Consider the following 54,916-nt stretch of genomic DNA (forward strand, 5'->3'; position numbering starts at 1 on the left):
CACGAGATCCACGCCGGGCAGCTTCAGGGCGGCGGTCACGGTGGCGCCGATCCGGTCAGCCTCGTCCTTCGCCGGGATCACCACCGCGGTGTCCGGCTCGGGCACTGCCATCTCCCCCATGCGCCTAACCCTGATGCTCGGCCGTCAGCAGGTCGGCGGGCACCGTGTCGTGCACGGTGAACACCGAGTCCAGGCCGGTGACCTGGAGAATCTTGCGTACCGCCGGTCTCGGCGCCGCCACCTCCAGCGTGCCGCCCCGCTCGCGCAGCCGCTTGAGCGCCGACAGCAGCACGTTCATGCCCGTGGAGTCGCAGAACTCCACTCCGGACATGTCGATGACCACCCGGTCCGGCCCGGTCTCCAGCAGACGGGTGAACTCCGCCTGCAGCCGGGGCGCGGTATATAGGTCGATTTCGCCGAAGACGGCCATGACAGCCTGACCGGCGTGGGATTGCGTCACGACTTTGAGCTCCACGAGGCGCACACTAGCGTCGTCCCGGCCTCGGGTCACGCTCCATCGGATTCATCGAAGAGTCGTCCGCCCTTTGTCCCCGATTCCGGCCCCATGTAAACGCCGAGTGCGCGAAGCTTGACGCTATGCGACACCGGCGTCGCCGGATGGAGGGCCCGGAACCTCCGCGTCTTGGTCGTCACTTCGCAAAGGAGGGCGGGCGCCGAGCACAGCGGGCCCGAGAGCAGATGATTAGTGAGATACCCGAGGATCCCCAGCGGCGCGTCCTGCGCGAGCATCTGGAGACCATCCAGGTGCGCACCGAGAAGGCCTCGTCGTGGCGCGACGCGGCCGAGCCGCTGCGCGGCCTGGTCAACCGCGAGGGCTACGTCCCGGTCAGCGCCCGGCTGGCGGCCGAGGACCTCGACTTCCTCGCCGAGGCGCGCGAGGAGCTGCTGAGCTTCTCCGAGCTCGGCATCCGGCTGCTCGATCTGCACCAGCCCAGGGACGCGGGCGGCATCTCGAGCGACTCGGCCAACCCGATCCTGCGGTGCCGGAGCTGCATGTGGCGCTGGCCGTGCCCCACGTTCAGGGCCATGGCGGAGGCGTTCACCCCGCGCCACCGGGAGTCCGCCCCGGACGTCCCCTCCTGGCGCGGGGTGCTGGAGCACCAGAGCGACCTGTGACCTCGATGGCCGGCACCGCGCCGAGCTGCGCCTAGGTGCCGGCTTCGGCGATGCCAAGAGGCGCCGAAGTCGTCATTAAGTGTTCGCCGTGACTCCTCCGCTCCCTCAAGGGAGCGGCTTCTCGCTAGGCCGCTTCCGCAGCGTCGCGAAGGGCAAGCCCTGCCCTGAGAATGTTCCTGGCCGCGTTCGTCGGCGTGTGTGGTGTGCCCGCACGCCGTACAAACGAACTCGGCTTGGGTCAGGCGGTTGTCCTTCGCGCAGTGCCCTCAGTGCGCGCATGTGCGGGAGGTGTTGGCGGGGTCACCGCGATCAGCTCGCGACCGGCGCTTTCAGCCTTGTGCGCGAGGGCTCGCAGGAACACCGCGGGACCTCGCGAAGGCGGCCCGCACCGCGACCTGGTCGCGTGACCCTGGAACGCTCCGGCCCGGCCTGAACCTTTCATGACAGACGATGTCACCCGCGCCCGGTCGGGTTCCGGACCGGACGGCGACCCCGCATGTCACCGCACTGGGACCCCTGACTGCGAGGGCCACCGGACCACGTCGCGACGTCTCATCGGTTGATCTCCGTCGCCGCGATGAGAACGTGATGACGGCTGCTCGCATGATCAGCCCGCGAAGGGAGGAGTCTCGCATGGTTCGCACGTTCCAGTCCTGGGGCGACCGCCTGCTGGCCCGCCTGGTGCCGAGGACCGAGGCGTCGGCCGCCGTGCCGTGCTGGTGCCCGGGATACAGCCAGGCCGGCCCGAACTGCCCCTGCAACAACGGCGTACGACAGGTGTGCTGCTACGGCGGCGGCTACGGCTACTACTGCTACAGCCAGGCCTGCTGAGGTTCCGGCGCGGCGGGTCACGCGCGGGCGACGCCCGCGCGCGGCTCGGCCGATCCGGCCCGGGGACGCGGGGCGTCACGGCATCCGCCTTCAACCGGCGGCGCCCGCCCGGTCCCTGCCGCCGGGTCACCTCTCGGCGATCACGTGTGGTGCGCGGCGGAGTCCAAGCCGAAGGGGAATACGTGAACTACCTGCTCCTCGCCTGCCGGATGGCCATCGGGCTGACGTTCCTGGTCTCACTCGCCTCGAAGCTGCGCGGGCGGGAGTCCTGGCTGCGGTTCGCCGAAGCCACGGCCAGGCTGCTTCCCGCCCGTACGGGGGCCCCGCGAGCGGAGCGGCGCCACGCGCTCGCGACCGTGGCGGCCGTTGCGGAGGGGGCCGTCGTCGTGCTGATGACCGTCCCGGCCACGGCGTCCGCCGGGTTCGCGGTGGCGCTGGCCGCGCTGGCGGCGTTCTCCTTCGTCATCCACGCCGCGATCCGCAGGGGGCTCGCGGTCCCCTGCCACTGTTTCGGCGGCCGGAAGCTGCCGGTCGGGCCCGCCGACCTCGCCCGCAACGCCCTCCTCGGGCTGATCGCCCTCACCGGCCTGGCGCTGACGGTCCTCGTCCCCGCGCGCGGGCCGGCCGAACTCGCGGGAGCGGCGGTCGCGGCCCTGGCCGCGCTCCTGGTCACGGTCCTGGTCGTGCTGACGGGAGAGATCGCCGACCTGTTCGGGCTCACCCGGGAGAGCAGGTAGCGGTGGCCCACCCGGTTCAGGGGCGGCTGATCCTCCTTCCTGTCGTGGCCGTGGCGCTCTGCGGCCTGGCCGTGGTCGCCTGGCTGCGCCGGCGGTTCGTCGTGGTGGAGGTGTCCGGCACGAGCATGCGGCCGAGCTTCCGCACGGGAGACCGCGTCCTGGTGCGGCGTGTCCCATCGCACGGCGTACGGGTTGGCGAGGTCGTGGTGGTGGAGGCGCCGCGGCCCCGGGGTCACCAGCCGGGGCCGGAACGCAAGTGGCACATCAAGCGGGTGGCGGCGGTCGGGGGCGATCCGGTGCCCGCGCAGGTGGCGGACGCGCCCGCGCTCAGGGACGCCGACCGGGTGCCGGCCGGCCATCTGGTCGTCCTGGGGGACGACCCACGCTCCAGCCTGGACTCGCGCCAGCGCGGCTTCGTGCCCGCCGACCGGGTTCTGGGAGTGGTCCTGCGGCGGTTGCCGCCGGACGGCAGTCGCTGAAAACCACGGCCCGAGCAGGGAGATCTCATGCCGTTCCTCATCGCCTTCGTCGCGGTCGTCGGCGTCCTGTGCGCCGTCGACCTCGTCCTGTCCGTGGGCGTCATCAGAAGGCTCCGTGAGCACTCGGAGGCGTTGGCGGCGTTGCGCCGCGGGCCCGGAGTCATGGCCCCTGCGGGGTCGGCCGTCGGCCCGTTCACCGCCGTGACCACGGACGGGGAGACGGTGTCCGACGACACCCTCCCCGGGACGCCCACGCTCGTGGGCGTCTTCTCGCCGGGCTGCCCCGCCTGCGCCGAGCGCATGCCGTCGTTCGTCGACGCCGCCAAGAACCGCGCGGGCGGGAGGTCGTCGGTCCTCGCCGTACTGGCCGGACGCGAGGAGGACGTCGCGGCGGAGCGTGCCGCGCTCGAACCCGTCGCCCGTGTGGTGATCGAAAGCTCCGGCGGCGGCCTCACGAGGGCGCTGTCGGTGTCCGGGTTCCCCGCCTTCGCGCTGGTCGACGCCTCCCGCACGATTCTCGCGAGCGGCACCAGCATGGAGGGCCTGGGCGCGTGAAGGCCGTCTGGGCGGCCGTACGGCTGGCGTGGGAGGCGGGAAGCGCGAGGCTGGCGGCCTACGGCGCGCTGATCGCGGCCGGCGCGATGATCCCGCCGGTCGTCGCCTGGCTGACCAAGGCCGTGCTCGACCTGGTCGCCCACGGGACGGCGACCCCGGGGTCGATCGCCTGGCTCGGCGGCGCGCTCGCCGCCTGCGGGACCACGGTGGCCGTCCTCCCCCAGATCACCCTGTATCTGCGGGAGGAGATCCGCAGGAGGATCGGCGTCGTCGCGCAGGACCGCCTGTTCGCCGCCACCGAGCGGTTCGTCGGCCTGGCCAGGTTCGAGGACCCCGCCTTCCTCGACACGCTCAGGCTCGCGTTGCAGTACGGCGGCGCCACGCCCGGCATGGTGGTCATGGCCGCCTTCGGGATCGTCAGGTCGATCTTGGCCGGTGTGGGCTTCCTCGGCGCTCTCGCCCTGATCAGCCCGTGGATGGCCGTCCTGGTGGCGGCCACCGCCGTGCCGGGCCTGGCGGCCGAGGTCTGGCTGTCCCGGCGCCGCGCCGCGATGCTGGCCGGAATAGGCCCCAACGAGCGCAGGGAGTTCTTCTTCCAGGACCTCCTCCTGAGCGCCCAGGCCGCCAAGGAGATCAGGCTGTTCGGCCTCGCGGGCCACCTTCGCGGCCTGATGCGCGAGCAGCGCACGGCCGCCGACGCCGAGCGCCGCCGCTCGGACCGCCGGGAGACGGCCGTCCAGAGTGTCATGGGAGGCACGAGCGCGCTGCTGGCGGGGGCGGGTCTGGTCTGGGCCCTGCTGGAGACGCTCGGCGGAGGACGGACCGTGGGGGACGTCTCGCTGTTCGTCGCCGCCGTCGCCGGAGTCCAGGCGGCGATCACCGGCCTGGTCGGCGAGATCGCGACGATCCACCAGCAGGCGCTGCTCTTCGGCCACTACCTGTCGGTGCTGACGGCCCCGCCGGACCTCCCCGTACGGCCCGAGCCGGGATCGGTGCCCGGGCTTCGGCGGGGGATCGAGTTCCGCGACGTCTGGTTCCGATATTCGGCCGAGCACGAGTGGGCGCTGCGAGGCGCCTCGTTCACCATCCCGTACGGACACTCGGTCGGTCTCGTCGGCCGCAACGGCGCGGGCAAGAGCACGGTGGTCAAGCTGCTGTGCCGGATGTACGACCCGGAGCGGGGTGCGATCCTCTGGGACGGCGTCGACCTCAGGGACATCGATCCCGCACAGCTGCGGCAGCGGATCGGCTCGGTGTTCCAGGACTACATGACTTACGACATGAGCGCGGCCGAGAACATCGGCCTCGGCGATCTCGACGCGATGGGCGACCGGGAGCGGATAACCGAGGCGGCCGGGCAGGCGGGAGCCGACGACTTCATCGGCGCGCTGCCCCGCGGCTACGACACGCTGCTGTCGCGGATCTTCCTCGACGGCGGCGAGGCGGGCGTCCACCTGTCCGGCGGTCAGTGGCAGCGTCTCGCGCTGGCACGCGCCTACCTCAGGGGCGGACGCGACCTGCTGATCCTGGACGAGCCCAGCTCGGGCCTGGACGCCGAGGCCGAACACGAGATCCACAGCGGGCTGCGGCGGCACCGGGCGGGGCGGACCAACCTGCTCATCTCGCATCGTCTCGGCTCGATCCGGGAGACCGACCTGATCGTGGTCCTGGACGAGGGACGGGTGGCCGAGCGCGGCTCGCACGCCGACCTGCTGCGCCTCGGCGGCCTGTACGCGAGCCTGTTCGCGATCCAGGCGGAGGGATACCAGGTCGGCTGACGCCGTGCTGTCAGGCCGACGGCAGCGTGATCGTGAAGAGGCAGCCCGGGCCCTCGTTGACCACGCCGATCTCGCCGTCGTGGGCCTCCACGATGCCGCGCGCGATCGCGAGGCCGAGACCGGCGCCGCCGCCGGGGCCGGGGCCGGGCGTCCGCGCCGCCTCACCGCGGAACGCGACGTCGAAGACCCGGGGAAGGTCCTCCTCAGGGATGCCGCCGCAGCCGTCCAGCACGGACAGGCGGGCGGCCGTCCCTTCCGCCACCGCCCGCACGACGACCGTGCCCCCGGCGGGCGTGTGGCGGATGGCGTTCACCACCAGGTTGCGTACGGCCCGGCCGAGTTGCCCGGCGTCCGCGTACACGGGGACCCGCGGGTCCGCCTCGCCGGTCAGGTGCACGCCCTCGGCGCGGGCCAGCGGCTCGACGGCGGCGAGGGTGTCCGCGACGAGGTCGCCGAGCCCCGTGCGGGTGGGCGTGGGCCGCAGCGTGCCCGCGTGGATGCGCGACAGCTCGAACAGGTCCTCCACCATGCCGGCGAGCCGGTCGACCTCCACCCTGATCTGGACGTGGTAGCGCTTGACGGTCTCGGGGTCGTCGACCACCCCGTCCTCCAGTGCCTCCACCATCGCCCGCATGCCCGCGAGGGGAGTGCGCAGGTCGTGGCTGACCCACGCGACCAGTTCGCGCCGCGCGCTCTCCAGCGCCCGCTCGCGCTCACGGCCCAGCCGCAGCCGCTCGTACGCCTGCTCCAGCGCGGTGCCGATGGTCTGCAGTTCGGCCGGGAGCGGCGCGGGCGGCGGGGTGAACCGGCCGGAGGGCGGCACGCTCTCGAGCGCGCCGACGAGGCTCCGGCTGGCGCGCACCACCGTCCGGGCGTTCACCAGCGCGACGCCGAGGCCCACCAGGCCGCCGATGCCGACGACGGTCAGCACGATGTTCTTCGGCCGTCCGTCGATGATCATGGCGAGGGTGATGGCGACGACCCCGGCCAGCGTCGCGGAGACCGTCACGGCCGCGACGACCGCGAGCATCACGCCGATCGACCGGCGGCGCAGCACCCGCAGCAGCGCCAGGCCGAGGGCCGCGATGACGAGACCGAGCCCGGCGGCGACCGCGACGATCTGGACGATCACGACAGCGGCTCGTAGCGGTAGCCGACGCCCCAGACCGTGACGATCCGACGCGGATCGGTGGGGTCGTCCTCGATCTTCTCCCTCAGCCTGCGCACGTGGACCGTCACGGTGGAGGAGTCGCCGAACGACCAGCCCCAGACCTGGTCGAGCAGGGCCGCGCGGCTGAACGCCTGACGGGGATTGCGCAGCAGGTAGACGAGCAGGTCGAACTCCCGGGCGGTCAGCGTGATCTCCTTGCCGCCCAGGCGCACCTCGTGGGCGCCGACGTCCACCACCAGGTCGGCGTCGCGCAGCACGCCGGTGCCCGTCGGCACCAGCGCGCCGCGGGCCCTCCGCAGCACGGACTGCACGCGCAGGGCCAGCTCGCGCGGGCTGAACGGCTTCGTCACGTAGTCGTCGGCACCGGTCTCCAGGCCGACCACCCGGTCCATCTCCTCGCCGAGGGCGGTCAGCATGATCACCGGGACGGGCCAGCGCTCCCGCAGCTTCCGGCAGACCTGCAGGCCGTCGAGCTTGGGCAGCATCAGGTCGAGCACCATCAGGTCGGGCGGGTCGGCCAGGGCCCGCCGCAACGCCTCGGCGCCGTCGCTCACGCACTCGACCTCGTGCCCGTCCCGCTCCAGGTAGCGGGCCACCACCTCGGCGACGGTCGGGTCGTCGTCCACCACGAGGACACGGGCGGGATTCGGGGGAGTCTTCGAGGAGGGCACGCCCTCAACGGTAAATCCGCCGGGCGACCCGGCCGAGCCCTGTCATCGTCTCGTAAGAACCGGCCGCGCGAGCAGTCGTGACTATTTGTTGGCGAACTACCGCCGAACGCGATGATTCACGTGAAACCTCATGGATCGTGGGTATGTGAACCGATTTTGGATCAGAGAAGGGTGAGACACGATCAAGCTCGCGGTTGTCGGTCCCACCGCGTACCTTGGGAGCCATGGCCCGTACCGTACTGACCGTACTGGGGATCCTCCTGGCCCTCTGGCTGGTGTTCGGATTCGTGATCCCCGCACTGTTCGCGACGCTGAAGTTCCTGCTCATCATCGGGATCATCGCCCTCGTCGCCGTCGTCGCGGTCACCGTCGTCGGGAAGCTGTCCCGCTGACGTGAACGCTCTCCAGGCCGCCATCGGATCGCTCGTCTGGCTGCTGGCCGAGTTGGCCGCCGGGTCTTCGGGCTCCGGCGCGCTGACCGCGGTCGGCCTGGCCGGCGTGGCCGTCCTGGTGTTCGCCTGGATGCTCTGCCGGCTGACCGGCGTCCCCGTTCTGCGTCAGGGGCCGGGCAGGCCGTCGTACACCGGTGAGACGGCGATGGTCAGGCTGCGCGATCCCGGCACGCCTGGCCGTCCCCGTCCCCGCGCACCATCAGGAAGCCCCGCGCTCGTCTGACCGGCCATCCGGTCACGAGCGCTTTCGTCATGCCCTCATCCACCGGCAAAAGGTCACAGACGAAAGGCTTCCTTCCCATGTTCGACTTCGTGCTCGATCCCGCCTACCGGCTCGTCGACGCGCTCAGTCACGTCACCGGCGCCGGGCTCGCGATCGTCCTGGTCACCCTCGCCGTACGGCTGTCGCTGCTGCCGCTGAGCGTCCGCGTCGCCCGTGCGCAGCGGATCCGGGCGCGCCTCGCTCCCCAGGTGGACGGGCTGCGCACGCGGTGGAAGAACGACCCGCAGCGACTGCTGCGCGAGACGAACGCGTTGTACGCCAAGGAGGGCGTCGGCCAGTTCACCGGCTACCTCCCGGCGTTCGCGCAGTCGCCGTTCTTCATGGTGACCTACCGGCTGTTCACGACCGCAGTGATCGCGGGGCACCCGAACCTGCTGCTGGCGCAGAGCGTGCTCGGCGTGCCGCTGGGGGAGCACCTCGCGGCCGCGGTCGCCGGTGCGGGCCTGGTCAGCCCGCCGGTCCTGGTGTTCGCCGGGCTGCTCGCGCTGCTCGTGGCCGTGGCCGTGATCGCCGCCCGCAGGGTCGAGCCCACGGCTCCGATGCGGCGCCTCCAGGTCCTCACACCGTTCTGGACCGTGGCCGTGGCCGCCTTCCTCCCGCTCGCGGCGGGCGTCTACCTGCTCGTGAGCAGCGCCTGGACGACGGCCGAGCGGGCCGTCCTCTATCCGCGCACGGCCTGACCTCGGGCCGCGGTCTTCGGGGCGAGCCGGAATGCTGACGGCATGACCCGATGACCACGTGATCACGACCTGGGCGGCCGGGGATGGCGGTGGGGACGACCTGCGGGTAGCGGCTGGGGCGGAGCGCAGCGGCGGGGGCGCTCAGCCGACCTCGCGCAGCACCGGGGTTTCGGACAGCTCGACATGCCCGTTTCGGGCAGGCCATGAAGCGGGGACGACCGCCCAGACGGTGGTCGCCTCCTCCTCGTGCCTGACCCCCCAGCGCTCGGCCAGGTACTCCACGATGCCGAGTCCACGGCCGCCGAGGGACGACAGCGTCGGGCGGCCCGCGCGGGGTTCCGTATACGCGCCACCGTCGCTCACGGCCACCTCGACCTGGGTGTCCGAGCACAGCCAGGCCACTTTGAGCTGGCCGGACGGGAGAGGGTGGGCGTGGCGCAGCGCGTTGCTCAGCAGTTCGCTCATGATCAGCACGACGTCATCGACGGCGGAGGCGAGCAGCCCCGCGTTCGAAAGTTCGGCGCTGAGGCGCTGACGTGCGACGGCGACGCTCGACGGTGCGTACGGCAGCATCACGACGCTCGACGCACTCACCTCCCCGTTACCCCCGTTTCTGCTGCACGAGCCAGTACGACCGAAATGCCCCGCTTACTCGGCTGGGAAACCGTGCCCCGGATCACAGCTTGTGCACATTGGACAATAGTTCAGTCCTTAAGTGGTGACGCCACGCTCCGATCTGTCTTATCAGGATGAAGATCCTGCCGAGTTCAACACCAGCCTCATGCGGGTTCCCCCACCGGATCGGGGCAGCGCGGCGACGTCCCCGCCCTGCGCGCGGGCGAGGTTGCGCACGATGTAGAGCCCGAGCCCGACCCCGCCGAACCTGCGCCGGTTGCCGCTGTCGGCCTGGACGAACCGCTCGAAGATCCGCTCCCGGTCGTCCGCCGCGATGCCCACTCCCTCGTCGTCCACCACCAGCACGACCCGGTCGTCCTCCGGCCAGGCCTCCACCCGGATCAGGCCGCCGTCGGGGGAGTACTTGAACGCGTTCTCCAGCAACTGGGCCAGAAGGATGTCGGTGGCCAGCGCGTCCCCGTACACGTAGGGGAGATCGGGCGGGATGTCCACCTCCAGCCGGTGCCGGTCGGACAGGACCGGCAGCCCGAGCGTCGCCGCGTGCACCCGGCCGGCCAGGTCGAAGGGCTCGACCCTGACCTTCAGCTCCTCCGCCCCCGCCCGCGCGCCGAGCAGCAGGTGGTCCATGAGCTGCCCGAGCGACCGCGCCCGCTCGGCGATCGTGTGGACCGCCGACCGTCGCTCCTCGTCGGACAGGTGGTCCCAGCGGGAGTCGAGCGTGCTGGCGAAGCCGTGCACGATCGTGATCGGCGTACGCAGCTCGTGGCTGGTGGTGGCGAGGAACAGGTCCTTGGCCTCCTCCAGCTCCTTGGCCCGGGTCACGTCGCGGAAGTCGACGACGGTCTCCCCCGTCTCCCGGATCTCCGCGCACAGCACGTCGAGCCATCGGCCGGACGGAAGCTGGAAGGTGAGCTTCTCCCCCGGCGCCGGCAGCGGGAAGGGCGGCGGGCCTCCGATCACCCGGTCCGCCGGGTGGCCGGTCAGCTCGGCCGCCGCCCGGTTCCATCGGACGACCGCGCCCGCGCCGTCCAGCACCGCGATGCCGTCGGCGCTGGAGTCGAAGACGGCCCGCTCGTGGGCGCGCTGCCGCACCGCGTCCTGGTACGCCATGGCGTTGGCGACCGCGATGCCGGCATGCCCGGCGAGCAGTTCGAGCAGTTCGAGCTCCAGATGGCTCGCCTTGCGCCGGGCGAACAACGCGTAGAGCGCCCCATAGGGACGCCCGCCCACGGCGGCGATGCCCACGGCGATCGTGTGCAGGCCGGGCAGGCGCGCCCAGATCAGGTCCTGGAAGCCCTCCGGGCCGGTCTCGAGCAGCACGGTCTTGCCGGTGCGCAGCAGCTTGGCGACCAGGCTGGTGTGCAGCCCGGCGGTGGCGCCGCGCAGCGTCTCGGGCAACTGGTGGACGCCGACCAGGCGCAGCCGCTCCCCCTCGATGGAGACGAAACCGCCGGCGTCGGCGCCGGTCAGCTCGGTCAGGCTCGCGGCGATGCGGTCGAGCACGACGGGCAGGTCGAGCTCGGCGTTGATGTCGCCGACCACGTCGGTCAGCCGCCGCACCAGGCGGGCGCGGCGCACCATCCTGCCGTGCGCGGCGTCGTCGTCCTCGGCGGCGTGGTAGACGCTCACGTATCCGAGCAGGGCGCCGCCCGGCGAGCACAACGCGCTCGTGTCCACCCGCAAGTCGAGCAGCCGCCCGTCGCGGTGGAGGCGCTTGGTGGTCAGCGACACCCGGCCGCCCGCGCGTACGCGTTCGAGCACGGCGTTGTGCTCGGCCATCAGCTCGTCCGGCACGATCGGGGCCCGCCTGCCCAGCAGATCGGACGCGGGCCAGCCGAACAGCCGCTCGGCCGCCGCGTTCCAGCTCAGCACGGCCAGATCGCGGTCGAGCGCGACGATCGCGTCGGGGGAGCCGGCCAGGACCGCACGCGCGAGCCCCTCCTCGACGTCGCCGAAGACCGCGTCGCCGAAGGCCCCGAGGTCCGCGACCACGGCGTCCGGAACGACGGCGTCCGGGACCGCGGCGTCCGGGACCGCGGGGGCGAGGTCCGCCGCCCGGCCGTCCACGCTGCTGTCACCCACGTCCCCATCGTGCCTTCTTTAACCTTTTGATCTTGGGGTTTTCCTTCACCTCGCGACCGCTCCGATACGCTGCCTGCACGCAGAGAAGAGAAAGTGGGGCGCCCATGTCCACCGAGGACCTCGAAGCCCTGCTCCGTGTGACCTCGCCGGGCTACGTCGGCGTGGCCCCGCCCGAGGTCGCCTTCGGCACCACCGACGCGCCGGTGGGCCGCCTGATCCTCGCGGTGACCGCACGCGGCGTGCTGGCCTGCACCTACGAGGACGAGCACGACGTCTTCGCCCGGGTCTCCCGCGCCGTCGGCTCGTTCATCGGGCCCGACCCGCGCCGCCTCGACCCCCTGCGCAGGGAACTGGACGCGTACTTCACGGGCAGGCTGCGCACCTTCTCCCTCTCCGTGGACCTGCGCCTGGTCACCGGCTTCAGCCGTACGGTGATCCAGCTCATGCCGGCCGTGCCGTACGGCAACGTCACCACCTATCAGGAGATCGCCGAGCGGATCGGGCGGCCGCAGGCGCCCCGCGCGGTGGCCAACGCGCTGGCCGGCAACCCGGTCTGCCTGCTCCTGCCGTGTCATCGGGCCGTGGAGGGTCCGGGCTCGCTCGGCGGGTACGCCGGCGGCCCGGCTGCCAAGGAGCACCTGCTCCGCCTGGAAGGCGCCCTCTGACCGCCCCGGACTCCGACCGGGCGACGGCGCCGTCAGGGGCCTTTAGAAGATCACAAGTGATCCTTTAGGCGCGCCCTGCAGGCTGCTTCTCGTCGGCATACCGGACTCGTCCCGCCGCGGCTCTCCGGCCGTGGACGGGTTCTCCGGGCATGCCGCCGTTCTCAATGAAAGGTGATGAGAAGCATGTCTGCTCGTATCGACGACCTCAACGGTAACGCCGAGCTGCCGGAGGACTTCCTGGACGACATCGTCGGCGGGTTGCCCCCGCTGATGGGCCCCGAATGCGCCTGGGTGTCCTCCTCCCTCGGAGGCGGGAACGGCGACCCGATGGACGTCCGCATCTGACGGTCGAACCAGCACGGCGGCGTGACCGGGCGCCCGGTCACGCCGCCCCCTCGATGGGAAACAGCACGTTGATCTTGATTCTCAGCGCCGCGGACGACGCGTCGGTGGAGATGGTCGTCCCGCATCTGCGGGAACGCGGGGCGGAGTTCCTGTGGTGGGATCCGGGCGACTACCCGGCCGAAAGCACGATCACCTCGCGCCTCAGCGGCGGACCCTGGCGGCACACGCTGCACATCGGCGGCAGAGCGTACGACACGTCCCTGTTCAGCGCCGTCTGGAACCGCCGGCCCTCGCCGCCCCGAGCACCGGAGTCGCTGACCGACGCCGACCACCGGCGGTACGTCGAGAAGACGGCGCAGATCCTGCTGTACGGCTGGGAGGACACCGTCGACGCCCGCTGGTTCCCCGGCCGGAGCATCGACGTCATCCGGCTGCAGAACAAGCTGCTCAACCTCGCCGCTGCGGCCCGGCTGGGCTTCACCACCCCCGACACGCTCGTCACCAACGACGCCGAGCAACTCATCCCGTTCTGGGAGGAGGTGGGGGGCGAGCTGATCGCCAAGCAGGTGGAGTACGTCCCGTTCCACTTCGGCGGCGAGGAGCACGTGTTCTACACCACCCCGGTCACCCGGCGGCACCTCACTCATCGACACCGGCTCACCACCTCTCCCGTGATCCTCCAGCCGTACGTGGACAAGGCGATCGAGCTGCGGATCACGGTCGTGGGCGAGCGGGTGTTCGCCGCGGAGATCCACTCCCAGGGGTCGCGGACGACCCGGTACGACTACCGCCACTACGAGCGCAGCTTCTCGACGTACGGAATCCATCGGCTGCCGGAGGACGTGGAGCGCCGTTGCCTGGCGCTGACCGCCTCGCTCGGCCTGCCGTACGGCTGCATCGACATGATCCTCACCCCCGACGGCCGGTACGTGTACCTGGAGATCAACCCCACCGGCCAGTGGGGCTGGATCGAGTCGGCCACCGGCCTGCCCATCTCCGCGGCGATCGCCGACTGGCTCGTCGCCGCCGAACCCGGCCCCCGCCCCGAGACCCCAGTGGAAACCGCATGACCGTTCCTACCGAAGAGACCCCCTTCGCCGGCGTCCTGGCCGGGGCGGTGGAGCTGCTGCGCGGCCTGCCGCGTACGCGTGACGGCGTGGCGGCGGCGCGGCGCGCGGCCGAGAGCTGGCGGGCGGAGCACCCGGACGTGCGGGCCCAGCTCGTGACCGACGTACGGCCCGGCAGCCCCACGGTCGACTACGACCTGGTGCTCGACCACCCGGACGGCGGAACCGTGGCGCTGACCGCCCCGGCCGACGACGGCACCCCCTGGACGGTGGACCACTCCACCCACTGGGCCTCGGGACGGGTGCTGACCGTCGACGGCCAGGAGCTGCTGATCCAGAACGCGCTGCTGACGCTGCGCGCCCGCGCCAAGCGGGATCCGTCCGTGCAGGAGGAGCTGGTCGACCACTGCGTCCTGGAGGAGCTGATCGCGCGTGAGCACGAGCCGACCCGGGAGGAGCTGCAGGAGGCGTCGGACGCCTACCGGCTGCGGCGCGGGCTGCGCACCCGCGAGCAGATGCTGCGCTGGCTCGGCGAGGTCGGGCTCACCGGGGAGGCCTACGACAACCACATCCACGGGCTCGCCCTGAAGCGACGGGTGCGGGCGCGGGTCGAGCGGGAGACCGCGCGGGACTATCTGGAGCGCCACCCCGAGGAGTTCGACCAGGTCTGGGCGGTATGGGCTACGGGGAGCGCGGAGCTACTGGCCGGCCTCGCCGCGTCGGAAGACCCGTTGGCGGCTCTCGGCGCGGCGGTGCTGTCGCGGGGTGACCTCGATGTGACGGCGGCGGTCCGGGTCGCCCGCGAGCTGCCGGAACCGCTCCGGGACGCCGCGGCCGGCGAGGTCGTTGGGCCGGTGTCGTACGGCGCCGGGCACCTGTTCGGGGTCGTGCGCGAACGGCGGCCTGCGGACCTCGCGGATCCGGCGACGCTGCCGGCGGCGGGACGGGCGGGCTTCGCCGCGTTCATGGCGGCGCGCCGCGCGGCGGCCGAGATCACCTGGCACTGGCTCTGAGCGGCACAAGGCAACGCCGATGACCACGTCGTTCCCCCCGCCCGTGCCGGATCCCGACCACACCCGGCCCATGTCTCCCCGGCCCTCCGCCGGGAACTGGGAGGACCGCCGGGCGGTCCGGCCGCCGGGTCCGCCACGCGAGTCCGGCCTCCCCTCCCGGGGGCAGGAGCGCGGCGTCTTCCGGGAGGAGGCGCTGCGGCGGCACGCCGCACGGAGCCGGGAGACGCGCGTGCCGGCCCCGCTCCGCGGGCCGTCGTTCCTGGCGTTGTGGATCACGGTGGCCCTGCTGGTGGTCGCCGGAGTAGTCGTGGCGGTGCTGGCGTCGGAGGCGGCCCGGTGAGGCGTGTCCCGGTGGTGCTGCAGAACACGCCCACCGAGTGCGGCACCGCGTGCCTGTCCATGGTGCTGTCCCATCACGGCCACCGCGTCACGCTGACCGAGCTGTCGGAGCGCCTCGGTGTCGGCAGGGACGGGCTGAGCGCCCGCGCGCTTCTGCAAGGCGCCCGTGAGCATGGCCTGAAGGCGCGGGGATTCTCGCTCGATCCCGAGGACCTGGCCCGGGTGCCGCTTCCGGCCGTCGCGCACTGGGAGTTCAACCACTTCGTGGTAATCGAGCGGTGGTCGGTCGACCGGGTGGACATCGTCGATCCCGGACAGGGGCGGCGACGGCTGACCCAGGATGAGTTCTCCGCCGCCTTCACCGGGGTGCTGCTGGTCTTCGAGCCGGGGGAGGGGTTCCGGCGCGGGTCGACGTCGCTGGCGAGCGCGTGGCGGCGGGAGTTCGTGCGCACACTGCTACGGCGGCGGCGCGGCCTGCTCGTGCAGGTCATCGCGGCGTCGCTGCTGCTGCAGGTGCTTGGCCTGGCCATGCCGCTGCTGTCCGAGCTGCTGCTGGACACGGTCATCCCGCACGGCGCCTCCGGCCTGCTGCCGCTGCTCGGCGTGGGAGTGCTGCTGGCGGGGGCCGCCCAGCTCGTCCTGGCGTACCTGCGCGCGGCCCTGCTGGTGGCGGTGCGCGCCCGCGCCGACCGGGAGCTCACCGAGGGGGTGGTCTCCCACCTCGTGGCCCTGCCGTACCGGTACTTCACCCGGCGCGGCACCGGCGACCTGGTGACCCGGGCCACCAGCGTCTCGACGCTGCGCGAGCTGCTCACCGGCCAGATCGTCACCGCGCTCCTGGACGGGCCGCTCGCCGTCGGCTACCTGGCGCTGGTCTACCTGCGCGACCCCGTCTTCGGGGCGGCGCTGACAGGCGTGGTCGCGCTGCAGTCGGTGCTGCTCGCGGCCACGTCCCGCCGCGTGCACCGGCTGGCACAGCAGGAGCTCGCGGCGCTGTCGGCCTCGCAGAGCAGCCTCATCCAGACGATCAGCGGAATCGAGACGCTCAAGGCGTCGGGCGCGGAACGCAGGGCGATGGAGCAGTGGTCGTCCCACTTCGCCCGGCAGCTCGACGCGGACGTGCGCAGCGGGCTCACCCACGGCCTCCTGGAGGCCGCGCTGTCCGCGATCCGCGTGACCACCCCGCTCGGGTTGCTGTGGCTCGGGGCCTGGCGGGTGCTGGACGGGCAGCTCAGCACGGGCTCCCTGATCGCGCTCAACGCCGTCGCGCTGGCCGCGCTCACCCCGCTCGCCTCGCTGATGACCAGCCTGCAGAGCATCCAGCAGGCGGGCGCGCACTTCGACCGGCTGACCGACATCCTCGCCTCCGCCCCCGAGCCCAGCCAGGGCATCGAGGTGCTGCGCCTGCGCGGCGCGATCGAGCTACGTAACGTCGGCTTCCGGCACGACCCGCGCGGCCCGTGGATCGTGCGAGGCGTGTCGGTGACGATCCGCCCGGGACAGAAGGTCGCCCTGGTGGGACCATCCGGCTCGGGCAAGAGCACGCTGGCCCGGCTCCTGCTGGCGCTGCACATCCCGGTCGAGGGCGAGATCCGCTACGACGGCGTTCCCGCCGCCGAGCTGAACCTGAGCACGCTGCGCCGCCAGTTCGGGGTCGTCACCCAGGATGTGGCCCTGTTCAACGGCTCCATCCGGGACAACATCGCGCTCAACGACCCCGACGCGCCGCTGGAGCGGATCATGCAGGCCGCCGGGCTGGCGGCCCTGCACGACGAGATCGCGGCCATGCCCATGGGATACGAGACCATGCTGACCGACGGCGGCGGGCTGTCCGGCGGCCAGCGGCAACGCCTGGCCCTGGCCCGCGCCGTGCTGGCCCGGCCCAAGGTGCTGCTGCTGGACGAGGCCACCAGCAACCTCGACAGCGCCACCGAGGCCGCCGTCGAGGCCAACCTGGCCTGGCTCCCCCAGACCCGGATCGTCATCGCCCACCGGCTGAGCACGGTCAGGGACGCCGATCTCATCCTCGTCCTCGACTCCGGACGCATCGTGCAAGGCGGCACCCACGACCAGCTGATGGCCCAGGGCGGCACGTACGCCGCGCTCGTCGCGGCCGGCCTGCGCCAGCGATAGCCCACCTCATCCGGCTCGGCGCGATCAGCCGGCCGCGGCGACGGCACGGTCCCGCCACAGATCGAGACCCGCCCTGCCGGCGAGCCGGGCGAGCCTGGCGTGGTGCCGGGCCGCGGCGGCGTCGTCTCCCATGGCCGAGGCGAGTATCGCCAGGAACCAGTCCACCGGCCCCAGAAAGGCGATGGCGGCTCCGACCGAGATCCGTCCCTTGTAGGGCAGGAGGGCGGAGTACGTGGCCGCGCAGGCGCGGACGTCGCCGACCGCCGCCTGCGCGGCGCCCTGAAGACAGGTGAAGGTCAGCCACGACCAGTCGCGCGGCGCTGGCCGCCACCCGTCGGCGGCCGGCTCGCGGGCCTCTTCCCCTCTGCGCTGTGCTTCCCTTCCACCCTGTGCTTCCCTTCCACCCTGTCCGCACCGCAGGAGCACGCGAAGCGCCTGGTCCCCGCAGGGGTTGGTGCCGGCGACCGAGTCGATCAGGGGCTCCGCCTCGCTCATCGTCCCCCTGTCGTAGGCGAGGAGGATGCGGCCCAGGGACACGATGGATCCCGCGTACCACATGCCGATGCCTTCGGCCTGCCGGTCGAGGTCGGCGTAGAGGGCCTCGGCGTCGTCGTACCGCCCCCGGAGCGTGAGCCGCCCCGCACGCCACATCGTGTGCTGGAAGCGCGGCCAGGGCAGCGGCATGCGGGCCAGCATGGCGTCGCACCGGGCGGCCGCCTCGTCCGCTCCCGCGACGTCGAACACCTCCATACGACGGTAGGTCCACATCATCTGCGCGAGCAGCTCGAACTCGGGCGTCCGGGTCTTCTGGCCCAGCTCTTCCAGCTCCCTCGCGATCTCCCGCGCCTCCTCCGTGTAGATCGAGCTGGGGATCGACAGATAGCGGGCGTTCAGCGCACGCATCAGCAGATGCGGATCGCCGACACTTCGGGCCGTCTCGACCGCCTGCGCGGAGTAGAGGTGGCAGCGCGGGTCGTCCGACCCGTCGTACAGCTCCTGGGCCAGCCCGCCGAGCAGCCGCGCCCGCTCGGGGCCCGCGACCCCGGGCATGACGTCCAACGCGCGCTCGAACCGGTGCACGAGCTGGAGTTCGACCTCCTCGTACGGATTGCGCAGGTTCCAGATCGAGGGCGCGTCCAGCGCGGTGAGCGCCCGGGCGACCAGCACGGGCCCGCCGGCACCCGCCACCCGGTCGGCCACCCGTATCGCCCGCGCCCGTACGCTCCGGGCGGCCAGGGCGTCGCCGGCGTCGAGCAGGGCGCGGGCCTGCCGCAGCAGCAGCTCGACGTGGTCGGCCGGATCGCCGGCCGTGGCCCCGTGTGCCTCCACCGCACGGCCCCACCAGGTGGCCGCCTCCTCGTAGGCCAGGCGGAGACCCGACTGCTCGGCCATCGCGGCGGCCCAGTGCGCCGCCTCCGCGTACGCCGCGGGCCCGGCCTGGATCGCGTGATGGGCGATGACGGCGACGTCGGCTCCGGGCCGTTCGACGAACGCGTTCATCACCTGCCGGTGGATGACGGCCCTGCGCAGCGGCGGGATCTCCTGCAGCAGTGTCTCCCGCACCAGGTCGTGGGCGAAGCCCATCCGGCGCCCGGCGACGACGACGAGACCGGTGCGCACGGCCTGGTCCAGCAGGTCGTACACGGGCGCCGCCCGCACCTCGCCCACGACGCCGGGATCGAAGTCCCTGCCGATCACCGCGGCGATCCGGAGCACCTCGACGACCCCCGGATCCAGCGCCGCCAGCCGCTGGTGGATCAGGCCGGCGACCGCGTCGGGAACCGTGTCCAGCGGGCGGCCCTGCGCCAGCAGCCGGGCCGTCTCACGTACGAAGAACGGGTTGCCGCCGGTGCGCCGCGTCAGCAGGTGAGCTGTCCGCTCGTCGACCTCGGCGCCCACGGTCACGGCGATGGCCCGGATGGCCGGGGTCTCGAGGCCCGCGAGCCGGATGCGGAGCAGGTTGTATCGCGCGAATCCGGCGAGCACGTCGTCGAGCTGACCGGCCCGGGCGGTATCCCGGAACGCGGTCACCAGCGTGAGCGGGACATGCTCCGCCGAGTCGCCGACGAGCGCCGTCACATCGCGCAGCAATCCCAGGGACGCCGGGTCGGCCCACTGGAGGTCGTCCAGAATGATCACGATCGGCCGGTCCCGGGCGGCGGCGCAGAGCCACTCGGCGACGGCCTGATGACGCCGCTGACGCGCCCCGTGCGCCGATCCCTGTGCCGATCCCTGTGCCAATCCTTGTGGGACCTCCTCGTCGAGGAGCCCGGCCAGGGCCCCGGGGTCGGGAGCCGGATGGACGTGCTCCAGCGACCTCAGGACCTGGATCCACGGCCGCAGGGGCAGGGCGGTGTCGAGATCGTGGCAGCCGCCCCAGAGGGTCAGGTGTCCCCGCTCCGCGCACCGAGCCCTGAACGCCTTCAGCAGCCAGGTCTTGCCGATGCCCGGTTCCCCGGTCACCGCGATCGTGCTCACTCCGCCGCCGAGCATCGACTCCATCTCCGCGAGCTGCCGGTCGCGCCCGTGCGGCGAGCGCGCCTTTCCTGAGGCCGGCCGATCGGGCGCGGGCTCGGCGGGCCCGCCGGAGATGGTGAGGGACGGCGTGGTGAAAGGCGGGGCGATGAGAGACGGGGACTGCCGGAGGATGTCCTTCTCCAACGCCCGCAGCTGCGGGCCCGGATCGAGCCCGAGCTGATCGGCGATGTGGCTCCTGGCGCGCCGCAATGTGGCCAGCGCGTCCACCTGGCGACCGGCCCTGTAGTACGCGAGGGCCAGCAGCCACCACAGCCGTTCGCGTAGCGGATGCTCCCCGGTCTCGGCCTCCAGGTCCCGGATCACCCCCTCGGGCCGGCCCAGGTCGAGCTGTGCCTGTGCGCGGCGCTCGACGGCGACCAGGCGCAGATCGTTGAGGCGGTTCACCTCGGTGACGGCCCACAGCTCGCCCGCGAAGTCGGCGTACGGCAGGCCGCGACAGAGCCCCAGCGCCTCGTCGAGCAGCGCGAGCGCCCGGGCGGGCGGCCTGCCTTCCGCCTCGGCGACGAGCCCGCCGAACCGCAGGGCGTCGACGTCCGGGGTCGCGAGCAGATAGCCGGGGCGTTTCGCGACGAGGAGCCGGGGAGGGGTGCGCGGCGCCCGCCGCGGTTCGACGACACGACGCAGGTTCGACACGTAGACGTGGATCGACTCGAGTGCGGTCGCTGGCGGCGTGCCGTGATAGAGGTCCTCGATCAACGTCTCCGTGGAGACCACCGCGCCCGCGGCGAGCACCAGCCGGGCCAGGACGGCCCGTTGCCGCGGGCCCCCGACGCCGACCAGTGCCTCGCCGTCCCGGACTTCGAAAGGACCCAGCACCCGGAATTCCACTGCCCCCACAGCCTCTCTGATGGTGGAGGCCGGCGCGGGCCTTCCCTGGGCAGCAGTCTTGCGGTGCCGACTTGGAACTCACTTGCCTATGGGTGAGAAACCGGCGGGGTGAGAAACCAACCCGAGTGGGAAGCCGGCCGGCTCTAACGGCGCGACCGCAGGCGGCGGGCCGGGAGGGACAGCGCCACGGTCGCCAGCGCGGCGACGAGGAAAGCGGCGAGCGCGGCGTTCATCCAGGGCTGGTGGACGAACCCGAGGGCGAGGCGGACCTCGGTCCAGATCCCGTCCCACCAGCCGACCGTCGGGGTGGAGGTCACGATCCAGTACGCCGCGAACCCGAGGATCCACGGCACGACCATGAGCCAGCGGGAGGGGGCGTCCTCGGCCGTGTTCCACCGGGCGGCCCCGCCGAGCAGGAAGTAGTCCACCACGAGCACGGCGAACATCGGCACGAACACCGCCCCGATCACGCTCAGGAACGCGCCGTAGGAGTTCACGTCGGCGAACAGCGCGATCAGCGTGGTGAGCACGCCGATCACGATCGAGATCGCCCGGCGGTCCCAGCGCGGCGCGAGGTTCTGGATCGACACGGTCGTCGAGTAGACGTTCGCGAACGACTGGTCGGCCTCGCGCAGCACCAGGATGCCGAAGAACAGGACCCCGAGAGGGGCGGCCACGAACGGCTCCCACACCTTGTCCCCGTCGTTGCCGACCAGCGCGAGCGCGGCGATGCCGAGGGCCAGGCAGGCCACCTGGGCGATCGTGTATCCGGCGACCACGCCGGTGAACGCCGCGCCGCTCGACCGCGAGTGCCTGGCGTAGTCGGCGGCCATCGGCACCCACGACACCGACAACGCGATGACGTAGTCGACGGCCGGGGCGAAGGCGTCCCAGGAACCGCCCCCCACGGACGGTCCCTTGGCGAACAGGGCGACCGACAGCCAGATCATCGCGACCACCACGCCCGCCGTGACGTAGCGGCGCAGCAGCCGCAGCGAGCCGAGCGGCCGGATCGTCAGCGCGATCGTCAGCGCGCCCGCCGCGACCGCCCATACCGCGTACGGCACCGCCGTGCCGAACAGCGCCTGTGCGCCGTTGGCGATGACCCACAGCTCGAAGGCGCCCCAGCCGAGCATCTGCACGATGTTCAGCACGGTCGGGATGTACGAGAGCCGAGCCCCGAACAGGCCGCGCAGCAGCACCATCGCGGGCCGCCCCGTGCGTACGCCGGGGATCGCGGCCAGGCCGACCATGGCCGTCCCCACCAGACTGCCGACGACGGCGGCGAGCACCGCCGCGGTGAACGTGAGCGGCTTGCCGCCCAGCGGGTCGAGCAGGAACAGCGCCCCCGAGAAGCCGAGGAGGCTGACGCCGAGATTGGCCCAGAACGCCCCCTGGTCGAGCAGGCCCAGAGTCTTGGGGACCTCCCCGTCCAGGGTGAGCGGAACCTCCGCGTGCACGTCGTCGACGACGGCAGAAGTCATCACACGCTCCCTACGCCGGCATTATCCGGACAGGTTCATGCGGTCGGCGGCACGAGTTCGATCCGCCCTCTCAGCCCGGTCACGCCCGAGCTCCCGCGGGTATTGATGATGTCTTTGGGATTATGACACTACTTTGACCGTTTTCCTAAGCCGGCTCTGTCCCTACGCCACGTAGGGCGCCTGACCGGTCTCGCTCACCATCGGACGCCCGACGGCGGCCCAGGTCCGCATGCCGCCGTCCACGTTCACGGCGTCCCTGCCGATGTGGTTGAGCCACATCGCGGCGTGCGCCGACCGGCCGCCGACCCGGCAGACCACGTACACCGGCCGGTCGTGCGGCACCTCGTCCACCCGCGCCTGCAGCTCGCCGAGCGGGATGTGGACGGCGCCGGGAGCGTGGCCGGCCACCCACTCCTCGTTCTCGCGGACGTCCAGCAGGTACGCGTCCTCGGGCAGTGCGTCGGGGGCGATTTCCGGCAATGTCATGCGCCCATTCTGACGGCACACCACCGGTGCCCGGGCCCGAGCCGGGAGCTGTGACCCACGGTGATCCGAGGCCGTGCCAATGGGAGTCGACACTACCTAAACTTCCTCATCTATCCCTCAATCACATATGTTGAGGAGCGATGAGTGACGAAAGGTTGATCTACAAGTCCGAGGCCGGCCGGCGCGAGCTCCTCGACCACTACCGGAAGGTGCTGGACGGCTGGCCGGTCCCGGCCGAGCACGTGCGGGTGCCGGCGCCCGAGGGCGAGACCTACCACGCCCGTGCTCGTCATCGTCGGCGACCGTGACACCATGATCGACTCCCGCCAGACGGCGCGGCGCGTCCGTGCGTGCGTCCCGCACGCGACCGTGAAGCTGCTCCCCCAGGTCGGTCACGCCGTCTTCGGCCAGGCCGAGCCGATCGCCGAGTTCCTCCGGGCCTGACGTCCTCGCGGGCCTACTTCAGCAGGCGCGACAGCCGGCGGTCGGCCAGCGGCTTGCCGCCGGTCTGGCAGGTCGGGCAGTACTGCAGCGACGAGTCGGCGAACGACACCTCCCTGATCGTGTCGCCGCACACCTCGCACGCCTCGCCCGTACGGCCGTGCACGCGCAGGCCCGACTTCTTCTCCGACTTGAGGTCCTTGGCGGCCAGCCCTCTGGCCCGCCCGACCGCGTCCCGCAGCGTGCTCACGATCGCGTCGTGCAGGTCGGCGACCTGGCCGTCCGTCAGCGTTCCAGCGATCTTGAAGGGGGACATCTTGGCGACGTGCAGCACCTCGTCGGAGTAGGCGTTGCCGATGCCCGCGATCACCTTCTGGTCCCGCAGCAGGCCCTTGATCTGGGCGCGGCTCCCGCCCACGATCGTCTTGAGCAGGTCCGGCGTGAAGTCCTCGGCCAGCGGGTCGGGCCCGAGGCCGGCGATGCCGGGGACGTCCTCCGGATCGCGCACCACGTAGACGGCCAGGCGCTTCTGCGTGCCCGCCTCGGTCAGCTCGAACCCGGGCGCGCGGCCGTCCTCGCCGGGCGACAGCCTCACCCGGACCGCGAGCGGGCCCTTGCCCGGCCGCACCGGTTTCGCCCCGGTGAGGTCGTCACGCCAGCGCAGCCAGCCGCCGCGGGCCAGATGGGTGACGAAGTGCAGGCCGTCGCAGTCGACGTCGAGGAACTTGCCGTGCCGCGCCACGCCGGTCACGAGCAGCCCGGCGAGCGCGGTGACGGGCGGGTCGACGGTCTTGAGCGCCTGGAAGGCGGTCACGTCGACCCCGACGACGGCATCGCCGACGGCGTGCTCGCGGAGGAACTCGGCGAGCGCCTCGACCTCGGGCAGCTCCGGCATGCCCTCACACTAACCCGGCCGGTTAAGGGACGTCCCAGAACGCGAGTTCGTGTTCCATGCCCCGGACGAACAGCTCCCGGGCACGCGCCGGGTCCGGAGCCGCCTCGTCGATCATGACGGCGATGCGCGCGGCGAGGGCGGCGAAACCGGGGTCGGCGTAGGTGTCCACCCAGGCCCGGTAGCGCGGCTCGGCGGGCGGGTCGGCGGCCAGGAGGCGGCCGAGCGTCGAGTAGCCCCACATGCAGGGGTACAGGGCCGCCAGCCCCTCGCCGTAGTCCGCCGCGGACTCCAGCAGGAACGCGGTGTACGCCGCGCAGGCGGGGCCCTTCACCGCCCCGTCCAGGTCGGCGCCGAACTCCGCCGACAGCGACCGGTGCAGGTCGAGCTCGTCGTGCCACGTCGCGTACGCCAGGTCGACCAGGTCGCCGAGGTGCGTGTCCGGAGCCTGCCAGGCCAGCCGCGAGAACACCCGGACGTAGTCGAGCAGGTACAGGTAGTCCTGCTCCAGCCATGACCGGAAGACCGGCTCGGGCAGGTCGCCCGCCGCGATGCCGCGTACGGTCGGGTGCGCGAGCTGGGCGTCCAGCATCGGCCGTCCGATGGCGTGCAGGTCCGCAGAGATTCCCATAAGGGCTCATTGTGACCGCAATACGCGAGTTAGGCTCGATTCCGTGTCACTGACGATCGCCGAGGAAGTGCTGCTGCTTGCCTACCGGGAGGACACGGGCAAGCCGATCATCGGGTCCGTAGAGCTCGACTGCGCCCTGGCCGGGGCCCTGCTCGCGGAACTGACCGTACGCCGCCGGGTGGACCTCGACGACGCGAAGGTCGTGCCCGTCGATCCCACCCCGGTGGGCGACGAGGAGCTGGACGCGACGCTCACCCGCATCGCCGAGGAGCGCGGGCCGCGCAAGGCCGCCTGGTGGGTGGGCAAGCTCCGCGCGGGCAGGCTGCGCAAGCGGCTGCTGACCCGTCTGGCCGCCCGTGGCGTGCTGAGCGAGCAGGAGGGCAAGGTCCTGGGGATCTTCCCCACCACGCGCTATCCGGAGCGCGACCCGAGCCACGAGCAGGGCGTGCGGGAGCGCGTCCAGAACGTGCTGGCCGGAGCCGAGCCGGACGAGCGGACGGCGGTCCTGATCGCGGTCATGCACGCGGCCAAGCTCGACCGCAAGGCGTTCCCCGACGCGCCGAAGGACCGGATCAAGGAGATCGCCGAGGGTCAGTGGACCGCTGAGGCGGTCCGCAAGACGATCGCCTCGATCCATGCCGCCGTGACCGCGGCCACGACCGCCGCGGCCGTCGCCGCCACCGCCGGAAGCTGACCCCCTGCCGCTCGTGCCGCGCCCGCCCGAGCGGGCGCCTGGCGATCCCCGTGCGAACCGCCCGGGAGCTCGGGGCTACTTGGTGATGACGTCCTTCGGGATCTGCTTGTCGGCGGCGAGCGCCTCGAACAGGCGCAGCGCCTTCTGGGTGTCCCACTTGACCACCGCCTGGCCGTCGATCGTCGGCAGCGAGCCGATCGGCACGGCGGTGGCGAGGGGCCCCTCGCGCATGGCCAGGCCGACCGACAGCAGGTCGAACAGGCCGGTGCCGGGGTCGACGGAGACCGAGTCGGCCGCGCTCAGCGCCAGCGGGACCGAGGTGAACGGGTTGATCAGCGTGCCCGGGCTCGCGGCCTTCTGCACGACGGCGGCGAAGAACTGGCGCTGCCGCTGGGTGCGCTCGAAGTCCGGGATGGCGCCGGTGGCCCGGGTGCGCACGTAGCCGAGCGCGGTGCCGCCGTCCATGTCCTGGCAGCCCTTCTTCAGGTTGATCCCGGCCTTCGGATCCTTGATGTCCTGCTTCACGCAGATGTTGACCCCGCCGATCGCGTCCACGATGCCGACGAAACCGCCGAAGCCGATCTCCATGTAGTGGTCGATCCGGATGCCGGTCACCCGCTCGACCGTCTTGGTCAGCAGCTTCGGGCCGCCGTAGGCGTAGGCCGCGTTCAGCTTGCCGCTGCCGTGCCCCTCGATCGGGACGTACGAGTCACGGGGCAGGCTGACCAGGGTGGGCCGGCCGCTCCCGGGGATGTGCAGCAGCATCATCGTGTCGGTGCGCTTGCCGACCGCCTTTCCGGTGGCGAGCTTCCTGCGCTGCGCCGCCGTCAGGCCCGCCCGGCTGTCGGACCCGACCAGCAACCAGTCCTCGCCCGGCGTCTCGGCCGGCCGCCCGTTGTAGTCGGTCAGCGACTCGACCGGCCGGAGCCGGGAGCCGATCCAGAAATATCCGGCGACGGCGGCGACGAGCAGGAGCACGACCACCACCACGACGACCCGCAGGATGATCCTGCCGGTGCGCCGCGGCCCGCGGCCGCCGCCGCGCACGGCCCCCTCGCGGCCCCTCGGCCCGCCGCCACCGCCGTCCGGGGCGCTTCCCTGGTCCCCGGCCTCGTGCCTGCTCCCGCCGAGCGGGCGGACCGGGGTGCTGCCGGAACGCGGCTTGCCGTACACCTTGGACCGGGCGCGGGGGACCGTGTCCTCCCTGCCGGACCGCGCCGGAGCCGCCGGCTGAGGCTGTGCCGTACGGGGCGGGGCAACCGGGGGCTGTGCTGCCGGGGGTTGGGCCGCACGCCGATAGGCGCGGGTCGCCTCGTCCTCGTCGGCCACGTGAACCCCCAGCCCTCAGCGTCTTGCGACTGCTTTGACCGCAGCGGCCGAAGTCTTTGCCGATGCGTCCCCTTCTTCACGGTACCCAGACGCCCTCTAAGCAGTCAGTAAAGGCTGCCGGGAAACTCAGGAGAGATTCCAGCCGTTACGGTGGTATACCACCACGCGAAAGGATCGTCGTGTCCGTTTCGGACCCCTGGAGTACCTGCCCGTGCACAGGCACGGGATCTCATGATCGCACGGCGGGCGCCCGATGAGCGCCGCCCTCGGCCTCCTGGCCATCCTCCTTCTCACCCTGGCCACCGGATTCTTCGTGGCGCAGGAGTTTGCCTTCGTGGCCGCCGACCGCGGCGCCCTCCGCGAGCAGGCGGCGGCCGGTGACGGCGCCGCGCGCCGGGCCCTCGACATCACCGGACGCCTGTCGTTCATGCTCTCCGGCGCGCAGCTCGGGATCACCGTCACCACCCTGCTGGTGGGCTTCATCGCCCAGCCCGCGATCGCCGGCGTGCTGCGCGGCCCCCTCGAGGCCGCCGGACTGCCCGGCTCGGCCGTCCCCGGTGTCGCGGTGGCCCTCGGCGTCGCGATCGCCACGGTCGTGCAGATGATCCTCGGCGAGCTGGCCCCCAAGAACCTCGGCATCGCGCGGCCCGAGGACGTCGCGAAGTTCCTCTCCCGCCCGACGCACGTCTATCTCGCGGTCGCCGGGCCGGTCATCCGCATGTTCGACGCCGCGGCCACCCGGCTCGTGCGCCTGTTCGGCATCGAGCCCGTGGAGGAGCTCGAACACGGCGCCACCCCCGAGGAGCTGTCGCGCATCGTGACGGAGTCGGCCGCGGCCGGCGAGCTGCCGCCCCGGCTGGCCGACATGCTGGAGCGCGCGCTGGAGTTCGGTGACCGCACCGCCGAGGACGTCATGGTCCCCCGCCCGCGCGTGGTCTCGCTGCGCGCCGAGTGGCCGGTCGCCGAACTCCTCGACGCCCTGCGCACGCACGGCCACTCCCGCTACCCGGTCCTGGGCACCGACGCCGACGACGTCGTCGGGGTCGCCGGGCTGCCCGAGTATCTGAAGGCGGGCTCTCCCTCCGGCGGGCTCGTCGGCGGCATCACCCGCGCGCCGCTGCTGGTCCCCGCGACCCTGCCGCTGCCCGAGCTGCTGCGGCGGATGACCTCCGCCCGCGAGACGTTCACCTGCGTGATCGACGAGTACGGCGGGCTGGCCGGCGTGGTGACGCTGGAGGACCTGGCCGAGGAGCTCGTCGGCGAGCTGGTGGACGAGAACGACCCGGAACCGCTCGGCGTCGTACGGCACGGCGACGGTGTCTGGGACGTGCCGGGCACCCTCCGCCTCGACGAGGTCGAGCGCGCGACCCGCGTCCGGCTGCCCGAGAGCGAGGACTACGAGACCGTGGCCGGCCTCGTCCTCGCGCTCCTCGGCCGGATGGCCGAGCCCGGCGACCAGGTCGTCTCCCCCCTCGTGCCCGAGCCCCATCTCTTCGACGACGGGGACGACGACGACGCCGAGCGGGCCGTGCTCACGGTCCTGAGCGTGCGCCGCCGTGTCCCCGAGTGGGTGCGGGTGTCGACGGATGCCCTGGCCGAGGCGCCGGTGGAGGCGGAGGAGCTGCCGGAGCGGGAGAAGGCCCGCGCCGGCGCCCGCGGCTCCGGCGGCGCCGGCTACGGCCCCGAGCTGTTCTCCGCGCTGTTCCAGGGCAGGCCGGCATGAGTTCTCTCACCGGCGTTCTGCTCGGCATCGTCCTGCTCGCCGCCAACGGGTTCTTCGTGGCGGCCGAGTTCGCCCTGGTCTCCGCCCGCCGCCACCGGCTGGAGGAGGTCGCCGTCAGCGGCGGCCGGCTGGCCAAGGTCACGGCCCGCGCGGCGGTCAGGGGCGGGCGCGAGCTGTCGCTCATGCTCGCCGGGGCGCAGCTCGGCATCACACTGGCCTCCCTGGGCCTCGGCATGGTCGCCGAGCCCTCCATCGAGCATCTGATGGAGCCGGTGCTCACGCTGCTGCCCGAGTCGCTGCGCACGCCCGTGGCGTACGTCGTGGCGCTCGCCCTGGTGACGTTCCTCCACATGGTCGTCGGCGAGATGGCGCCCAAGTCGCTGGCGCTCACGCACCCCGAGCGCGCCGCGATGGGGCTGGCGCTGCCGTTCCGCGGCTTCGCCTGGATCGTCCGCCCGATCCTGGCCGTGCTGAACGCGCTGACCAACGGCATCCTGCGGCTGGCCGGCGTGCGGCCCCGGGACGAGCTGGCCACCACCCGCACGCCCCGCCAGCTCGCCATGCTGGTCGCGGAGTCGGGCCGGATGGGCATGCTCGACCGCGACGAGCACGACCTGCTCACCCGCGCGCTGCGGGTCCACTCCCAGCCGGTGGAGCGGCTGATGGTGCCCGTCGGCGAGGCGTCCTCGGTGCCCGCGACCGCCGACGACCTGCTCGTACGCCGCACGGCCGCGCGCGGCGGGAGCCTGCGCATGCTGGTCGTCACCCCGGACGACGTGGTCGGCGTGCTCCACGTGCGTGACGCGGTCCTCCAGCCGGGACGCAGGGCCGGCGAGCTGGCGACCCCCGCCCCCCGCATGGCGAAGGACACCACGGTCTCCGACGCCGTGACCCTGCTGCAGGAGGCCCACGCGCAGCTCGGGCTCGTCACGGACGCCGGCGGCACGCCCGTCGGTGTGATCGATCTCACCACTCTGGTCGGCGAACTGCTCGTCGCCTGACGACGGGAGCGGCGCGCCCGTTACGGGAGCGGGCGCGCCGGCCCGCGTCACGGCCCGCCCTGCTGCCTGCGACCTTCACGGAAAATCTCCCATCCCGAGACGTTTTCACTCACGAACTGGGACAGAAGGTAAAGGTCGTCGCCTGCAAGCGCGGGGAAAGTGGTTTGAAAGGCGGCTTCCTGAGAATGTGCAGTGCGCGGCGGGGGACCCGATCTTCGGGGCCCCCGCCGCGACATCGCCATGAGGGCCCGTGCCGTACGGGCTGTGAGGGGAGGCCGGACGTGGAAGCTTCGCTTGCGACCAGGCGAGGCTGCCCATCTGCCCGGGGATCGCTCGTTCCCCTGGGCGGGGCAAAGAAAAAACCCCGCCGGGTGGAAGATTTCCTTCCGACCAGACAAGGCCTCTCATCTGCCCGGGGGTTCCAGGGGGTTGCCCCCCTGGGCGGCACAAAGAGAAAGCCTCGCGGGAAGGAAGCTTTGCTTCCGACCACACGAGGCTGCTTTCTGGTGGGCAAGGGGGGAGTTGAACCCCCACGTCCTTTCGGACACACGGACCTGAACCGTGCGCGTCTGCCATTCCGCCACTTGCCCTTGCGGTTGGCCCCCATCTCTGGGTGCCTGGAAAGGTTAGCACGTATCCGCCCGTGCTTACGAACCCGGATACGATCCCTCTAACGACGATGCGAAGGAGCTCAGTGCAGCACCGGAGCGGTCGCGACCGTAGTGGCAATGGAAGGGAGGTATCCGGTGGGAGTCCTTCAGCGCTTCGAGCGCAGGCTCGAAGGGTTGGTTGAAGGGGCCTTCGCGCGGGCGTTCAAGTCCGACCTCCAGCCGGTCGAGGTTGCCAGCGCCGTGCAGAGGGAGATGGACGAGCGCGCCGCGATCGTCGCTCAGGGTCGCACGCTCGTGCCGAACGACTTCGTGGTGGAGCTGTCGACGACCGACAGCGAGCGGCTGGACGTGTACGCCGACAGCATCAGCCACGAGCTCGCCACTCTCGCACGGGAGTACGCCAAGGAGCAGGGCTACTCGTTCGTCGGGCCGGTGCGGGTCCGTTTCGAGACCGCCGACGACCTCGCCGTCGGGCTCTTCCGCATCCGGTCGGGTGTGATCCGGGGCGCCACGGTCGAGCAGGACGAGATCCGTCAGCCGCCGAGCGACCTGCCCGCCAGCCGTCCCAGCGCGTTCCAGGGCCGCCCCCGGCTGCTCGTCTCCACCCAGGACGACCCCCAGGGCCAGCGCTCGTACGAACTGACCACACCGGTCACTTTGCTGGGTCGCGGAACCGATTGTGATCTTCGGCTGGTGGATCCCGGCGTATCACGGCATCATGCCGAGCTAAGAGTGGAAGGGCCGCAGGTCGTGCTCGTGGACCTGGGGTCGACCAACGGCACCTTCATCAACGGCCAGCCGGTCCGCAGGGTCGAGATGCAGGACGGGACGAGGGTGACCCTCGGCCGCACGACACTGGTGTTCAGGCGCGATTAGAGGTAGACAAACGGTCCATGTCCGAGCTAACGCTGCTGCTGATCCGGCTCGCCTTCCTGGCGGTGCTGTGGTTCTTCGTGATCGCCGCGGTCGGCGTCATCCGGACAGACCTGTTCGGTCCGCGTACGGCTCCCGCGCCCGCACGCAAACCGGTCAAGCAGCCCCGACCGGTTTCCAAGCCCAAGAAGGGCGAACCCCGCCAGCTGATCGTCACCGGTGGTCCCCTGCAAGGGACCATCATCAACCTCACGGAGACGCCAATCACCATCGGCCGGGCGAACGACGCCACGCTGGTTCTCAGCGACGACTACGCTTCGAGCCGGCACGCCCGGCTCTTTCCCCAGGACGGCCAGTGGATCGTGGAGGATCTCGGCTCCACGAACGGCACGTACCTCGAACGCTCGAAAGTGACCCGCCCGACCCCGGTGCCCCTCGGAGTTCCGATCCGCATCGGCAAGACCGTCATCGAATTGCGCAAATGACCATCGCACTCCGCTACGCCGCTCGCTCGGACGTCGGGCTCCTCCGTGAAGGCAACGAGGACTCGGCGTACGCCAGCGGCCGCCTGCTTGCCGTCGCGGACGGCATGGGCGGGCATGCCCACGGCGAGGTGGCCAGCTCGGTCGCCATCGCCGCAATGTCGTCCCTCGACCGGGACGCCTTCGGCGATGACCTGCTCAGCGCCATCGAGGCGGCGGTCCGGGACGCCAACCACCAACTGCACGCGATGGTGGCCCGGGACCCCAGCCTGAAGGGCATGGGCACCACCCTCACCGCGATGCTCTGGAGCGGCTCACGCTTCGCCCTGGTCCATGTGGGCGACTCCCGCGCGTACCTGCTCAGGAACGGCGAGCTGTACCAGATCACGCACGACCACACGCTGGTGCAGTCGTTGGTGGACGACGGACGGATCACCCAGGAGGAGGCCGCCAACCATCCCCAGCGCTCGATCCTGCTACGGGCGCTGGACGGGAGCGGCGAGGTCGATCCCGACCTGCAGGACCGGGAGGCCCAGGTGGGCGACCGTTACCTGCTGTGCTCGGACGGCCTGTCCACGGTGGTCAGCGCCGAGACCCTGCACCACACCCTGACCACGATCGACGATCCCGAGGACGTCGTCCGGCAGCTCATCGACCTCGCCAACCGGGGCGGCGGGCCGGACAACATCACCTGCGTGCTCGCCGACGTGATCGAGGTGGACGACCTGCAGCCGCCCCTGGGGGCGGCGGCGGTCGTGGGTGCGGCCGGCTCGGGCCGGGTCCGCTCGGCGCCGCCCGACACCCCCGCCGGCCGGGCCGCCACGGTCACCGCGCCCCAACCCGTGCTCACCGACGACGACCTGGACGACGAACCCGTGCGCGAGGCCCAGTCCTCCGCACGGCGTTCGCGCAAAGGCCGATCGGGACCGAAGGTGGCCGTCGGGGTGCTGGTCGTCGCCGCCGCGCTCGGAGTCGGCGGCTATTTCGGCTACCAGTGGACCCAGAGCCAGTTCTACATAGGCACCAAGGGGGACGAGCTGGTCGTCTTCCAGGGCGTCGACGCGGAGGTCGGGCCGGTGTCCTTCAAGAAGGTCGCCTACACCGACCACGTACTCGTCTCGTCGCTGCCGGCGGTGCAGCAGGACCAGGTCCGCAGCGGCATCCCGGTCGACGACCTGCAGGCCGGGATAACCAGGATCAAGAGCTTCGGCGACTCGGCGACGCCCACGTCGGACGCCAAGTCGACGCCGACCCCCACGAGGTCCAGTAAGTGACTGCTGTCGAAGCCACGCCCGTACCGATGACCGCGAAGAGGCGCGGCGCCCAGCTGGGCATGCTCGCCTTCGCCGTGCTGATCGTGATGGGCGCCTACGCCAGCGTCGGGCTCGGGATCAACGGCAAGGTCCCGTCCGGCATGCTCGGCTACGGCCTCGGCCTCGGCGGTCTGATGCTCGCGGCCTACCTGGTGCTCGCCAAGTGGGCACCGTGGGCCGACCCCCTTCTGCTTCCCCTCGTGACGCTGGTCAACGGCATCGGCCTGGTGATGATCTACCGGATCGAGCTGGCCGGCGAGAATCTCGCCTCGGCGGCGAACCAGCTCATGTGGACGGCGCTCGGCGTGGTGATGTTCTCCGCGACCCTGATCGCGTTGAGGGACCACCGCGTCTTGCAGCGCTTCACCTACACCGCCGGCTTCGCCGGCATCGCACTGCTGGTGCTGCCCATGCTGCCCTTCATCGGCAGGGAGATCAACGGAGCGCGCATCTGGGTCGGCATCGGCCCCTTCAGCATCCAGCCCGCCGAGTTCGCCAAGCTGGCCCTGGTCATCTTCTTCGCGGGATACCTGGTCGCCAAACGCGATGTGCTGGCCCTGGCAGGCCGCCGCCTGCTGTTCATCGACCTGCCTCGGGCACGCGACCTCGGTCCCGTCCTCATCACCTGGGGGATCAGCCTCGGCGTCCTGGTCCTGCAGAAGGACCTCGGCAGCTCGCTGTTGCTGTTCGGCGCGTTCATCGCGATGCTCTACATCGCGACCCAGCGCACCTCGTGGGTGTTCATCGGCATCCTGCTGTTCGTCGGCGGCGCCTTCGTCGCCGGGCAGGTCTTCAGTCATGTCGAGGCCCGCTTCAACGTCTGGCTGCACGCCGAGGACCCCACGCTGTACGACGCCGTGGGCGGCAGCGCCCAGCTCATGCAGGGCCAGTTCGCGATGGGCTCGGGAGGCATCCTCGGCACCGGGCTCGGCCGGGGCTACCCGTACAAGATCCCGCTGTCGTTCTCCGACTTCATCTTTCCGTCCGTGGGCGAGGAACTCGGCCTCACGGGCCTGATGGCCATCCTCATGATCTACGCACTGATCGTCGAGCGAGGGTTGCGCACGGCGCTGGCTGCCCGCGACCCGTTCACCAAGCTGCTCGCGGGCGGCCTGTCGTTCATCCTCGCCTGGCAGATCTTCATCATCGTCGGCGGAGTGACCCGGCTCATCCCGCTGACAGGTCTCGTGACGCCGTTCATGTCCGCCGGAGGCTCGGCGCTGCTGGCCAACTGGATGCTCATCGCCCTGCTCGTACGGATGTCCGACGCGGCCCGCCGACCGCCGCCGCAGGCGATCCAGGACGAGGGAATGACGCAGGTGATGCAGCGATGAACAGCCCTCTCAAGCGTGTCGCCGTGGCCTGCCTGGTCATGTTCGGCCTGCTCATGGCCAACGTGACCTACCTCGGCGCGGTGCGGGCCGAGGGGTTGCGCAACGACTCCCGGAACGTGCGCATGTTGTACGGCCGCTACAACATCGACCGCGGCTGGATCACGGCCGACAACGGCAAGACGACGCTGGCCAAGACGGTGGACACCGGAGACCCCAAGTTCCGGTTCGAGCGGGAGTATCCGCTCGGCAAGCCGTTCACGCATGTGGTCGGCTGGTTCGCGCCGGAGAGCGCCTCGGGCATCGAGGCCGCGATGAGCCGTTACCTCGACGGCAGCCACCCCGACATGGTCGTCCGCCGGGCCATCGACATGGTGAGCGGCAAGCCCGCCAAGGGCGCGAGCGTCGACCTCACGCTGAACACCAAGGCCCAGGAGATCGCGTACAAGGACCTGGCCGGCACCGGCAAGCGCGGCGCGGTCGTCGCGCTCGAGCCCAAGACCGGCAAGATCCTCGCGATGGTGTCGGTGCCGTCGTACGACCCGAACCCGCTGGCCAAGGCGAACAAGGACACCGTCAACAAGGCGTACAACAAGCTGGACAAGGACGACAACAAGCCGCTGCTCAACCGGGCCATCGACCTGACGTTCGCCCCGGGGTCCACGTTCAAGACGGTCACCTCGGCGGCCTACCTCAGCGACGACACCTCCCGTGACGAGAACACGCAGGTCAACGCGCCCGACTCGCTGCCGCTGCCGGGCACGAGCATCTCGCTGCCCAACTACCACGGCGAGTCGTGCGGCGGCCGGGCGACCCTGGTGCAGGCGCTCACCATCTCGTGCAACACGCCGTTCGCCATCATGGGGATGGACGTCGGCTACGACAAGCTCAAGGAGCAGGCCGGGAAGTTCGGGGTCGGCCAGCCGCTGGAGATCCCCCTCAACGTCGCGGCCAGCAACATCGGCCCGGACGAGGGCAAGGCGGCCCTCGCCAAGACCGCGATCGGCCAGCAGAGCAACCAGATGACCCCGCTGCAGATGGCGATGGTCGCGGCCGGCATCGCCAACCAGGGCACGGTCATGAAGCCGTACCTGGTCAACAAGATCATGGGACCGGACAGCGCGGAGATCGACGGGACCGACCCCGAGAAGCTGGACGAGGCCGTCACCCCCGAGGTGGCCGGCGAGCTGACCAAGATGATGATCGGCGTGATCGAGCACGGCACCGGCGGCGCGGCCAAGCTCCCCGGCATCACCGTGGCGGGCAAGACGGGCACGGCGGAGACGTTGCCGGGCAAGCCGTCGCACGCGTGGTTCATCTCCTTCGCCCCGGTGGAGGACCCGAAGGTCGCCGTGGCGGTCTTCGTGGAGTCCGGCAGCGCCGGCAACGACGCCACCGGCGGTGCGGTGGCCGCGCCGATCGCCCACGACGTCATGCAGGCGGTGCTCGGGCGGTGACCGACACATGACCGACACGGTGCTCGGCGGGCGGTACCGGCTGACCTCCCCCATCGCCGCGGGCGGCATGGGCGAGGTCTGGCGGGCCGACGACGAACTGCTCGGCCGGGAGGTGGCGATCAAGCTGCTCGGCCGCCATGTCGCGGGCGACGCCACCTTTCGCGACCGGTTCCGCTCCGAGGCCAGGATCACCGCCGCCCTGACCGACCCCGGCATCGCCCAGGTCTTCGACTACGGCGAGACCGACGGCCTGGCCTACCTCGTGATGGAACTGGTGCGGGGCGAGCCGTTGTCGGCCATCCTCGCCCGCAACGGCGTGCTCGGGCCGGACGTCACGCTCGACATCGTCCAGCAGACCGCCCGGGGCCTGCACGCTGCCCACCGGGCCGGGGTGATCCACCGCGACGTCAAGCCCGGCAACCTGCTCGTCACCGAGACCGGCCAGGTCAAGATCACCGACTTCGGCATCGCCCGCGCGCTGGAGGCCGCGCCGCTGACCGCGACCGGCACCATCCTCGGCACCGCCCAGTACCTGAGCCCGGAGCAGGCGTCCGGCACCACCCTCACCCCGGCGAGCGACGTCTACTCTCTCGGGGTGGTGGCCTACGAATGCCTCGCGGGCCGCCCGCCGTTCACGGCGGAGACCCCGGTGGCGCTCGCGCTGCGCCACCTCAACGACACGCCTCCGCCGCTGCCCGGGAACGTGCCCGCGCCGGTGGCGGCCCTCGTGACGGCCATGCTGGCCAAGGACCCCGCCGCGCGTCCCGAGACCGGGCCGGTGCTCCTCGACAGGGTGCGGGTGCTGCGTGAGACCCTCGCGGGCACGGCGGCCTCGACGGCGGTCCTCGGTTCGCTGACCGACCCCCAGGGCTTCCCCGCGGCGGGCGGCGCCGGCCACACCGTCCCTCCGGCCGCGCCCGGCCTGACGACGCCGCTGGGCGAGCCTCCGGACGAAGGACCGGGGCAGGGGGCCCCGCGTCCCGGCGCCACCGCGCCGCTCGGTCCGGTCCCGGCCACTCCGCGCAGGGCTCCCGCCGGCGTCCCCGACGCCCGTACGCGGCGTCCCGGAGGTCCGGAGGGGCCCGCCGGTGGGCGCCGCCGCCGTCCCGCGACCCTGCTCCTCGCGACGGCGGGCTGCGCCGCCGCGGTCGGCATCGGGGTCCTCGCCTTCACCACCCTTCGGACCGGCGAGGCTCCGCCGGACCCGAATGAGACGGCCGCGCCCGTCTCACCGTCCCCCTCGCCGTCGCCATCGCCGTCGGCGCCTACGTACAGGTCAGAGGTTCCGCGGCCGCATCGGCCGACGGCTTCGGCGGCGTCGGACGAGCCGAGCGCCGTTCCGTCGGCTACCGTAAGCAAGTCGGCATCAACCACCCAGACGCCCACACCGGCTTCGTCCCCGACCCCGACCAAGACTCCGACGTCCACCCCGGCCACGGAAACCAGTGAGACTCCGCCCCCGACGGAAGCCCCACCCGACACGAACCCTCCGGATGAGGGGGAGTGATGAGGAGAGGGGTCGATGATGGAGACCGGTGGCACCCCAAGATGAACGGCAAGGGACAGTGCAGGAAATGACTCAGCCACGACTTCTCGGCGGACGCTACGAGTTGGATGGCGTCGTGGGGCGTGGCGGCATGGCCGAGGTGTATCGCGCCCGGGACATCCGGCTGGACCGTGTCGTCGCCATCAAGACGCTCCGCTCCGACCTCGCCAGGGACCACACGTTCCAGGCGCGCTTCCGGCGCGAGGCGCAGTCCGCCGCCTCGCTCAACCACCCGTCGATCATCGCCGTGTACGACACCGGCGAGGACATGACGGAGGCCGCGCCCGTGCCGTACATCGTGATGGAGTTCGTCGACGGGCGGACGCTGCGCGACCTGCTGCGCGCCGACCGGCGGCTGCTGCCCGAGCGGGCCATGGAGCTGGTGGACGGCATCCTGCGGGCGCTCGACTACAGCCACAGGGGCGGCATCGTCCACCGGGACATCAAGCCGGCCAACATCATGTTGACGGTCAGCGGCGAGGTCAAGGTCATGGACTTCGGCATCGCCCGGGCCATGGCCGACTCCGCCGCCACGATGACCCAGACGGCCCAGGTGATCGGCACCGCGCAGTACCTGTCCCCCGAGCAGGCCCGCGGCGAGCGCGTGGACGCCCGCAGCGACATCTACTCGACCGGCTGCGTGCTGTACGAGCTGCTCACCGGCCAGCCGCCCTTCACCGGCGACTCACCTGTGGCGATCGCCTACCAGCACGTGCGGGAGGACCCGATCCCGCCGTCGCGGATCGACCCCGAGATCCCCCAGTGGGCCGACGCGATCGTGCTCAAGGCGATGGCCAAGGACCCGCTCCACCGCTACCAGAGCGCCACGGAGATGCGCGGCGACATCCAGCGGGCCCTGTCCGGCATGCCGGTCGACCCGCAGACGATGGCGATGGCCACCCAGCAGTACAACGGGTACGGCGCGGCGGACCGAACGCGGACGATGTCCACGGCCGGCGGCGCTCCCATGACGCAGAACACCCGCGCCATCCCCGACTACGAGTACGCCCAGGAGGAGCGCGGCGGCGGCCGGTACGACGGGCGGCGGCGCAGCGGCGGCGGCAACACCGCGCTGAAGACCTCCCTGTGGATCCTCATCCCGCTGCTGGTCATCGGCGCCATGGTCGGTGTCGGCTACGCCTTCCTCGGGTCAGGCGGCTCCTCCACGGCCGACAAGGTCGAGGTGCCGCGGGTGACGAACCAGACGAAGGCGGCGGCCAAGCAGGCGCTGGAGGCGGCCGGGTTCAAGGTCGCCTTCGGGCCGGATGAGTTCAACAGCGACGTTCCCAAGGGCGCCGTCGTGAGCACCGACCCCGCCGGGGGCGAGCAGAGCGACCGAGGGGCCACGGTCACCGTCGTCGTGTCCAAGGGCGAGGAGAAGGTCACCGTCCCAGATGACCTGATCGGCAAGACGCCGGAGGAGGCCAGGGCCGAGCTGGAGGCGCTGGAGCTGAAGGTCAGCATCGTGCCGAAGGCCACCACCAAGGAGCAGGGCAAGGTCTTCGACAGCAGCCCCAAGCCGGGCGAGAAGGTCGAGAAGGGCTCCCTGGTCCGGCTGTACGTGCCCAAGGAGATGACGGAGGTCCCGAGCGTGCTCGGCCTCACGCTCGACGACGCGAAGCAGACGCTGGAAGGGGCCGGCTTCAAGGTCAGGTCGCAGCAGCGGCCGAGCGACACGGTGCCGCAGGGCAACGTGATCGACCAGTCGCCGCAACCGGGCGCCAAGCTCAACCCCAACACCACGATCACGCTGACGGTCTCCAGCGGCCCGCCGCAGCAGCAGGAGCCGACCCAGCAGCCGACCCAGCAACCGCCGACGGACACGCCGACCGACGGCGGCGACGGTGGCGACGGGGGCGGCGTGCAGATCGGGCCCCCCGGAGAGGGCGACGACAACCCGTTCGGCAACTAGACGAGACGAGCGGACGGCGGTCACCGCGAGGCGGTGGCCGCCGTCGGCGTTTCGTCAGGGTTTCGAAGGCCCTGCCGCGACACGGGACGAACGACACGAGGTATGACGGACGGCGCAGGGCATGAGGAAGGGCTTCCGCCACTCGGGGGCAATGGCGGAAGCCCTCACCCTTGTAGTCGTAACGAGAGCGGAAAGCGTTACACGATCTGCGCGAGCCAATTTCCGAGCAGCTGGTGGCCGTGCTCGGACACGACCGACTCGGGGTGGAACTGCACGCCCTCGATGGGGGCGTCGCGGTGGCGCAGGCCCATGATGACGCCGTCGGGCGTGGTGGCCGTCACCTCCAGCGCGTCCGGCACGGTGCCGGGGACCACCGCGAGCGAGTGGTAGCGCGTCATCGTGACCGGCGACGGGAGCTCCCGGAACACGCCCCGCCCGTCGTGGGAGATCAGGCTGGTGCGGCCGTGCATGAGCTCGGGCGCGCGGTCCACCACGGCCCCGTACGCCACGGCGATCGCCTGATGTCCGAGGCAGACTCCGAGCAGCGGAAGGCCGCGCTCGGCGCAGTGCCGTACGAGGGACACCGACACCCCGGCGGCCTCCGGCGTGCCGGGCCCCGGCGACACGAGCACGGCGTCGAATCCGTCGGCGTCGCCCACGGCGACGTGGTCGCGCGGCCGTACGTCGCAGTCCGCGCCCAGACCGCGCAGATACTGCACGATCGTGTGCACGAAGCTGTCGTGATTGTCGACCACGAGCACCCGGATCGGGCCCATAGATGTCTCCCGCTTCACCGGGGTGGTGGGTGTGCAGAGCGGAAATCGGACTTTCAGCGTACGGCAATCCCGTATGGGGGATCGCCCGGCGGGGCCCGCGCCGACTATCCTTGCTCGGGACTTCACCGCCACAGCGATTACGCTATTGACACCAGCCCGCACGACCGCGCGGGTACCCACCAGGAGAAGCTCCCGTGCCCAAGTCGAAGACCCGCAAGAAGGCCGTCTACACGCCGCCGCAGAAGACGCAGACGGTGAAGGTCAGCCCCCGTTGGCTCGCCCCCGTCATGGTGGCCTGCTGGATCATCGGTATCGCCTGGATCGCGATCTACTACATCTCGCCGGGCGTTCCCGGCATCTCCGCCCTGGCGAACTGGAACCTGCTGATCGGATTCGGGCTCATCATCGTCGGCGTCGTGCTGTCGACCAGATGGCGCTAGCGTGCTTTCCTGGAATTCTTTCCACAGCTTTTATCCACAGCCTGTGGACAGCAGGCGATGAGCGGCCCTTCGACGGGTTCGGGCCGGGCGGCGAACTGCCCGGCCCGGCCGCGAGGAGGGGTCAGCTTCGGCCGAGCATCTCGGCGGTGAGGATGTTCCCGCCGAGGCCCCAGCCGCCGTCGGGCACCTCCTCGACGAGGACCAGGGTGGTCGCCCGGGCCCGCTCGCCGTACACGCTGACGTAGGCGTCGGTGACGGCGTCGATGAGCTTCTTCTTGGACTCGGGTGTCAGGGTGTCGGCGGGCACCTTGAGGTTGGCGAACGGCATGGTCGTTCCTTCCGGTGATGTCGGGTCTCGGTGTGGCGTTGGGTCTCGGGGTGGCGTTGGGTCTCGGGGTGGCGTCGGGTCGCAGTGCGGCGGAGGTCAGACGATGCCGCCGTTGGCACGCACGACCTGCCCGTTGACCCAGTGCCCCGCGGGGCTCGCCAGGAAGGCGACGACCTCCGCGATGTCCTCGGGAGTGCCGAGCCGTTCGAGCGGGGGCTGCTTGGCCATCCGATCGATCGTGGCCTCGTCCTTGCCTTCGAGGAACAGCTCCGTGGCGGTCGGGCCGGGCGCCACCGCGTTGACCGTGATGTCCCGCCCCCGCAGTTCGCGGGCGAGCACGAGCGTCATCGCCTCGACGGCGCCCTTGCTGGCGGCGTACGCCCCGTAGCTGGGCAGTTGCAGGCCCACGATGGACGTGGACAGGGCGATGATCGTGCCGCCGCCGCGCACACGGCGCGCGGCCTCCCGCGCCATGACGAAGGTGCCGCGGATGTTGGTGCGGTGCAGGGCGTCCAGGTCGGCGAGGTCGAGGTCCGCGATCGGGGACAGCGACAGGCGCCCCGCCGAGTTGACGACGACGTCGACCCCGCCGAACTCCTTCTCCGCCGCGTCGAACATCGCCGCGACCGCGTTCTCGTCCGCGACGTCGGCCTGCGCCGCGATCGCCCGGCCGCCGGCCGACGTGACGGCGTCGACCACCTCGGCCGCGGCAGTGGCCGATCCCTGATATCCCACGACGACGGCGAAGCCGCGTCCGGCCAGCGTCGTCGCGATCGCCCGGCCGATCCCACGGGAGCCGCCGGTAACGACGGCCACGCGCTGATCATTCATTGGAGAACCCCCTACCTATCTTCGATACGAATTGACCGTATCGGCGTTACGAGACAGACGTTAGCACGATCTCCATATCAGCGCTAGCGGAGTTCCGTATCATTGGTTACATGGCAGGTGCGGACACCCTACGCGCGGCGATGATCGAGGCCGCAGAGAAGCAACTGGCGACGTCCACGGACAACGACATCGCCACGCGGACGGTCTGTGAGGCGGTCGGCGTGACCCAGCCCGTGCTCTACCGGCTGTTCGGCGACAAGCGGGGGCTAATCGACGCCGTCGCCGACCACGGGTACGAGCGCTACGCCGCGCTCAAGGCCGCGCAGGAGCAGACGGGCGACCCGGTGGCCGACCTCCGGGCCGGCTGGGACGGCCACATGGCGTTCGCGCGGGAGAACCGGGCCCTCTATCAGCTCATGTTCACGCCTCGGCCGTGGTCCCGGTCCACGGCTCGCGACCGGGTGTTCGCCCTTCTGGAGGCGACGCTCGTACGGTGCGCGGCGATCGGCGCGCTGAGGGTCGAGCCGCCGATCGCGGCCCGGCTGATCCTGTCCGCGAACGTCGGGGCCGCCCTCGACCACATCGCCTGCCCGGAGCTCTTCGACGATCCTGCGCTGTCCCACCGCATGCGCGACGCCGTGTTCGCGCATGTGCTCACCGAGGCGACCGCGCGGGAGGACGCCGACCCCCTCCACGAGGCCGCGCTGCGCCTGCGGGCACAGCTCGACCTTGCCGGCACCGAGGCCCTTGAGCCGGTCGAGACCGCCCTCCTACGGCGCTGGCTCGACCGCATCACGCAGCCCGGCGGGGCCTCGGGGAATGTCAGGTGAAGGCGCCCTCCAGGCGCAGGCCGTACGGCGGGAGCATGGTGACGAGCAGGACCAGCGCCACCAGCACAGCGGCGGCGATGCCGACCTGTACGAGGGTGCGGTTGCGCGGCGGAGCGTAGGCGAAGCCGGCGGCGACGATCGTGCCGGTCACGAGCCCGCCGAGGTGGCCCTGCCAGCTGATGCCCGGCACGACGAACGTGAGCACCACGTTGATGCCGATCAGCCAGAGGGCGCCGCGGGCGTCGTAGCCGAGCCTGCGGGCGACGACGAACAACGCGCCGAACAGGCCGTAGATGGCACCGGAGGCGCCGACGGCCGACGTGCCGAACAGGTAGATGGCGACCGAGCCGCCGAGCGCCGAGAGCATGTAGAGCGCGGCGAACCGACCCGCGCCGAGCCTGCGCTCCAGTTCGGGGCCGAGGGCGTAGAGCGCCCACATGTTGAACAGGATGTGCCAGAACGACGGCGGCGGAGAGTGCAGGAACGCACTGGTGATCAGCCGCCACCACTCGCCCATGTGGACCCCGAGCGACCACATCGCGAACCGCTGGATGACCTCGTCCGGGCGCAGGACCTCGGCCCCGTACGCGAGCACGTTGAGGATCAGCAGGGTCCACGTGACGCGGGGCTTGGCCACGGCAGTACCGCCGAAGGTCGCCTGGGGCTGCCGCACCTCGCGACTGCCGTCGCGGACGCACTCGGGGCACTGGTGGCCGACCGCCGCCTCGCGCATGCAGTCGGGGCAGATCGGGCGCTCACAGCGCTGGCAGCGGACGTAGGTCTCGCGGTCGGGGTGCCGGTAGCAGGTGGGCACGGCTTGCGCCCCCGGCTGCGGGGGCGGCGGAGGCTGGGAGGTCAAATGGGGTCCTTTCCTGGGCGAGTCCCTGTGCGGGGCGCATCCACGAGCCAGCCTATAAGCCGGAAACGCCCCGGCCGCGCGTTCGCGCGGCCGGGGCGTCCGGAGAGGCGGCGTCAGGACCGCTCGATGGTGACCTCCTCGAGGACCACCTCGTTCACCGGCCGGTCGTTGCGGCCAGTGGGGGTCTTGCCGATCGCGTCGACCACCTCGGTGCCCTCGATCACCTCACCGAAGATCGTGTGGCCCTGGTTGAGGTGCGACTGCGGGCTCATGGTGATGAAGAACTGGGAGCCGTTGGTGCCCTTGCCGAAGCGCTTGCCCGCGTTCGCCATGGCGAGCAGGTAGGGCCGGTTGAACTGGTTCTCGGGGTGGATCTCGTCGTCGAAGCTGTAGCCCGGACCGCCGACGCCCTGCCCGATCGGGTCACCGCCCTGGATCATGAAGCCGTTGATTACCCGGTGGAAGATCGTGCCGTCGTAGAGCTTGCCGGTCTGCTTCTCGCCGGTCTCCGGGTGGGTCCACTCCCGGGTGCCCTCGGCGAGTTCGACGAAGTTGCGCACGGTCTTCGGCGCCTTGTTGGGGAACAGTTGGACGCGGATCGTGCCGTGGTTCGTGCGCAGATTCGCGATGAGGTTGTCAGCCACGAAGGCCGCCCCCTTTGGTAGCTCGTGTTAGTTGTCCGGTGAACAGGGTATCGAGCATGCCTTCAAGCACCGCTCGTGATTGAGCCACGACCATCCGGGAAGGGGTCGTTCCGGGGCCCCGTCGATTGGGGAGGTTGATCGTGTCCCTGACAATGAACAGAAGGCGCCGCGCCGAGGTAGTCATCCCGCAAACGTGGCTGAGCAGGATGACAGACCAGGCGAGGAGGGCCAGTGGCCGGATGAGCCCGGTTGCGGAGACCGCACGGGATCTGGCCACGCACCGAATCGAGGACGCCAGAGTCTGGGCGGCGCCGAAGCTCGACCAGGCCGCGCAGTCGGTCGAGGAGCAGATCGCTCCGATCGTGAGCGCGTTCCTGGCCGAACTGGCCCGCCGGATCGACGTGAGCAGCGCCAGGAAGACCCGCCGGCGCTGGCCGGTCGTCGCGCTGCTCGGCGGCGTCGCGATCGGCGCGGTCGGTGTGGCCATGTACCGCAACAACGCCCAGCGCTGGACCGAGACGATGCGGGAGAGCATGCGGCACACCGGCTCCGACGCCAGCAAGTGGGTCGGAGACAAGGCCGGAGAAGTCGGCGAGAAGGCTGACAAGGCCGCCGACGAGATCTCGGGAAAAATGTCCTAGCACATCCCTCACAGCCACCCAGTACGGCCGGCGTTCCCCCAACGCCGGCCGTACTGTGTCTCCCGCTTCGCTCATCGGGGCGCTCACGTCCGCCGGGTCGCGCCGGAGGCGCGCCGGAACACAGCCCTCGTCACGTGCTCGCTCGTTCCTCGCTGCGCGCGTTCCTCAGTCCAGACCGGCGGCGCGCCCCTCAGGCTCGCTCGGTGTTTCCCGCTCCGCTCATCGGGGCGCTGTTATCCGCCGGGTCGTGCCGGAGGCGCGCCGGAACACAGCCCTCGTCGCCGCTTGGTCGCTTCGCTCCCGCGCGGCTCCTCAGTCCAGACCGGCGGCGCGCCCCTCCGGCTCGCTCGGTGTCTCCCGCTAGGCGTCCTCCGGAGGGAGCGGAGCGGAAGGGAGCGAGGACCGGAGCGAAGGCCCAGCGAAGCGGGCTTCGCGAGGACCGGAGGTTCCTTCCGGCGCAGTGACCGACCTGGCCACCATCCGTGACAATCCGACTAGATAATCGAAGTCTTCAGGCGGTGCAGTAGGGCGGGGAGCCGGTCCTCGTAGACCACCGTGAGCCGCCGGGTCGCTCGAGTGATGGCGACGTACAGGTCCTGGCCGCCCTTCGGCGACTGACGCAGGATGCCCTCGGGGTCCACGACCACCACCGCGTCGAACTCCAGGCCCTTCGAGCCGCGCACGGTGAGGACGGCCATCGGGCTGTCCAGGGGATCGACGGCCTCGGGGAACAGCGCGGCGACCTCCGGGTGCCGGGCGTCCGGCGTGACGACGCCGACCCGCCCCTCCCCGATCTCGCGCAGCTCCGACTCCACGAGCAGCCGCAGGTCGGTGCCGTCGGCGGGCACGGCGCGGGGACGGGCGCCGCCGAACCGGACCGACTCGGGCGGCTCCTCCCCGGGCGCCACGGCGCGCAGCACGTCGGCGGCTACCTCCATGATCTCGGCCGGCGTCCGGTAGTTGACCAGCAGGCGCTCCTCCCGCCAGCGCCCCTTCACGTACGGGTCGAGCATCTCGCCCCACGACCGCGCGCCCGCCGCAGAGCCGGTCTGGGCGATGTCGCCGACCACCGTGAGGGAGCGGGCCGGAACCCGCCGCATCACCGTCCGCCACGCCATCGCCGACAGCTCCTGCGCCTCGTCCACGATCACGTGCCCGTACGCCCAGGTGCGGTCGCGGGCGGCCCGATCGGCCGTCGTCACGTACGGCCCGTCGTCGCGGTTGCGGCCGGCCAGCAGGGTCGCGTCGAGCACCGGATCGGCGTCGGTGATCGTCAGGACCTCCCGCGCGTACAGTTCCTCCTCGCGGCGCTCCTCCTCCGCGCGGCGCCGCCTGGCCCCCGCTCCGTAGTCGTACTCGCCGAGCAGATCGGCGGCCTCGTCCAGCAGGGGGACGTCGCCGACCGTCCACGGCGCCTCACGGGGCCGCAGCAGGAGCGCGCGCTCCTCCTCCGTCAGGAAGGGCCCGGCCGCCGTACGCAGCCGCTCCTCGTCCGACAGGAGCTCGCGGACGAGCCGCTCCGGCGTGATCTCCGGCCACAGGGCGTCGAGCGCGTCGCGCACCGACCGGTGCTCCCACAGGGTCGTGGCGGCGTACCGCAGGTCGCCGTCCTCAAGCGGCCGGTCGAGCCGCGCCGCCTCGTCCCGCGCCAGCACCCGCAGCATCTGGTCCACGAAGCTCCACCTGGCGATGTTGTGCTGCCGCCGCAGGCCGCGTGCGCGGTCCCTGGCCCGCAGGCAGGTGGCGTGGTCCACCCGCAGCGGCATCTCCTCGACCACCACCTCCACGCCGCCGCGCACCGACGTGCGGACCGGGATCCTCACCTCCAGATCGCCCTCCGGCACGCGCTCGCGGTCGCGGACCGCCGTCTCGACCACCTCGGCCATGCGCGGGTCGCCCTTGACGACGGCGACGGCCGGCTCGTCCTCGTCGGTGGCCCGCACCCCTGGGTGGAGCCCGCCCATGCTCGTCAGCACCACCTGCGTCTCGCCCAGCGCGGGCAGCACCTGACTGATGTAGCGCGAGAACGTCGCGTTCGGGCCGACGACGAGCACACCGCGCCGCTCCAGCGTGTCGCGGTGCGTGTAGAGCAGGTACGCCGCCCGGTGCAGGGCGGCGACGGTCTTGCCCGTGCCCGGCCCGCCCTGCACGACGAGCGCCCCCGCCAGGCCTGAGCGGATCACCCGGTCCTGCTCGCGTTGGATGGTGGCGACGACCTCGCCCATGCGTCCGGTGCGCCCGCGGCGCAGTGCCGCGAGCAGCGCGGCCTCGCCGACGAGCGTACGGCGGTCTCCGTCGGCCATCCGGTCGAGGTCGAAGACCTCGTCGTCGATGCCCACGACATCGCGGTGCCGCGTGTGCAGGTGCCGGCGGCGTACGAGGGACTCCGGGTCGCTGGGGGTGGCGACGTAGAAGGGGCGGGCGGCGGGGGCCCGCCAGTCGACGAGCACGGACGTGTGATCGTCGTCGCGCAGCCCGATGCGGCCGATGTAGAGGGTCTCGCCCCCGGCGTCGTCGATGCGGCCGAAGCACAGGCCGCGTTCGACGGCCGACAGTTGCGCGAGGCGGCGGGCGTGCTCGGCCGCCGTCACCTCCCGCTCCACGACGGCCTGCCGGGTTCCCGTGCCGCCGCGGGCCAGGACTTCCCGCATGCCGCGCTCGGCTCGTTGCCGGGCGATGTCGAGGCGGCCGTACAGCATGGAGACATAGGACTGTTCGATCCGCAGGGCCTCGGCACGAGCGGAGTCGGATTGACGGTCACCCATTCCTATGATAAGCTCCTAGTGAGAGTGTCTGACTTTCAGATATCTGGGAATCTCTTCACTATACGGCATAGCGCCTCTGTGGTGCAGCACGCCTTCGTCCACTCCGCTCCGGGGTGGATTTTTTGTTTTCCGGGACTTCTGTGACTGATGTGAGTGATGTCGCGTCCGTCCTGGGTAGCGCGTGTACGACGCGATCGGCGGGACGCATCGCCACATTTCGTCCGGATTCGCATCGCGCCATGGTCAACCGCCGCGCGCCGCGGGACGTCTTTGGAAACAAGGAGGCCCGGATGGACGTCCTCGACAGCCTCGTGGACGACAAGCTCCGCCTGGAGCTCGTCCTCATCGAGGCGCTGCACCACGAGGCGGAACGGCTGGCCGCCCCGGCCGTCCGCTGAGATCACCAGCCCGCCGCCTCACACGGAGGCGGCGGGCTCTCTCACGGTCAGGTCAGGCCCAGGGGCGGAAGACGGCGCGGACGCAGCCGTCCTTCTTGTGCTTGAACATGTCGTAGCCCTTGGGCCCCTCGTCGAGGGTCATGGTGTGCGTCGCGAGGTAGGAGGTCTTCAGATCGCCCTTCGCGATGAGGTCGAGGAGCTTCGGGATGTACCGCTGGCCGTGCTGCTGCGCGCCCCGCAGCGTGAGGCCCTTGTTCATCAGCGCGCCGAGCGGGAACTTGTCCACGAAGCCGCCGAAGACCCCCAGCACGAACACCGATCCGCCCTTGCGGCAGGCGTGGATCGCCTCACGCACCGCGATCGGGCGGTCCTGCTCCAGGCGCAGCTGCTGCTTGATCCCGTCGTACACGCGCTGGATCCCGGTGCTGTCGGCCTCCATGCCGACGGCCTCGACGCACACGTCCGGGCCCCGGCCGCCGGTGCGCTCGCGCAGCTCGGCGGTGACATCGGTGCTCGTGTAGTCGATCACCTCGCAGCCGACGTGGCGGGCGGTCATGGCCAGCCGTTCCGGGTAGCGGTCGATCGCGATGACCCGCTCGGCGCCGAGGAGCATGGCGGCCCGGGCGGCCATCTGCCCGACGGCGCCGCACCCCCACACCGCGACCACGTCTCCGGGCCGTACGCCGCCGAGCTCGGCGCCCATCCAGCCCGTCGGGGCCGCGTCGGAGGCGAACAGGGCGTCGAGGTCCGAGACGCCCTCGGGGACGGTGAACGCGTTGTAGTCCACGAAGGGCACGCGGATGTACTCGGCGTGGCTGCCCCGGAAGCCGCCCATCGCGTGGGAGTAGCCGAAGATGCCCGCGGTCGTGCCGCCCCACATCAGGTCCGTGACGCCCGGCTTGGGGTTGCTGTTCTCGCACAGCGACCACTCGTCGTGCCGGCAGGCCCAGCAGCGGCCGCATCCGATGATCGAGCAGACCACCACCCTGTCGCCCGGCCGGTGCCGGCTCACCTCGGGGCCGACGTCGACGATCTCGCCGATGAACTCGTGCCCGATGACGTCCCCGGCCCGCATGGCCGGGATGTAGCCGCCGAGCAGGTGAAGGTCGGAACCGCAGGTGGTGCTCGCCGTCACCTTCACGATCGCGTCCTGGGCGTTGAGGATCACGGGGTCGGGCACCTGCTCGACCGACAACTCGTTCACGCCCTGCCAGCACAACGCCTTCACAGCCGCCCCCCTTCGGACGCGCGTCCCAGCGCCATGTCGAGCACCTTGCCCGGCAGGGTCGGCCTGGTCGTGCCGATCTCCTCGTCCGACCGCAGCACGTCGCCGGTCTCCAGCAGGGACTTCGTCTCGCGCAGCGCCGTACGGATCACCGTGCGGGAGTCCTCACCCCGCAGCCGGGCGAGGACGCCCTCGGCGCCGGCCCGATGCTCCCTCGGCCGGGCGTAGATCTCCGTGCCCCGCTCGCCGGGCGCCCTGTTCATCCGCACCTCGGCGTCCACCCGGGCCAGCGGCTCCGGCAGGTGCCCGGCCGGGGCGACCTCGTCCGGCGGCCGGTTGATCGTGACGCCCAGCCAGCGGCTGGACTCCAGGGGGTCCTTCGCCGCGCCCGGCACCCGGCCACGCGCGGCCGCCCATCGCGCCACCCCCAGGCCGGCAACCGCGAGCGCCGCCGCTCCGGCAACGAGACGTTTCATGGCTTCGCCCCCTCCACGGCCGACTTCCTCGGGTGCTACCCCTGCTCATGGGCTCTATCCCGCCCGTGACGGCACGTGAGGAGGAGTTGGGCCCGAGGTGACGGTCTCGGGACGGCGACCGGCGGGCTATTCGGCGTCGCTCGACGGCGCGGCGGCGAGGGCGTCGGCGACCGTGGGGAAGACCGGGACGTGGGACGTCAGCCCGGTGATCCACAACGCGCGGGCCGCGCCCTGCTCGACCGCGACGAGGGCCAGCCAGCCTCCCTCGTCCAGCGCGCGCTTCCAGCAGTTGACCAGCAGCCCCGTCGCTCTGGAATCGAGGAAGTCCAGTTCGAGCAGGTTCACCACAAGGTGCGGCCCGAACTGGGCGAATGCCTTGTCGAAGAATTCCGTGGCCGGTTCGTGCGTGGTGAAGTCGAGCGTCCCCCGCACCGTCAGCACTCCGATGCTTCCGCTGCTCTCGGCGGCGAACGTGGTCTCGGCTGTCGAGATGTTGTGAAGGTCAGACATCAGGACACTTCCAAGGAGTTCGGCAGAATGCGCGCGACCAGGATGCAGGTGTCGTCGCCGGTGTTACTCGGGGCCAGGGCTTCCATGACCGCCGCCACCCGATCCTGCGGTGGCACCTTCGGCACCGTCTCGGCGATCGCCGCGCTGAGGATGTCCAGGCCCTCGAACAGGTCCCGGCCCGGCCGTTCGATGAGACCGTCGGTGAACATGAGGAGCAGATCGTCCGGCTCCAGCCGCATCTCGGCACAGCTGTAGCTCACGTCCTCGAAGACGCCGAGCAGCACGCCGGGGTGCAGCAGCCGGTGCACCTTGCTCCCCCTGACGAGCAGCATCGGCGGGTGGCCCGCGTGGGTCCACCTCAGCGTGCGGTCCTTGGTGCGGTAGCGGGCCACGACCGACGTCGCCAGCACGTCAGGCCGCATCCGCCGGAGCAGCCGGTTCAGCGCCACGAGGATCTGCGCCGGATCGTGGTCGGCGAAGGCCAGCCCGGTGATCGCGTGCCGCAGCTTCGCCATCGCGGAGGCGGCGGCCAGACCGTGCCCGGCGACGTCGCCCACGGCCAGCAGCGCCTCCTCGTGGTCGAGGTGGATGGCCTGATACCAGTCGCCGCCCAGCGGCGCCGTCTCGGCCGGGAAGTAGCGCACGCCGATCTGCAGCCCGGGCACCGCGTCCTGCACCGGCAGGATGATGCTCTGCAGCCGCGCGGTGAGCTGCGACTCCTCCTCCAGCCGCTGGGTGACCTCGGCGAGCTCGACGGCCGTCCTGCGCCAGTCGGTCACATCCTGCACGACGCCGTGGATCTCGACGGGCCGCCCGTTCGCGTCCCGGCTGACCTCGGCCGTGGCCCTGATGTGCCGGTACTCCTCGCCGGCGCGGATGCGGATCTCGAACTCGTGCGGCCCGCCGCTGCCGCTCAGCGTCGTGAGCGCGTGCTCGACGATCGGGATGTCGTCCGGGTGGGCGATCTCGCGGTAGTACTCCAGCGCGAACGGCCCCTCGGCCGGGTCGCGCCCGTGGATGACGTAGAGCTGGTCGGACCACTCGGCCTCTCCGGTGATCAGGCTCCAGTGCCCCCACCCGAGGTGACCCAGGCGCTCGGTGTGGAGCAGCCGGGCAGACAGGCGCTCCTCCCTGTCCCGGCGAACCCAGGAGACGAGAAGGCCGCCCTGCAGCCGGGCGAGGCGGACACCGTAGGTGGACAGGTGAGTCACGCCGTTCCCGTCCTCCCGGTGCACGTAGGGATCGACGTCCTCGGGTTCCCCGCTCTCCATGGCGCGGAGGTAGGCGTCCCACAGAGGGGAGCCGGCGACGCCCGGATACGCCTCGAGCGCGCGCAGGCCGACGAGTTCCTTGCCGGTCCTGTCGTGGACGTCCCTGGCCTCGGGACTGGCCGCGCACACCTCGAAGTCGAGGATCGCACCGGCCTGATCGCGGATGGGCACCAGCCAGACGCCCTGAACCGGGACCGCATCGAGCATGGCTTGCACCAGCCCCGCCGTAGCGGCTTCGGGAGACGATGCGCCCGCGTCGAGCGAGGGGCCGCTCACAGGAGTAAGCCGCAGAGTGCGATCACCTCCACTCATCGGATCCGCCGGCCACCTTCCGCGAGACATCCACAAGAGCGGACTTCGGGAGGATCCCTCTTGCCTTCCCGATGAGATTACCCTCCGGCCTTCAGAATAGGCCCTTGATGCCCCTTGGTCTCCCCGCGAGGTTCCCGTCCGTCCTGGGCACACTCCCCTGTCGGCTCTTAGGATCTTTTAGGAACTTTTACCCTTCTCGGGTTCCGGTAGGGGGATTGTCGGGATGGTGCTTCCGCACAACGCTCTGGACCATCGGTATCGGGGCGAGCACCCGCTCCGCACACTGGCCTATCTCTTCCGGGAGCACCGGCCCCGCCTCGTCCTCGCCGTCGTGGCCTTCACGGTCAAGCACAGCCCGACCTGGCTGCTCCCGCTCGTCACCGCGAACGTCATCGACGCGCTCGTCCGGCACGCGCCCGTCGCCGACCTGCTGACGTCCACGGCCGTACTGCTCGTCCTGCTCCTGCTGAACCTCCCCGGCCACCTGTTGTACGTACGGTGCCTGCACGGCGCGATCCGCCAGGTGGGCACCGGGCTGCGGTCGGCGCTGTGCCGCAGGATGCAGCACCTGTCGATCGGCTACCACTCCCGCGTGAGCGCCGGGGTGCTGCAGACCAAGGTCGTCAGGGACGTCGAGAGCGTCGAGCAGATGGTGCAGCAGACGGCCGACAGCGGCCTGTCGGCGGTGACCATGCTCATGGGCGGTCTCGTGGTGATCGCCTTCCGGGTGCCGGCCGCGCTGCCGGTCTTCCTGCTCGTCGTCCCGGCCGCCGCGGTCCTGGTAATGCGGATGCGCAACCGTCTGCGCGCCGACAACGAGAGCTTCCGGCAGGAGGTCGAGCGGCTGTCGGCGCGCGTGACCGAGATGACGCACCTGATCCCCATCACCCGCGCCCACGGCCTGGAGCAGGACGCGCTGCACCGCATGGACGGCACGCTCACCCGCGTCCTGCGCACCGGCCTGCGGCTCGACCTGCTCAACGGCCGGTTCGGCGCGATGGCCTGGATCACGCTGAACGTGCTCGCCGCGGGCTTCCTGGCCGGCTCCGCGATGATCTCCTACTACCAGGTGCTGCCGATCACGGCCGGTGACGTGGTCATGCTCAGCACCTTCTTCACCACGCTCACCACCTCGGTCACCACGCTGATGAGCCTGACGCCCGTGATCAGCAAGGGCCTGGAGTCCGTACGCTCGATCGGCGAGGTGCTCCAGGCGCCCGACCTGGAGAACAACGACGGCAAGGCCGAGGTGACGGCGGTCCGCGGCGAGTTCGAGTTCCAGTCGGTGTCGCTCGCCTACGAGGCGGACCGGCCCGCAGTGGACGACTTCAGCCTCACCGTGTCCCCCGGGGAGACCATCGCCCTGGTCGGGGCCTCGGGGGCGGGCAAGTCGACCGTGCTCAACCTCGTCATCGGCTTCCTGCGTCCCACCTCGGGGCGCATCCTGCTGGACGGCCGGGACATGGAGGAACTCGACCTGCGGACCTACCGGCGGTTCCTGTCCGTGGTCCCCCAGGAGTCGATCCTGTTCGAGGGGAGCATCCGCGACAACGTCACGTACGGCATGCGGGACGTGCCGGAGGAGGTCCTGCGGGCCGCCCTGCGCGACGCGAACGCGCTGGAGTTCATCGACCGGCTGCCGCACGGGCTCGACACGATCGTGGGCGAGCGCGGCGCGCGGCTGTCCGGCGGCCAGCGGCAGCGGCTCGCCATCGCCCGCGCGCTCGTCCGCGACCCGCGGGTGCTGATCCTGGACGAGGCGACCTCGGCGCTCGACACCGCGTCGGAGGCGCTGATCCGGCAGGCGCTCGCCCGCCTGGTCGCGGGCCGCACGGTCTTCGTCGTCGCCCACCGCCTGTCCACCATCCGCACGGCCGACCGGATCGTCGTGATGCGGGACGGCCGGATCGCCGAGGTGGGCACCCACGACGAGCTGAGCCGCAGACCGGGCGTCTACTCCGGGCTCCAGGCCGCCCAGCTCGCCTGAACCACTCCCCGGTGTCGTAAGGAATCCCGGTGTCGTCAAGAAAGGGTCCGCCCGCGCGGCGCCGGCCGCACGCTCCCCGCCGGCCGCGCACAATGCGCTGGTCAGCCGCGATCGAGGGGGAGGACGATCGATGACCAGGGCATCGGCGGGAGTCGCGCTGGCCCTCGTGGTCGCGGTGCTCGCCGCGCCGGCACCCGCGCCGGCGGCGGAGCTGCCCCCGTGTCCGCTGGTGATCGGCCACGGCGGCTACCCGAAGAGCGCCGGCGCGAAGGCCAAGGACGTGATCCGCCAGCCCAACGTGCTGCGGGCGGTCGACGACCAGGCCTCGTGGGGCGCCGACGGCGTCGAGGCCGACGTCCAGCTCACACGGCGGGGCGCGAAGGCCGTCATGTGGCACAACAGGACGACGAACGGGCTGACCGGCCCCCGGCAGGAGATCAGCGAGATCGGGTGGGCCGACGGGCCCGGCGACCTGCGGGACCGCCGCGTCGCCCGCGGGCCGTACGCGGGTGAGCGGGTGCCGACGCTGCGGGAGTGGCTCGACCACGTCCGCGCCCGGGGGCTGGTCGCGCTGCTGGAGATCAAGAAGTCCGCCGGGCCCGTCCTGGCCGACCCGGCGTATGGCGCCTCCGCGTGGCGGGAGATCGTCGATCCCATCGTCGAACGGCAGGACGCGCAGCCGATCCTCGTCTACTCGCGCGACGAGTGGATCGAGGCGGAGCTCGCCAACCGGCTGCCCGAGCATCTGCGAGGGTCGGCGGCGAAGTGGACCGACGGCGTCAAGTGGGACGAGCCGCCGCCCCCTTGGCAGCTCAACGTGCCGCGGTGGCGGGCCGTGTTCGACCAGGCTCCCAACAGCGTGATGACCAGCCACACCGCGGACTACCGCGCCTGGCTGGACGGCAGATGCCGCCGCCAGGCCGACGCGTGAACGGGCGTCGGCCGCTCCTCCCCGTCGAATCCCGTGCGGCCGTAAATGAGATGACGGGCACGGGCGGGGAGGGCACGATGGACTGTCGCCCCCTTCCCCCTGTTCCACGTCCTCCGGAGTTGTTCTCGTGCCTGGCCTCCGCCGTGATCTCGGCCTGCTCAGGGATCGGCGGTTCGCCCTGCTGCTGGCGGCCCGGACGATCTCCGTACTCGGCACCGCCTTCGCGCCGGTGGCCCTCGCCTTCGGCGTGCTCGGCCTCCCGGGCGCGACCGCCACGACGCTGTCCGCCGTGCTCACCGCCGAGGCGCTGCCGATGGTGCTGTTCATGCTCGTCGGCGGAGTGATCGCCGACCGGCTGCCGCGCCACCGGGTCATGATGGTGGGGGAGTCGCTCAACGCGGCGGCGTACTTCTGCCTGGCCGCGATGATGCTCACCGGCTGGACTCCGCTGCCCGCCCTCGTGACCGCGAGCGCGGTGAGCGGCATCGCCGCCGCGGTCCTGTTCCCCGCCCTCACCGGAATCATCCCGGACGTGGTGCCCGCCGACCGGCTGCAGACCGCGAACGCGCTGCTGGGACTGGGACAGAACATCTCCCGCGTCACCGGCCTCGTGCTGAGCGGCGCGGCCGTGGTCCTGCTGGGGGGCGGATGGGCGCTGACGGCGAGCGGGGCGATGTTCACCGTGGCCGGGGTGCTGATCGCGCTGCTGCGCCTCACGCCCGCCGAGCGCGCGGCCGGCGGCGGGCACTCGGTGCTGGCCGAACTGCGGGACGGCTGGCGCGAGTTCATCTCCCGGCAGTGGCTGTGGGTGGTCGTCGCCCAGTTCTCGATCCTGGTCATGGCGCTGCAGGCCGCCCACGGCGTGCTCGGGCCGCTGGTCGCCAAGCAGTCGCTGGGCGGGGCGCCCGCATGGTCGGCCGTCCTCGCGGGCGAGGCCGTCGGCATGATCGTGGGAGTCGTCGTCACGCTGCGCCTGCGGCCCCGGCGGCCCATCCTGGTCGCCACGCTCCTCACGTTTCCCACCGCCGCGCCGTACGTGCTGCTCGGCCTGAACGCACCGCTGTGG

General features: G+C 71.5%; 55 protein-coding genes, 1 tRNA gene and 1 riboswitch (2 of these 57 cut by a window edge). Of the genes, 33 read left to right on the forward strand and 23 right to left on the reverse strand.

The genetic code is table 11. The annotated features are described in order from the left end of the window. Nucleotides 1-120, reverse strand: the start of a protein-coding gene (locus ACQEVJ_RS44280) for a glycosyltransferase family 2 protein (RefSeq protein WP_433111556.1). 627 nt of this gene lie to the left of the window's left edge; 120 of the gene's 747 nt are visible here — the first part of the coding sequence; the start codon lies at nucleotides 118-120; the stop codon falls past the left edge of the window. 4 nt (nucleotides 121-124) lie between these two features. After that, nucleotides 125-475 carry an STAS domain-containing protein gene (locus tag ACQEVJ_RS44285; RefSeq protein ID WP_433111559.1) on the reverse strand — a complete coding sequence of 117 codons (351 nt, stop codon included), beginning with the start codon at nucleotides 473-475 and terminating at the stop codon, nucleotides 125-127. A gap of 224 nt (nucleotides 476-699) precedes the next feature. Here ACQEVJ_RS44285 and ACQEVJ_RS44290 point away from each other — a divergent pair, with 224 nt between their 5' ends. The 6 genes from ACQEVJ_RS44290 to ACQEVJ_RS44315 all read left to right on the forward strand — a co-directional run bounded on the left by ACQEVJ_RS44290 (nucleotide 700) and on the right by ACQEVJ_RS44315 (nucleotide 5,517). Next, a complete protein-coding gene (locus ACQEVJ_RS44290) occupies nucleotides 700-1,137 on the forward strand; it encodes a hypothetical protein (protein ID WP_433111562.1) in 438 nt (145 codons plus the stop codon). Between the two features lie 633 nt (nucleotides 1,138-1,770). Then, nucleotides 1,771-1,968 carry a hypothetical protein gene (locus ACQEVJ_RS44295; RefSeq protein WP_433111565.1) on the forward strand — a complete coding sequence of 66 codons (198 nt, stop codon included), beginning with the start codon at nucleotides 1,771-1,773 and terminating at the stop codon, nucleotides 1,966-1,968. A gap of 182 nt (nucleotides 1,969-2,150) precedes the next feature. Further along, nucleotides 2,151-2,705: a MauE/DoxX family redox-associated membrane protein gene (locus ACQEVJ_RS44300; RefSeq protein WP_433111567.1), complete on the forward strand. Its 555-nt coding sequence runs from the start codon at nucleotides 2,151-2,153 to the stop codon at nucleotides 2,703-2,705. A 2-nt stretch (nucleotides 2,706-2,707) separates the two neighbouring features. Continuing rightward, nucleotides 2,708-3,184 carry a S26 family signal peptidase gene (locus ACQEVJ_RS44305; protein ID WP_433111570.1) on the forward strand — a complete coding sequence of 159 codons (477 nt, stop codon included), beginning with the start codon at nucleotides 2,708-2,710 and terminating at the stop codon, nucleotides 3,182-3,184. Between the two features lie 27 nt (nucleotides 3,185-3,211). Continuing rightward, nucleotides 3,212-3,739 carry a TlpA family protein disulfide reductase gene (locus tag ACQEVJ_RS44310; protein WP_433111572.1) on the forward strand — a complete coding sequence of 176 codons (528 nt, stop codon included), beginning with the start codon at nucleotides 3,212-3,214 and terminating at the stop codon, nucleotides 3,737-3,739. Beyond that, nucleotides 3,736-5,517, forward strand: coding sequence for an ABC transporter ATP-binding protein (locus ACQEVJ_RS44315; RefSeq protein WP_433111575.1), 1,782 nt, complete (start codon nucleotides 3,736-3,738; stop codon nucleotides 5,515-5,517). Before ACQEVJ_RS44310 ends, ACQEVJ_RS44315 begins: the two co-directional genes overlap by 4 nt. 10 nt (nucleotides 5,518-5,527) lie before the next feature. Here ACQEVJ_RS44315 and ACQEVJ_RS44320 read toward each other — a convergent pair whose 3' ends face one another. Beyond that, nucleotides 5,528-6,649, reverse strand: coding sequence for a sensor histidine kinase (locus tag ACQEVJ_RS44320; protein ID WP_433111578.1), 1,122 nt, complete (start codon nucleotides 6,647-6,649; stop codon nucleotides 5,528-5,530). After that, a complete protein-coding gene (locus ACQEVJ_RS44325; RefSeq protein ID WP_433111581.1) occupies nucleotides 6,646-7,359 on the reverse strand; it encodes a response regulator transcription factor in 714 nt (237 codons plus the stop codon). The genes ACQEVJ_RS44320 and ACQEVJ_RS44325 overlap by 4 nt, the downstream gene beginning before the upstream one ends. A 224-nt stretch (nucleotides 7,360-7,583) precedes the next feature. Between ACQEVJ_RS44325 and ACQEVJ_RS44330 the strand changes: the two genes are divergently transcribed. The 3 genes from ACQEVJ_RS44330 (at nucleotide 7,584) to ACQEVJ_RS44340 (ending at nucleotide 8,774) form a co-directional block, all read left to right on the forward strand. Continuing rightward, nucleotides 7,584-7,751 (forward strand): hypothetical protein, encoded by a 168-nt coding sequence (locus tag ACQEVJ_RS44330; RefSeq protein WP_433111584.1) that lies wholly within the window; start codon nucleotides 7,584-7,586, stop codon nucleotides 7,749-7,751. Nucleotide 7,752: 1 nt separating this feature from the next. Continuing rightward, on the forward strand, nucleotides 7,753-8,034 hold the full coding sequence (locus ACQEVJ_RS44335) for a DUF6412 domain-containing protein (protein WP_433111587.1): 282 nt from the start codon (nucleotides 7,753-7,755) through the stop codon (nucleotides 8,032-8,034). A 77-nt stretch (nucleotides 8,035-8,111) separates the two neighbouring features. After that, on the forward strand, nucleotides 8,112-8,774 hold the full coding sequence (locus tag ACQEVJ_RS44340) for a YidC/Oxa1 family membrane protein insertase (protein ID WP_433111590.1): 663 nt from the start codon (nucleotides 8,112-8,114) through the stop codon (nucleotides 8,772-8,774). Nucleotides 8,775-8,915: 141 nt separating this feature from the next. Here ACQEVJ_RS44340 and ACQEVJ_RS44345 read toward each other — a convergent pair whose 3' ends face one another. Both ACQEVJ_RS44345 and ACQEVJ_RS44350 read right to left on the reverse strand, forming a co-directional pair. Then, on the reverse strand, nucleotides 8,916-9,368 hold the full coding sequence (locus tag ACQEVJ_RS44345; RefSeq protein ID WP_433111593.1) for an ATP-binding protein: 453 nt from the start codon (nucleotides 9,366-9,368) through the stop codon (nucleotides 8,916-8,918). A gap of 150 nt (nucleotides 9,369-9,518) precedes the next feature. Then, complete coding sequence (locus ACQEVJ_RS44350) at nucleotides 9,519-11,402, reverse strand: PAS domain S-box protein (protein WP_433113294.1); 1,884 nt, start codon at nucleotides 11,400-11,402, stop codon at nucleotides 9,519-9,521. A gap of 194 nt (nucleotides 11,403-11,596) precedes the next feature. Between ACQEVJ_RS44350 and ACQEVJ_RS44355 the strand changes: the two genes are divergently transcribed. From ACQEVJ_RS44355 to ACQEVJ_RS44380, 6 genes are all read left to right on the forward strand, one after another. Next, nucleotides 11,597-12,157: a methylated-DNA--[protein]-cysteine S-methyltransferase gene (locus ACQEVJ_RS44355; protein ID WP_433111596.1), complete on the forward strand. Its 561-nt coding sequence runs from the start codon at nucleotides 11,597-11,599 to the stop codon at nucleotides 12,155-12,157. Between the two features lie 183 nt (nucleotides 12,158-12,340). Next, the gene (locus tag ACQEVJ_RS44360) at nucleotides 12,341-12,502 is read left to right on the forward strand and encodes a hypothetical protein (RefSeq protein ID WP_433111599.1); all 162 of its coding nucleotides are present in this window, start codon (nucleotides 12,341-12,343) and stop codon (nucleotides 12,500-12,502) included. A gap of 68 nt (nucleotides 12,503-12,570) precedes the next feature. After that, a complete protein-coding gene (locus tag ACQEVJ_RS44365) occupies nucleotides 12,571-13,572 on the forward strand; it encodes an MvdC/MvdD family ATP grasp protein (RefSeq protein WP_433111602.1) in 1,002 nt (333 codons plus the stop codon). Next, nucleotides 13,569-14,582 (forward strand): TIGR04500 family putative peptide maturation system protein, encoded by a 1,014-nt coding sequence (locus tag ACQEVJ_RS44370; protein WP_433111605.1) that lies wholly within the window; start codon nucleotides 13,569-13,571, stop codon nucleotides 14,580-14,582. The genes ACQEVJ_RS44365 and ACQEVJ_RS44370 overlap by 4 nt, the downstream gene beginning before the upstream one ends. Before the next feature lie 19 nt (nucleotides 14,583-14,601). Further along, nucleotides 14,602-14,922: a hypothetical protein gene (locus ACQEVJ_RS44375; protein ID WP_433111607.1), complete on the forward strand. Its 321-nt coding sequence runs from the start codon at nucleotides 14,602-14,604 to the stop codon at nucleotides 14,920-14,922. Beyond that, nucleotides 14,919-17,054, forward strand: coding sequence for a peptidase domain-containing ABC transporter (locus ACQEVJ_RS44380; protein ID WP_433111610.1), 2,136 nt, complete (start codon nucleotides 14,919-14,921; stop codon nucleotides 17,052-17,054). Before ACQEVJ_RS44375 ends, ACQEVJ_RS44380 begins: the two co-directional genes overlap by 4 nt. Before the next feature lie 24 nt (nucleotides 17,055-17,078). On the opposite strand, the gene ACQEVJ_RS44385 is transcribed toward ACQEVJ_RS44380, so the two are convergent. From ACQEVJ_RS44385 to ACQEVJ_RS44395, 3 genes are all read right to left on the reverse strand, one after another. Continuing rightward, nucleotides 17,079-20,408, reverse strand: a complete 3,330-nt coding sequence (locus tag ACQEVJ_RS44385; RefSeq protein ID WP_433111613.1) for a BTAD domain-containing putative transcriptional regulator — start codon at nucleotides 20,406-20,408, stop codon at nucleotides 17,079-17,081. A gap of 155 nt (nucleotides 20,409-20,563) precedes the next feature. Beyond that, entirely contained in the window at nucleotides 20,564-21,904 is a 1,341-nt protein-coding gene (locus ACQEVJ_RS44390; protein WP_433111616.1) for a purine-cytosine permease family protein, read from the reverse strand. Continuing rightward, a riboswitch (TPP riboswitch) is annotated at nucleotides 21,895-22,011 on the reverse strand. (Overlaps the previous gene by 10 nt.) 55 nt (nucleotides 22,012-22,066) lie before the next feature. Further along, complete coding sequence (locus ACQEVJ_RS44395) at nucleotides 22,067-22,390, reverse strand: rhodanese-like domain-containing protein (RefSeq protein ID WP_433111619.1); 324 nt, start codon at nucleotides 22,388-22,390, stop codon at nucleotides 22,067-22,069. A 140-nt stretch (nucleotides 22,391-22,530) separates the two neighbouring features. Here ACQEVJ_RS44395 and ACQEVJ_RS44400 point away from each other — a divergent pair, with 140 nt between their 5' ends. Continuing rightward, the gene (locus ACQEVJ_RS44400) at nucleotides 22,531-22,698 is read left to right on the forward strand and encodes a hypothetical protein (RefSeq protein ID WP_433111622.1); all 168 of its coding nucleotides are present in this window, start codon (nucleotides 22,531-22,533) and stop codon (nucleotides 22,696-22,698) included. Nucleotides 22,699-22,702: 4 nt separating this feature from the next. Further along, nucleotides 22,703-22,834, forward strand: a complete 132-nt coding sequence (locus ACQEVJ_RS44405) for a hypothetical protein (protein WP_433111625.1) — start codon at nucleotides 22,703-22,705, stop codon at nucleotides 22,832-22,834. Between the two features lie 13 nt (nucleotides 22,835-22,847). Here ACQEVJ_RS44405 and ACQEVJ_RS44410 read toward each other — a convergent pair whose 3' ends face one another. Continuing rightward, nucleotides 22,848-23,726: an Fpg/Nei family DNA glycosylase gene (locus ACQEVJ_RS44410; protein WP_433111627.1), complete on the reverse strand. Its 879-nt coding sequence runs from the start codon at nucleotides 23,724-23,726 to the stop codon at nucleotides 22,848-22,850. A 22-nt stretch (nucleotides 23,727-23,748) separates the two neighbouring features. Next, entirely contained in the window at nucleotides 23,749-24,354 is a 606-nt protein-coding gene (locus tag ACQEVJ_RS44415; protein ID WP_433111630.1) for a TenA family protein, read from the reverse strand. Between the two features lie 43 nt (nucleotides 24,355-24,397). Here ACQEVJ_RS44415 and ACQEVJ_RS44420 point away from each other — a divergent pair, with 43 nt between their 5' ends. Further along, the gene (locus ACQEVJ_RS44420; RefSeq protein ID WP_433111633.1) at nucleotides 24,398-25,048 is read left to right on the forward strand and encodes a GOLPH3/VPS74 family protein; all 651 of its coding nucleotides are present in this window, start codon (nucleotides 24,398-24,400) and stop codon (nucleotides 25,046-25,048) included. 75 nt (nucleotides 25,049-25,123) lie between these two features. On the opposite strand, the gene ACQEVJ_RS44425 is transcribed toward ACQEVJ_RS44420, so the two are convergent. After that, on the reverse strand, nucleotides 25,124-26,377 hold the full coding sequence (locus ACQEVJ_RS44425; RefSeq protein WP_433111636.1) for an LCP family protein: 1,254 nt from the start codon (nucleotides 26,375-26,377) through the stop codon (nucleotides 25,124-25,126). Between the two features lie 253 nt (nucleotides 26,378-26,630). Between ACQEVJ_RS44425 and ACQEVJ_RS44430 the strand changes: the two genes are divergently transcribed. Then, entirely contained in the window at nucleotides 26,631-28,100 is a 1,470-nt protein-coding gene (locus ACQEVJ_RS44430) for a hemolysin family protein (RefSeq protein WP_433111639.1), read from the forward strand. After that, entirely contained in the window at nucleotides 28,097-29,101 is a 1,005-nt protein-coding gene (locus tag ACQEVJ_RS44435) for a hemolysin family protein (protein ID WP_433111642.1), read from the forward strand. The genes ACQEVJ_RS44430 and ACQEVJ_RS44435 overlap by 4 nt, the downstream gene beginning before the upstream one ends. A 504-nt stretch (nucleotides 29,102-29,605) precedes the next feature. On the opposite strand, the gene ACQEVJ_RS44440 is transcribed toward ACQEVJ_RS44435, so the two are convergent. Then, nucleotides 29,606-29,691, reverse strand: a tRNA-Leu gene (locus tag ACQEVJ_RS44440). A gap of 156 nt (nucleotides 29,692-29,847) precedes the next feature. Here ACQEVJ_RS44440 and ACQEVJ_RS44445 point away from each other — a divergent pair. The 7 genes from ACQEVJ_RS44445 (at nucleotide 29,848) to pknB (ending at nucleotide 38,626) form a co-directional block, all read left to right on the forward strand. Then, nucleotides 29,848-30,588, forward strand: coding sequence for an FhaA domain-containing protein (locus ACQEVJ_RS44445; protein ID WP_433111645.1), 741 nt, complete (start codon nucleotides 29,848-29,850; stop codon nucleotides 30,586-30,588). Nucleotides 30,589-30,605: 17 nt separating this feature from the next. Beyond that, nucleotides 30,606-31,070 carry an FHA domain-containing protein FhaB/FipA gene (locus tag ACQEVJ_RS44450; protein ID WP_079313436.1) on the forward strand — a complete coding sequence of 155 codons (465 nt, stop codon included), beginning with the start codon at nucleotides 30,606-30,608 and terminating at the stop codon, nucleotides 31,068-31,070. Further along, complete coding sequence (locus ACQEVJ_RS44455) at nucleotides 31,067-32,341, forward strand: Stp1/IreP family PP2C-type Ser/Thr phosphatase (protein WP_433111649.1); 1,275 nt, start codon at nucleotides 31,067-31,069, stop codon at nucleotides 32,339-32,341. Before ACQEVJ_RS44450 ends, ACQEVJ_RS44455 begins: the two co-directional genes overlap by 4 nt. Before the next feature lie 26 nt (nucleotides 32,342-32,367). Then, nucleotides 32,368-33,714 carry an FtsW/RodA/SpoVE family cell cycle protein gene (locus ACQEVJ_RS44460; RefSeq protein ID WP_433111652.1) on the forward strand — a complete coding sequence of 449 codons (1,347 nt, stop codon included), beginning with the start codon at nucleotides 32,368-32,370 and terminating at the stop codon, nucleotides 33,712-33,714. Continuing rightward, nucleotides 33,711-35,168: a peptidoglycan D,D-transpeptidase FtsI family protein gene (locus ACQEVJ_RS44465; protein ID WP_433111655.1), complete on the forward strand. Its 1,458-nt coding sequence runs from the start codon at nucleotides 33,711-33,713 to the stop codon at nucleotides 35,166-35,168. Before ACQEVJ_RS44460 ends, ACQEVJ_RS44465 begins: the two co-directional genes overlap by 4 nt. A 7-nt stretch (nucleotides 35,169-35,175) precedes the next feature. Beyond that, on the forward strand, nucleotides 35,176-36,675 hold the full coding sequence (locus ACQEVJ_RS44470) for a protein kinase domain-containing protein (RefSeq protein WP_433111658.1): 1,500 nt from the start codon (nucleotides 35,176-35,178) through the stop codon (nucleotides 36,673-36,675). 67 nt (nucleotides 36,676-36,742) lie between these two features. Further along, the gene (gene pknB, locus ACQEVJ_RS44475; RefSeq protein ID WP_433111661.1) at nucleotides 36,743-38,626 is read left to right on the forward strand and encodes a Stk1 family PASTA domain-containing Ser/Thr kinase; all 1,884 of its coding nucleotides are present in this window, start codon (nucleotides 36,743-36,745) and stop codon (nucleotides 38,624-38,626) included. A 197-nt stretch (nucleotides 38,627-38,823) separates the two neighbouring features. Here pknB and ACQEVJ_RS44480 read toward each other — a convergent pair whose 3' ends face one another. Further along, nucleotides 38,824-39,402, reverse strand: a complete 579-nt coding sequence (locus ACQEVJ_RS44480; protein ID WP_433111664.1) for an anthranilate synthase component II — start codon at nucleotides 39,400-39,402, stop codon at nucleotides 38,824-38,826. 194 nt (nucleotides 39,403-39,596) lie between these two features. Here ACQEVJ_RS44480 and ACQEVJ_RS44485 point away from each other — a divergent pair, with 194 nt between their 5' ends. After that, nucleotides 39,597-39,842 (forward strand): cell division protein CrgA, encoded by a 246-nt coding sequence (locus ACQEVJ_RS44485; protein ID WP_433111667.1) that lies wholly within the window; start codon nucleotides 39,597-39,599, stop codon nucleotides 39,840-39,842. A 121-nt stretch (nucleotides 39,843-39,963) separates the two neighbouring features. On the opposite strand, the gene ACQEVJ_RS44490 is transcribed toward ACQEVJ_RS44485, so the two are convergent. Together ACQEVJ_RS44490 and ACQEVJ_RS44495 are read right to left on the reverse strand one after the other, a co-directional pair. Then, nucleotides 39,964-40,170, reverse strand: coding sequence for a 4-oxalocrotonate tautomerase family protein (locus ACQEVJ_RS44490; RefSeq protein ID WP_433111670.1), 207 nt, complete (start codon nucleotides 40,168-40,170; stop codon nucleotides 39,964-39,966). Nucleotides 40,171-40,266: 96 nt separating this feature from the next. Next, nucleotides 40,267-41,001 carry an SDR family oxidoreductase gene (locus ACQEVJ_RS44495; RefSeq protein ID WP_433111672.1) on the reverse strand — a complete coding sequence of 245 codons (735 nt, stop codon included), beginning with the start codon at nucleotides 40,999-41,001 and terminating at the stop codon, nucleotides 40,267-40,269. A 110-nt stretch (nucleotides 41,002-41,111) separates the two neighbouring features. Between ACQEVJ_RS44495 and ACQEVJ_RS44500 the strand changes: the two genes are divergently transcribed. Then, nucleotides 41,112-41,831, forward strand: a complete 720-nt coding sequence (locus ACQEVJ_RS44500) for a TetR/AcrR family transcriptional regulator (RefSeq protein ID WP_433111675.1) — start codon at nucleotides 41,112-41,114, stop codon at nucleotides 41,829-41,831. Here the strand turns inward: ACQEVJ_RS44500 and ACQEVJ_RS44505 are convergent. Continuing rightward, nucleotides 41,824-42,690, reverse strand: coding sequence for a rhomboid family intramembrane serine protease (locus tag ACQEVJ_RS44505; protein WP_433111678.1), 867 nt, complete (start codon nucleotides 42,688-42,690; stop codon nucleotides 41,824-41,826). The genes ACQEVJ_RS44500 and ACQEVJ_RS44505 overlap by 8 nt on opposite strands. Nucleotides 42,691-42,803: 113 nt before the next feature. Beyond that, the gene (locus ACQEVJ_RS44510; RefSeq protein ID WP_433111681.1) at nucleotides 42,804-43,334 is read right to left on the reverse strand and encodes a peptidylprolyl isomerase; all 531 of its coding nucleotides are present in this window, start codon (nucleotides 43,332-43,334) and stop codon (nucleotides 42,804-42,806) included. Nucleotides 43,335-43,573: 239 nt separating this feature from the next. On the opposite strand from ACQEVJ_RS44510, the gene ACQEVJ_RS44515 reads away from it, so the two are divergent. Further along, on the forward strand, nucleotides 43,574-43,975 hold the full coding sequence (locus ACQEVJ_RS44515) for a hypothetical protein (protein WP_433111684.1): 402 nt from the start codon (nucleotides 43,574-43,576) through the stop codon (nucleotides 43,973-43,975). A 494-nt stretch (nucleotides 43,976-44,469) separates the two neighbouring features. Here ACQEVJ_RS44515 and ACQEVJ_RS44520 read toward each other — a convergent pair whose 3' ends face one another. The 5 genes from ACQEVJ_RS44520 to ACQEVJ_RS44540 form a co-directional block, all read right to left on the reverse strand. Further along, nucleotides 44,470-46,740, reverse strand: coding sequence for a HelD family protein (locus tag ACQEVJ_RS44520; protein WP_433111686.1), 2,271 nt, complete (start codon nucleotides 46,738-46,740; stop codon nucleotides 44,470-44,472). 450 nt (nucleotides 46,741-47,190) lie between these two features. Beyond that, complete coding sequence (locus ACQEVJ_RS44525) at nucleotides 47,191-48,366, reverse strand: zinc-dependent alcohol dehydrogenase (protein WP_433111689.1); 1,176 nt, start codon at nucleotides 48,364-48,366, stop codon at nucleotides 47,191-47,193. Beyond that, nucleotides 48,363-48,839, reverse strand: coding sequence for a hypothetical protein (locus tag ACQEVJ_RS44530; RefSeq protein ID WP_433111692.1), 477 nt, complete (start codon nucleotides 48,837-48,839; stop codon nucleotides 48,363-48,365). The genes ACQEVJ_RS44525 and ACQEVJ_RS44530 overlap by 4 nt, the downstream gene beginning before the upstream one ends. 126 nt (nucleotides 48,840-48,965) lie before the next feature. Beyond that, a complete protein-coding gene (locus ACQEVJ_RS44535) occupies nucleotides 48,966-49,349 on the reverse strand; it encodes an STAS domain-containing protein (RefSeq protein ID WP_433111695.1) in 384 nt (127 codons plus the stop codon). After that, complete coding sequence (locus ACQEVJ_RS44540; protein ID WP_433111698.1) at nucleotides 49,349-50,827, reverse strand: PP2C family protein-serine/threonine phosphatase; 1,479 nt, start codon at nucleotides 50,825-50,827, stop codon at nucleotides 49,349-49,351. The genes ACQEVJ_RS44535 and ACQEVJ_RS44540 overlap by 1 nt, the downstream gene beginning before the upstream one ends. Nucleotides 50,828-51,155: 328 nt before the next feature. On the opposite strand from ACQEVJ_RS44540, the gene ACQEVJ_RS44545 reads away from it, so the two are divergent. The 3 genes from ACQEVJ_RS44545 to ACQEVJ_RS44555 all read left to right on the forward strand — a co-directional run. Further along, nucleotides 51,156-52,919 (forward strand): ABC transporter ATP-binding protein, encoded by a 1,764-nt coding sequence (locus ACQEVJ_RS44545; protein WP_433111701.1) that lies wholly within the window; start codon nucleotides 51,156-51,158, stop codon nucleotides 52,917-52,919. 130 nt (nucleotides 52,920-53,049) lie between these two features. Beyond that, on the forward strand, nucleotides 53,050-53,850 hold the full coding sequence (locus tag ACQEVJ_RS44550) for a glycerophosphodiester phosphodiesterase (RefSeq protein WP_433111705.1): 801 nt from the start codon (nucleotides 53,050-53,052) through the stop codon (nucleotides 53,848-53,850). Between the two features lie 127 nt (nucleotides 53,851-53,977). Further along, nucleotides 53,978-54,916: the 5' portion of an MFS transporter gene (locus ACQEVJ_RS44555; RefSeq protein ID WP_433111708.1), read on the forward strand. The gene runs 318 nt beyond the window's last position; only the first 939 of its 1,257 coding nucleotides appear in the window; its start codon is at nucleotides 53,978-53,980; its stop codon lies off the right edge, out of view.

Origin of the sequence: Microbispora sp. CA-102843 (assembly GCF_050936215.1) — a bacterium.
Classification (GTDB): Bacteria; Actinomycetota; Actinomycetes; order Streptosporangiales; family Streptosporangiaceae; genus Microbispora.

Excerpts from the sequence above, each read along its gene's own strand:
- ACQEVJ_RS44290 (WP_433111562.1), top strand. The coding sequence starts at position 700 with ATGATTAGTGAGATACCCGAGGATCCCCAGCGGCGCGTCCTGCGCGAG.
- ACQEVJ_RS44295 (WP_433111565.1), top strand. The coding sequence starts at position 1,771 with ATGGTTCGCACGTTCCAGTCCTGGGGCGACCGCCTGCTGGCCCGCCTG.
- ACQEVJ_RS44310 (WP_433111572.1), top strand. The coding sequence starts at position 3,212 with ATGCCGTTCCTCATCGCCTTCGTCGCGGTCGTCGGCGTCCTGTGCGCC.
- ACQEVJ_RS44330 (WP_433111584.1), top strand. The coding sequence starts at position 7,584 with ATGGCCCGTACCGTACTGACCGTACTGGGGATCCTCCTGGCCCTCTGG.
- ACQEVJ_RS44340 (WP_433111590.1), top strand. The coding sequence starts at position 8,112 with ATGTTCGACTTCGTGCTCGATCCCGCCTACCGGCTCGTCGACGCGCTC.
- ACQEVJ_RS44355 (WP_433111596.1), top strand. The coding sequence starts at position 11,597 with ATGTCCACCGAGGACCTCGAAGCCCTGCTCCGTGTGACCTCGCCGGGC.
- ACQEVJ_RS44360 (WP_433111599.1), top strand. The coding sequence starts at position 12,341 with ATGTCTGCTCGTATCGACGACCTCAACGGTAACGCCGAGCTGCCGGAG.
- ACQEVJ_RS44370 (WP_433111605.1), top strand. The coding sequence starts at position 13,569 with ATGACCGTTCCTACCGAAGAGACCCCCTTCGCCGGCGTCCTGGCCGGG.
- ACQEVJ_RS44375 (WP_433111607.1), top strand. The coding sequence starts at position 14,602 with ATGACCACGTCGTTCCCCCCGCCCGTGCCGGATCCCGACCACACCCGG.
- ACQEVJ_RS44390 (WP_433111616.1), bottom strand. The coding sequence starts at position 21,904 with ATGACTTCTGCCGTCGTCGACGACGTGCACGCGGAGGTTCCGCTCACC.
- ACQEVJ_RS44395 (WP_433111619.1), bottom strand. The coding sequence starts at position 22,390 with ATGACATTGCCGGAAATCGCCCCCGACGCACTGCCCGAGGACGCGTAC.
- ACQEVJ_RS44400 (WP_433111622.1), top strand. The coding sequence starts at position 22,531 with ATGAGTGACGAAAGGTTGATCTACAAGTCCGAGGCCGGCCGGCGCGAG.
- ACQEVJ_RS44405 (WP_433111625.1), top strand. The coding sequence starts at position 22,703 with ATGATCGACTCCCGCCAGACGGCGCGGCGCGTCCGTGCGTGCGTCCCG.
- ACQEVJ_RS44410 (WP_433111627.1), bottom strand. The coding sequence starts at position 23,726 with ATGCCGGAGCTGCCCGAGGTCGAGGCGCTCGCCGAGTTCCTCCGCGAG.
- ACQEVJ_RS44415 (WP_433111630.1), bottom strand. The coding sequence starts at position 24,354 with ATGGGAATCTCTGCGGACCTGCACGCCATCGGACGGCCGATGCTGGAC.
- ACQEVJ_RS44430 (WP_433111639.1), top strand. The coding sequence starts at position 26,631 with ATGAGCGCCGCCCTCGGCCTCCTGGCCATCCTCCTTCTCACCCTGGCC.
- ACQEVJ_RS44435 (WP_433111642.1), top strand. The coding sequence starts at position 28,097 with ATGAGTTCTCTCACCGGCGTTCTGCTCGGCATCGTCCTGCTCGCCGCC.
- ACQEVJ_RS44450 (WP_079313436.1), top strand. The coding sequence starts at position 30,606 with ATGTCCGAGCTAACGCTGCTGCTGATCCGGCTCGCCTTCCTGGCGGTG.
- ACQEVJ_RS44455 (WP_433111649.1), top strand. The coding sequence starts at position 31,067 with ATGACCATCGCACTCCGCTACGCCGCTCGCTCGGACGTCGGGCTCCTC.
- ACQEVJ_RS44460 (WP_433111652.1), top strand. The coding sequence starts at position 32,368 with ATGACCGCGAAGAGGCGCGGCGCCCAGCTGGGCATGCTCGCCTTCGCC.
- ACQEVJ_RS44465 (WP_433111655.1), top strand. The coding sequence starts at position 33,711 with ATGAACAGCCCTCTCAAGCGTGTCGCCGTGGCCTGCCTGGTCATGTTC.
- ACQEVJ_RS44470 (WP_433111658.1), top strand. The coding sequence starts at position 35,176 with ATGACCGACACGGTGCTCGGCGGGCGGTACCGGCTGACCTCCCCCATC.
- pknB (WP_433111661.1), top strand. The coding sequence starts at position 36,743 with ATGACTCAGCCACGACTTCTCGGCGGACGCTACGAGTTGGATGGCGTC.
- ACQEVJ_RS44480 (WP_433111664.1), bottom strand. The coding sequence starts at position 39,402 with ATGGGCCCGATCCGGGTGCTCGTGGTCGACAATCACGACAGCTTCGTG.
- ACQEVJ_RS44490 (WP_433111670.1), bottom strand. The coding sequence starts at position 40,170 with ATGCCGTTCGCCAACCTCAAGGTGCCCGCCGACACCCTGACACCCGAG.
- ACQEVJ_RS44495 (WP_433111672.1), bottom strand. The coding sequence starts at position 41,001 with ATGAATGATCAGCGCGTGGCCGTCGTTACCGGCGGCTCCCGTGGGATC.
- ACQEVJ_RS44500 (WP_433111675.1), top strand. The coding sequence starts at position 41,112 with ATGGCAGGTGCGGACACCCTACGCGCGGCGATGATCGAGGCCGCAGAG.
- ACQEVJ_RS44515 (WP_433111684.1), top strand. The coding sequence starts at position 43,574 with ATGAGCCCGGTTGCGGAGACCGCACGGGATCTGGCCACGCACCGAATC.
- ACQEVJ_RS44520 (WP_433111686.1), bottom strand. The coding sequence starts at position 46,740 with ATGGGTGACCGTCAATCCGACTCCGCTCGTGCCGAGGCCCTGCGGATC.
- ACQEVJ_RS44530 (WP_433111692.1), bottom strand. The coding sequence starts at position 48,839 with ATGAAACGTCTCGTTGCCGGAGCGGCGGCGCTCGCGGTTGCCGGCCTG.
- ACQEVJ_RS44535 (WP_433111695.1), bottom strand. The coding sequence starts at position 49,349 with ATGTCTGACCTTCACAACATCTCGACAGCCGAGACCACGTTCGCCGCC.
- ACQEVJ_RS44540 (WP_433111698.1), bottom strand. The coding sequence starts at position 50,827 with ATGCTCGATGCGGTCCCGGTTCAGGGCGTCTGGCTGGTGCCCATCCGC.
- ACQEVJ_RS44545 (WP_433111701.1), top strand. The coding sequence starts at position 51,156 with ATGGTGCTTCCGCACAACGCTCTGGACCATCGGTATCGGGGCGAGCAC.
- ACQEVJ_RS44550 (WP_433111705.1), top strand. The coding sequence starts at position 53,050 with ATGACCAGGGCATCGGCGGGAGTCGCGCTGGCCCTCGTGGTCGCGGTG.